Origin of the sequence: Lacrimispora sinapis, from assembly GCF_043633585.1 — a bacterium.
Classification (GTDB): Bacteria; Bacillota; Clostridia; order Lachnospirales; family Lachnospiraceae; genus Lacrimispora; species Lacrimispora sinapis.
On sequence record NZ_CP141832.1, the window covers coordinates 1,209,672 to 1,267,342 of the forward strand.

General features: G+C 41.3%; 42 protein-coding genes, 3 tRNA genes, 2 pseudogenes and 1 riboswitch (2 of these 48 cut by a window edge). Of the genes and pseudogenes, 31 read left to right on the forward strand and 16 right to left on the reverse strand.

All coding sequences use genetic code 11. The annotated features are described in order from the left end of the window. Positions 1-21: transfer RNA gene (locus VIG27_RS05575), tRNA-Trp, on the reverse strand; it reaches 50 nt to the left of the window's first position. A 373-nt stretch (positions 22-394) separates the two neighbouring features. Here VIG27_RS05575 and VIG27_RS05580 point away from each other — a divergent pair. From VIG27_RS05580 to VIG27_RS05590, 3 genes are all read left to right on the forward strand, one after another. Continuing rightward, entirely contained in the window at positions 395-637 is a 243-nt protein-coding gene (locus VIG27_RS05580) for an HPr family phosphocarrier protein (RefSeq protein ID WP_394525892.1), read from the forward strand. 106 nt (positions 638-743) lie between these two features. Beyond that, entirely contained in the window at positions 744-3,107 is a 2,364-nt protein-coding gene (locus VIG27_RS05585) for an ATP-dependent DNA helicase (RefSeq protein ID WP_394525893.1), read from the forward strand. A 19-nt stretch (positions 3,108-3,126) separates the two neighbouring features. Then, positions 3,127-3,642, forward strand: a complete 516-nt coding sequence (locus VIG27_RS05590) for a GNAT family N-acetyltransferase (protein ID WP_394525894.1) — start codon at positions 3,127-3,129, stop codon at positions 3,640-3,642. Between the two features lie 44 nt (positions 3,643-3,686). Here the strand turns inward: VIG27_RS05590 and VIG27_RS05595 are convergent, their stop codons facing one another. Then, positions 3,687-4,562, reverse strand: coding sequence for a LysR family transcriptional regulator (locus VIG27_RS05595; RefSeq protein ID WP_394525895.1), 876 nt, complete (start codon positions 4,560-4,562; stop codon positions 3,687-3,689). A gap of 140 nt (positions 4,563-4,702) precedes the next feature. Between VIG27_RS05595 and VIG27_RS05600 the strand changes: the two genes are divergently transcribed. Together VIG27_RS05600 and VIG27_RS05605 are read left to right on the forward strand one after the other, a co-directional pair. Beyond that, entirely contained in the window at positions 4,703-5,302 is a 600-nt protein-coding gene (locus VIG27_RS05600; protein WP_394525896.1) for a sigma-70 domain-containing protein, read from the forward strand. Between the two features lie 18 nt (positions 5,303-5,320). Continuing rightward, complete coding sequence (locus VIG27_RS05605; RefSeq protein WP_394525897.1) at positions 5,321-5,932, forward strand: histidine phosphatase family protein; 612 nt, start codon at positions 5,321-5,323, stop codon at positions 5,930-5,932. A gap of 3 nt (positions 5,933-5,935) precedes the next feature. On the opposite strand, the gene VIG27_RS05610 is transcribed toward VIG27_RS05605, so the two are convergent. Beyond that, entirely contained in the window at positions 5,936-6,253 is a 318-nt protein-coding gene (locus VIG27_RS05610; RefSeq protein WP_394525898.1) for a hypothetical protein, read from the reverse strand. Between the two features lie 252 nt (positions 6,254-6,505). Between VIG27_RS05610 and VIG27_RS05615 the strand changes: the two genes are divergently transcribed. After that, on the forward strand, positions 6,506-10,255 hold the full coding sequence (locus VIG27_RS05615; protein ID WP_394525899.1) for a phosphoribosylformylglycinamidine synthase: 3,750 nt from the start codon (positions 6,506-6,508) through the stop codon (positions 10,253-10,255). A 247-nt stretch (positions 10,256-10,502) separates the two neighbouring features. Further along, entirely contained in the window at positions 10,503-12,404 is a 1,902-nt protein-coding gene (locus tag VIG27_RS05620) for an APC family permease (RefSeq protein WP_394525900.1), read from the forward strand. Between the two features lie 191 nt (positions 12,405-12,595). Here VIG27_RS05620 and VIG27_RS05625 read toward each other — a convergent pair whose 3' ends face one another. From VIG27_RS05625 to VIG27_RS05635, 3 genes are all read right to left on the reverse strand, one after another. Next, on the reverse strand, positions 12,596-13,381 hold the full coding sequence (locus VIG27_RS05625) for a MerR family transcriptional regulator (RefSeq protein ID WP_394525901.1): 786 nt from the start codon (positions 13,379-13,381) through the stop codon (positions 12,596-12,598). Between the two features lie 195 nt (positions 13,382-13,576). Continuing rightward, the gene (gene asnB / locus VIG27_RS05630) at positions 13,577-15,424 is read right to left on the reverse strand and encodes an asparagine synthase (glutamine-hydrolyzing) (protein WP_394525902.1); all 1,848 of its coding nucleotides are present in this window, start codon (positions 15,422-15,424) and stop codon (positions 13,577-13,579) included. Positions 15,425-15,450: 26 nt separating this feature from the next. After that, positions 15,451-16,821: a citrate transporter gene (locus VIG27_RS05635; RefSeq protein WP_394525903.1), complete on the reverse strand. Its 1,371-nt coding sequence runs from the start codon at positions 16,819-16,821 to the stop codon at positions 15,451-15,453. 210 nt (positions 16,822-17,031) lie between these two features. On the opposite strand from VIG27_RS05635, the gene xylB reads away from it, so the two are divergent. From xylB to VIG27_RS05665, 6 genes are all read left to right on the forward strand, one after another. Continuing rightward, positions 17,032-18,555 carry a xylulokinase gene (xylB, locus tag VIG27_RS05640; RefSeq protein WP_394525904.1) on the forward strand — a complete coding sequence of 508 codons (1,524 nt, stop codon included), beginning with the start codon at positions 17,032-17,034 and terminating at the stop codon, positions 18,553-18,555. 29 nt (positions 18,556-18,584) lie between these two features. After that, on the forward strand, positions 18,585-19,238 hold the full coding sequence (gene fsa / locus VIG27_RS05645; protein WP_394525905.1) for a fructose-6-phosphate aldolase: 654 nt from the start codon (positions 18,585-18,587) through the stop codon (positions 19,236-19,238). A 19-nt stretch (positions 19,239-19,257) separates the two neighbouring features. Further along, entirely contained in the window at positions 19,258-19,884 is a 627-nt protein-coding gene (locus VIG27_RS05650; RefSeq protein WP_394525906.1) for a DUF4867 family protein, read from the forward strand. A gap of 74 nt (positions 19,885-19,958) precedes the next feature. Then, on the forward strand, positions 19,959-21,437 hold the full coding sequence (locus VIG27_RS05655) for an L-fucose/L-arabinose isomerase family protein (protein ID WP_394525907.1): 1,479 nt from the start codon (positions 19,959-19,961) through the stop codon (positions 21,435-21,437). 378 nt (positions 21,438-21,815) lie between these two features. Next, positions 21,816-23,288, forward strand: coding sequence for a BclA C-terminal domain-containing protein (locus tag VIG27_RS05660; protein WP_394525908.1), 1,473 nt, complete (start codon positions 21,816-21,818; stop codon positions 23,286-23,288). A gap of 1,093 nt (positions 23,289-24,381) precedes the next feature. Next, positions 24,382-25,362 (forward strand): DUF4846 domain-containing protein, encoded by a 981-nt coding sequence (locus VIG27_RS05665; protein ID WP_394525909.1) that lies wholly within the window; start codon positions 24,382-24,384, stop codon positions 25,360-25,362. A gap of 115 nt (positions 25,363-25,477) precedes the next feature. Here the strand turns inward: VIG27_RS05665 and VIG27_RS05670 are convergent, their stop codons facing one another. Beyond that, entirely contained in the window at positions 25,478-26,146 is a 669-nt protein-coding gene (locus tag VIG27_RS05670; RefSeq protein WP_394525910.1) for an ECF transporter S component, read from the reverse strand. A gap of 81 nt (positions 26,147-26,227) precedes the next feature. Beyond that, positions 26,228-26,344: riboswitch (FMN riboswitch) on the reverse strand. A gap of 94 nt (positions 26,345-26,438) precedes the next feature. On the opposite strand from VIG27_RS05670, the gene VIG27_RS05675 reads away from it, so the two are divergent. Beyond that, a tRNA-Ala gene (locus VIG27_RS05675) sits at positions 26,439-26,511 on the forward strand. Between the two features lie 264 nt (positions 26,512-26,775). Here the strand turns inward: VIG27_RS05675 and VIG27_RS05680 are convergent. Together VIG27_RS05680 and VIG27_RS05685 are read right to left on the reverse strand one after the other, a co-directional pair. Beyond that, positions 26,776-27,963, reverse strand: coding sequence for an MFS transporter (locus VIG27_RS05680; protein WP_394525911.1), 1,188 nt, complete (start codon positions 27,961-27,963; stop codon positions 26,776-26,778). Further along, on the reverse strand, positions 27,941-29,317 hold the full coding sequence (locus VIG27_RS05685; protein WP_394525912.1) for a radical SAM protein: 1,377 nt from the start codon (positions 29,315-29,317) through the stop codon (positions 27,941-27,943). The genes VIG27_RS05680 and VIG27_RS05685 overlap by 23 nt, the downstream gene beginning before the upstream one ends. Positions 29,318-29,872: 555 nt before the next feature. Here VIG27_RS05685 and VIG27_RS05690 point away from each other — a divergent pair. The 7 genes from VIG27_RS05690 (at position 29,873) to VIG27_RS05720 (ending at position 35,018) form a co-directional block, all read left to right on the forward strand. After that, positions 29,873-30,910: a MerR family transcriptional regulator gene (locus VIG27_RS05690; RefSeq protein ID WP_394525913.1), complete on the forward strand. Its 1,038-nt coding sequence runs from the start codon at positions 29,873-29,875 to the stop codon at positions 30,908-30,910. Between the two features lie 104 nt (positions 30,911-31,014). Continuing rightward, positions 31,015-31,087, forward strand: a tRNA-Ala gene (locus VIG27_RS05695). Positions 31,088-31,372: 285 nt separating this feature from the next. Beyond that, a complete protein-coding gene (gene tnpA, locus VIG27_RS05700) occupies positions 31,373-31,738 on the forward strand; it encodes an IS66 family insertion sequence element accessory protein TnpA (protein WP_394525914.1) in 366 nt (121 codons plus the stop codon). A 14-nt stretch (positions 31,739-31,752) separates the two neighbouring features. Beyond that, positions 31,753-32,085, forward strand: coding sequence for an IS66 family insertion sequence element accessory protein TnpB (tnpB, locus tag VIG27_RS05705; RefSeq protein ID WP_394525915.1), 333 nt, complete (start codon positions 31,753-31,755; stop codon positions 32,083-32,085). A 94-nt stretch (positions 32,086-32,179) separates the two neighbouring features. After that, positions 32,180-33,757, forward strand: coding sequence for an IS66 family transposase (tnpC, locus tag VIG27_RS05710; protein ID WP_394525916.1), 1,578 nt, complete (start codon positions 32,180-32,182; stop codon positions 33,755-33,757). 114 nt (positions 33,758-33,871) lie between these two features. Next, positions 33,872-34,537, forward strand: a complete 666-nt coding sequence (locus VIG27_RS05715) for a hypothetical protein (protein WP_394525917.1) — start codon at positions 33,872-33,874, stop codon at positions 34,535-34,537. A 4-nt stretch (positions 34,538-34,541) separates the two neighbouring features. After that, the gene (locus VIG27_RS05720; RefSeq protein WP_394525918.1) at positions 34,542-35,018 is read left to right on the forward strand and encodes a hypothetical protein; all 477 of its coding nucleotides are present in this window, start codon (positions 34,542-34,544) and stop codon (positions 35,016-35,018) included. Positions 35,019-35,502: 484 nt separating this feature from the next. Here the strand turns inward: VIG27_RS05720 and VIG27_RS05725 are convergent. Further along, a pseudogene (locus VIG27_RS05725) lies at positions 35,503-35,637 on the reverse strand (IS3 family transposase); the annotation flags it as partial. 987 nt (positions 35,638-36,624) lie between these two features. Between VIG27_RS05725 and VIG27_RS05730 the strand changes: the two are divergent. The 3 genes from VIG27_RS05730 (at position 36,625) to VIG27_RS05740 (ending at position 43,483) form a co-directional block, all read left to right on the forward strand. Then, positions 36,625-37,308, forward strand: a complete 684-nt coding sequence (locus VIG27_RS05730; protein ID WP_394525919.1) for an ABC transporter ATP-binding protein — start codon at positions 36,625-36,627, stop codon at positions 37,306-37,308. Then, positions 37,305-39,623, forward strand: coding sequence for an FtsX-like permease family protein (locus VIG27_RS05735; protein ID WP_394525922.1), 2,319 nt, complete (start codon positions 37,305-37,307; stop codon positions 39,621-39,623). Before VIG27_RS05730 ends, VIG27_RS05735 begins: the two co-directional genes overlap by 4 nt. A gap of 722 nt (positions 39,624-40,345) precedes the next feature. Further along, positions 40,346-43,483: a family 78 glycoside hydrolase catalytic domain gene (locus VIG27_RS05740; protein ID WP_394525925.1), complete on the forward strand. Its 3,138-nt coding sequence runs from the start codon at positions 40,346-40,348 to the stop codon at positions 43,481-43,483. A gap of 82 nt (positions 43,484-43,565) precedes the next feature. On the opposite strand, the gene VIG27_RS05745 is transcribed toward VIG27_RS05740, so the two are convergent. Beyond that, on the reverse strand, positions 43,566-44,387 hold the full coding sequence (locus VIG27_RS05745; RefSeq protein ID WP_394525927.1) for a pyrroline-5-carboxylate reductase family protein: 822 nt from the start codon (positions 44,385-44,387) through the stop codon (positions 43,566-43,568). A gap of 609 nt (positions 44,388-44,996) precedes the next feature. Between VIG27_RS05745 and VIG27_RS05750 the strand changes: the two genes are divergently transcribed. From VIG27_RS05750 to VIG27_RS05770, 5 genes and pseudogenes are all read left to right on the forward strand, one after another. Beyond that, positions 44,997-45,800 (forward strand): EcsC family protein, encoded by an 804-nt coding sequence (locus VIG27_RS05750; RefSeq protein WP_394525929.1) that lies wholly within the window; start codon positions 44,997-44,999, stop codon positions 45,798-45,800. A gap of 17 nt (positions 45,801-45,817) precedes the next feature. After that, a pseudogene (locus tag VIG27_RS05755) lies at positions 45,818-45,916 on the forward strand (LysR family transcriptional regulator); the annotation flags it as partial. A gap of 36 nt (positions 45,917-45,952) precedes the next feature. Continuing rightward, a complete protein-coding gene (locus VIG27_RS05760) occupies positions 45,953-46,678 on the forward strand; it encodes a LysR family transcriptional regulator (protein WP_394527420.1) in 726 nt (241 codons plus the stop codon). Positions 46,679-47,001: 323 nt separating this feature from the next. Next, complete coding sequence (locus VIG27_RS05765) at positions 47,002-48,939, forward strand: FAD-dependent oxidoreductase (RefSeq protein WP_394525932.1); 1,938 nt, start codon at positions 47,002-47,004, stop codon at positions 48,937-48,939. 34 nt (positions 48,940-48,973) lie between these two features. Next, positions 48,974-49,915: an NAD(P)H-binding protein gene (locus VIG27_RS05770; RefSeq protein ID WP_394525934.1), complete on the forward strand. Its 942-nt coding sequence runs from the start codon at positions 48,974-48,976 to the stop codon at positions 49,913-49,915. 124 nt (positions 49,916-50,039) lie between these two features. Here the strand turns inward: VIG27_RS05770 and VIG27_RS05775 are convergent, their stop codons facing one another. From VIG27_RS05775 to VIG27_RS05795, 5 genes are all read right to left on the reverse strand, one after another. Beyond that, positions 50,040-51,827: a DUF6055 domain-containing protein gene (locus VIG27_RS05775; protein WP_394525936.1), complete on the reverse strand. Its 1,788-nt coding sequence runs from the start codon at positions 51,825-51,827 to the stop codon at positions 50,040-50,042. 364 nt (positions 51,828-52,191) lie between these two features. Continuing rightward, entirely contained in the window at positions 52,192-52,458 is a 267-nt protein-coding gene (locus VIG27_RS05780; RefSeq protein WP_394525938.1) for a hypothetical protein, read from the reverse strand. Then, positions 52,448-53,599: a M56 family metallopeptidase gene (locus VIG27_RS05785; RefSeq protein ID WP_394525941.1), complete on the reverse strand. Its 1,152-nt coding sequence runs from the start codon at positions 53,597-53,599 to the stop codon at positions 52,448-52,450. Before VIG27_RS05785 ends, VIG27_RS05780 begins: the two co-directional genes overlap by 11 nt. Before the next feature lie 4 nt (positions 53,600-53,603). Next, entirely contained in the window at positions 53,604-54,017 is a 414-nt protein-coding gene (locus VIG27_RS05790; protein WP_394525946.1) for a BlaI/MecI/CopY family transcriptional regulator, read from the reverse strand. A gap of 220 nt (positions 54,018-54,237) precedes the next feature. Beyond that, positions 54,238-55,143, reverse strand: a complete 906-nt coding sequence (locus VIG27_RS05795) for a LysR substrate-binding domain-containing protein (protein WP_394525948.1) — start codon at positions 55,141-55,143, stop codon at positions 54,238-54,240. Between the two features lie 153 nt (positions 55,144-55,296). Here VIG27_RS05795 and VIG27_RS05800 point away from each other — a divergent pair, with 153 nt between their 5' ends. Next, positions 55,297-56,622, forward strand: coding sequence for an enolase C-terminal domain-like protein (locus tag VIG27_RS05800; RefSeq protein ID WP_394525951.1), 1,326 nt, complete (start codon positions 55,297-55,299; stop codon positions 56,620-56,622). 40 nt (positions 56,623-56,662) lie between these two features. Next, on the forward strand, positions 56,663-57,671 hold the 5' portion of the coding sequence (locus VIG27_RS05805) for an SLC13 family permease (protein ID WP_394525953.1). It continues 290 nt past the right edge of the window; only the first 1,009 of its 1,299 coding nucleotides appear in the window; the start codon lies at positions 56,663-56,665; its stop codon lies off the right edge, out of view.

Genomic DNA, 57,671 nt, shown 5'->3' on the forward strand with positions numbered 1-57,671 from the left:
CTACCATTGAACTATTCCCCTATGGTAGTATTTATGTACCCTTACGCGAGCACCTAGAAAGTATAGCATAGAAGTTTTTAAATTGCAACCATTTTTTGAAAAAAATAAAAAATAGATTCTACTGTTAAAGCGTGTCTGATTGTGGTAAAATTATGAAAAAACAAGATGAAATAATTGCATCGGACCTGATAAAAAGTATCATTGACAATAATTCCCCAATGAAAATAAATCTCAGCAAAATAATGGATAAATATTCCAAAACAGTGGATTTTAAAATGCATGATAGGCACAAAAAAAGAAAATATTCCCGGAGGGTCCGCATAATTTGACAAATCGTGTCAATCATGATATAAGTATTTGATGACTATTTGTTTATAATAAAGGAGTTTTAATTATGAAACAGTTTAAGATCATGCTGCCCACTGTTGCTGAGGCAAAAGAGTTTGTTGCTGCTGCCGGAAAATGTGAATTCGACATAGACGTATATTACAATAGAGTAACCATTGACGCAAAGTCTATATTAGGAGTTTTAAGTCTGGATTTAACAAAGGTATTGACTGTGGAGCTTCATGGGGAAGATGCGGATTTTGAAGCATTTCTTCAAAAGAAAGCCCCGGAGAACACTTCCGCAGCGTAAATAAGCGTAACGAAAGAGAGGGAATTGTAAGCCATATGGCGTACAGTTTCCTTTTTTAGTTTGAAAATTGTCAGAAAAAAGGGAGGCAGAAGGAGGAAAAGCCGGAATGGGAGACTCAGAAAAGAAAATCATAAAAATATCAGTGAGAAATCTGGTTGAGTTTGTACTGCGTACCGGCGATATCGACAACCGGAGAACCTCCGCAGCAGAAAAGACAGCCATGCAGGAGGGCAGCAGGATACACAGGAAGATTCAGCGCCGAATGGGGCCCGATTACCGCCCGGAGGTGTCTTTAAAACATAGGGTGTCAGAAGATCAGTTTCAGATTCTGGTAGAAGGAAGGGCGGATGGAATCATCGACCATCCGGAAGGCGTTACCATTGATGAGATCAAGGGAATGTATATGGATTTATCGTATCTGGAGGAACCAATTCCCGTTCATCTGGCCCAGGCAATGTGTTACGGGTATTTTTACTGCTTTGACCATAAGCTTTCCGGGGCTGTCATGCAGATGACGTACTGCAACTTGGAAACCGAGGAGATCCGCCGCTTTCAGGTGGAAAAAACCTTTGAGGAACTAGAGGAATGGTTTCAGGGGCTGATCCATGAATATATGAAATGGGCCAGGTATTTATACATTCATGGAGTAAGGAGAGACGAATCCATACGGGAGCTTCCATTTCCCTATCCCTACCGGTCCGGTCAGAAGGAACTGGTAGCAGCAGTATACCGCAGTATTTCAAGAAAAAGAAATTTGTATATCCAGGCACCCACCGGTGTCGGAAAAACCCTTTCCACCATTTATCCGGCGGTAAGAGCTATGGGGGAAGGGCTGGGGGATAAGCTGTTTTATTTAACGGCAAAGACCATTACAAGAAGTGTTGCCGAAGAATCTTTTTCGATCCTGAGAGGTCAGGGACTTTATTTAAATACGGTGACTATTACTGCCAAGGAAAAGCTTTGCTTTTTGGATACCCCGGAGTGCAATCCCGATGCCTGTCCCTATGCAAAAGGACATTTTGACCGGGTGGGGGAGGCGGTTTATGACATCATTCATCAGGAAACCGGCATCAATCGGGAAGTGGTGCTTCAATATGCCAAAAAGTATCACGTGTGCCCCTTTGAGTTCTGCCTGGATATCAGCAACTGGGTGGACTCCATCATCTGTGATTATAACTACGTGTTCGATCCCAATATCCGGCTGAAACGGTATTTTTCCGAAGGGGTCAGCGGGGAGTATCTATTTCTTGTAGATGAGGCCCACAATCTGGTGCCAAGGGCAAGGGAAATGTACAGTGCAGCCGTCTATAAAGAGGACTTTCTTCTTATTAAAAAGATTATCAAGCCCATGGACCATAAAATAGCCAGACTGCTTGACCGGTGCAACAAAGAACTTCTGGAAATGAAACGGGAATGCGAAAGCTTCCGGATACTGGAAGATATCCGTTTCTTTGTGAATAACATCATGTCTTTATTTGGAGAGATGGAACCGTTTATGGAGGCGCATCAGGAATTCGGGGACCGGGATCTGGTTCTGGATTTCTATTTCCGTCTCCGTGATTTCCTTAATATCTATGAACGTTTGGATGAAAACTACCGGATCTATACGGAGCTTTGCCATGACGGGCGTTTTATGCTGCGACTGTTCTGTGTCAATCCGTCCAGCAATTTAAAGGAGTGTCTGAATAAGGGAAACAGTACGGTGTTCTTTTCAGCCACCCTTCTTCCGGTTTCCTATTATAAAGAATTGCTGAGCGGTGACCCGGAGGAATATGCAGTTTATGCCCAGTCTCCGTTTGACCAGGGAAAAAGGCTGCTTATGGTAGCTGGGGATGTAAGCAGCCGCTACACCAGAAGAAACCGGAGGGAGTATCAGAAGGTGGTGGATTATTTGCGGGCCATCGTTTCGGCACGTAAGGGGAACTATATGGTATTTCTGCCGTCTTACCAATATTTAAGGGAAGTAGAAGCCTTGCTGGCCCAGTCAATGGGGCAGAATGGGGAGTTTGCTTACCGGTCCCAGGTCTCCCACATGAACGAAGAGGAGAGAGAGCAGTTTCTCCAGGAGTTTTCCGGGGAGCGGGAGGATTCGTTTGTGGCTCTCTGTGTTATGGGGGGTGTATTTTCGGAAGGGATTGATTTAAAGGCAGAGCGGCTCATCGGAGCGGTCATTGTCGGCACAGGGCTTCCCATGGTTTGTACGGAACAGGATATTTTAAAAGATTATTTTGATGAGAAGGAACAGAAAGGGTTTGATTATGCCTATCAGTATCCAGGCATGAATAAGGTCATGCAGGCGGCAGGAAGAGTCATACGGACGGTTCAGGATGAAGGCGTCATCGCCCTTCTTGACGAACGGTTTTTAAAGCCGGAATATCAGGCTTTGTTTCCCAGAGAGTGGGACGGGTATTATGAAGTGCGGTTAAACCGTGTGGGAGAAGTGTTGAAAAACTTCTGGTCCGGGAGATAATAGGAAGGAGAACAGGAAGATGAAAGAAACATTGAGGATAAGGCCCTGTAAAAAGGGAGATGGGAAATTCGTGATACGTTGGCTGACCAATGAACGCATGATGCGCATGTGGTGCAGAGACAGCTTTTCCTTTCCGCTGACTGAAGAGCAGATGAACGGATATTATGAGAAATTTGAGGACAATCAATATTCCTGGGGGTTTACTGCGCTGAATGACTCGGGAGTTCCTGTGGGAAGTTTTCAGATGTCACGGGTGGATTATGAAGCAGAAAGTGTCCACCTTGGATTTATTGTAATAGATCCGGAGCAGAGGGGAAAAGGGCTGGGGCATGAGATGGTGACCATGGCAATCCGTTATGGTGTGGAGATCCTTGGAATGAAGCGGATTACGTTGAATGTGTTTGATTCAAATAAAGGGGCCATACGATGCTATGAGAAGGCAGGCTTTGTGAATGAAAAAAGAGGAGACGATGATTTTTCGTTCGAGAATGAGGTATGGTCTTATTCGGTTATGGCGTACACCGTCACAGATTGAAAGGGAGTACTGCTTATTTTGCAGCCTCTCCCTCATGAGATTTTTTAAAGCATGTCCATAAATTGTCTCGTGGCCTGGGAAACGGGAATACTTTCGTTATAGGCCACGATCATCTGGCGGGTAGGAAGGGTTTCCGTCAGCTTCACCTGGAATAAATCTTTGTCATTTTCCGGAATACAGAAATCCGGGACGAAGGCAATGCCTAATCCGATGCGGGCTAAGTCGATCAAAAGATCGTTGCTGCTCAATTCGATTTCAGGAACCAGATCCAGCTGCTCCTTCTGGAACATATGATGCAGGAACTCGCTGGTAGTGCTTTTCCGGTCCAGCATCAGAATGGGATAGGTCTGAAGCTTTTGAAGGCTTACGGTCTCCCCCTTTAACGGGAAATATTCTTCGTTGGCAACAAAAACATCGGCGAATTCGTTGATGACCCGCACATTCTGCGAGCTGGAAAGACCGGAGTTGGGGTAATTGGTGATGATAAAGTCCACCTGACCGTTTTCCAGTAAGTGGGCACATTCAATGGAGGTCTGGTTGGTGACTTTAATATGAACGTTCGGAAATTCCTTGTGGAACTTATTTAAATAGGGAACCAGATAGTAACGGCAGATGGTGTCGCTGGCACCGATGCGAAGCTGGCCGCCATTTAAGGTATTGGCTTCTAAAAGCTGGTTTTCGCCCTTTTGGATTAAGTTGATGGCCGGTTCAATGTGTTTTAAAAGAATCTCGCCCTCCGGGGTAAGTTGGACTTTTTTTGTGCTTCGGATAAACAGAGTCTGATTCAGCTTTTTTTCCAGAACCTTGATGGACTGGCTGACTGCAGACTGGGAAATAAAAAGCTGCTTGGAGGCTTCTGAGAAGCTTAAAGTAGCCGCTACGTGGTAAAAGACTTTATACAATTCAAAATTGATATCCATTATTAGTCCTCCTTATAAATATAAGGACATTCTATCACGTATTTGATTGGTTTGTAAAGGAATTTGACAAATTTCCTGAGGTGCGGTATAGTTACGGGCGCGGGTATCACGGATAGAATAAAAAAGGAGAGAGAAAGCATATGCATGATGATTTTTATCAGATGTATTTAGAAGAAATGGGAGATATCGTTCCCTGTACGGAAGAAGAAACGGTACAGCTTTTAAAGGCGGTAAAAGAAGGCCGGGAGGAAGCAAAAAAACGTCTTGTTGAAGGCAATCTGAAGACCGCACTTTCCGTTGCAAAGGAATTTGAAGGAAGGGGCGTCTTTCTTACGGATCTGGTGCAGGAAGCCAATATGGCTTTGATCATGGCGGTGGACCAGTATAACGGCGGGGAGGATAAAGCGGAATTTGACCGTTATTCAGGTGACCGGATGAAGGAGGCTCTTCTTGCAGCGGTGGAAGAAGAAGCATCTGTGGAGCAGACCGGAGAAGAGCTGGCTGCAAGAGTGAATGTGCTCCAGCAGATTTCACAGGGAATGGCCGAGGAACTGGGGCGGGAAGCCACCGTGGAGGAACTGGCTCATAAAATGAAAATGACCGTGGGTGAAATACGGGGAATCATGAAAATGGCAATGGACGCGGTGAGTCTGAATGCGGAAAATATGGATCTGGAAGCACTTGCTGATGTAGAAGGAATCGGGCTGATCACAGAGGAAGAACCGGATTACGAAGGATAAGAAATTTGGAGTGATAAGATGAAGATATATCTCATACGTCATGGACAGACGGATTGGAACATAGCGGGTAAGATTCAGGGAAGTCATGACATACCGTTAAATGAGACGGGGATAAGACAGGCAGAACAGTTAGCAGAAGCCATGGATACCCGTCCGGTTGCCAGAATATTTTCCAGTACCCTGGCCAGGGCAAGGGAAACGGCAGAAAAGATCGGGAAAAGACAGCAGGTAGAGGTCTGCGCCATGGAACAGCTGATGGAAGTGGAATTTGGCAAATGGGAAGGGCTGACATGGGAGGAGATCCAGAAAGCTTATAAAAAGGAATATGAATGCTGGTCCATCAATCCGGCAGAAGCGGCACCTCCCGGCGGGGAACGGTATGAAACCATCATGAACCGCTGCGTGCAGGCATGGGACCAGATACTGAAAATCACAAATGGGCGGGAGGATACAGCCATTGTCTCCCATGGAGCCACACTGGCCCATTTATTTTCCTATATGATGCGCAAGGCACCCCAGGAGGACCATGTGATTGTAGGGAATGCCAGCATTACCTCGATAGAATATGATCCGCTGACAGAGGATTTTGTGCTTCTTGACCGGAATGACAGTACCCATTTAAAGGGGTGATTTTTAATCAAACAGCGTTTCTACCAGAAGCTTTAACATGGATGGAGTCGTGCGGATATACAGCTTGTTTTTATCTCCGCATCGAAGCGTGGTCTGCATCAGAAGTTCCCTGGAAACCGAAGTATCGAAGATACTGATCATGTTGGCACAGGATTCCACAATGGAATTAAGCTGTCCGGCTTTCTCAATAAACGTATCAATGTGTTTCTCCTGCAGCTGCAGGCATACCTCTAAGTTCGGGATTTGTTCATCTGTTTTGAAGTGGGTGTTTTCAAATGAATATTTCTGGGATAAGTCTTTTAATTGTTGCTCAAGATCCATATTAATTGCGCTCCTTTGTAAAAAAATCCTTTACTACTATATTGTAAAACTTTTAAACTTTCAAGTGTTTTATGAAAAAAATATCGAATAATGTCGAATTGAGCCGAACAAATAAAGCTGCCTTATAATAGAAAAGTTTTATATTAATTATACTGATTAATACCATAAGATATATTAATTTCACTAATTGATATATCTTATGGTATGATGGTAATACAGATTACCATATGGATTCTTTACAAGGAGGAAATTATGAGTGTAAGAAGAGTGTACGTGGAGAAGAAACCAGCTTATGCCGTGAAAGCCATAGAATTAAAAGAGGAGATCAAAAGCTATCTGGGGATCTCAAACGTAGAAAATGTGCGGGTGCTGATCCGTTATGATATGGAAAATTTATCTGATGAAATCTTTGGTTTGGCTCTTACAACCATTTTTTCCGAGCCTCCGGTGGATGAGTACTTTTTGGAAATCTTTCCGGTGGATAAAGAAGATGTGGTATTTTCCGTGGAATATCTGCCGGGACAGTTTGACCAGAGGGCTGATTCCGCGGAACAGTGCATCAAGCTGTTAAAGGAAGACGAAGAGCCTGTGATTAAGTCCGCTGTGACTTATGTGATTACAGGTGCATTTACGGAAAGCCAGATTTCAGACATTAAAACGTTCTGCATCAATCCGGTGGATTCCAGAGAAGCGGATGAGACAAAGCCGGAGACACTTGTTACGGTATTTGAAACGCCTGACGATGTGAACGTTTTTGACGGATTTAAGGATTTTAATGAGGCGGAATTAAAAAATCTATATGATTCTTTGAATTTAGCCATGACGTTTCAGGACTTTCTTCATATCCAGAAATATTATAAAGAGGAAGAACACAGAGACCCGACCATGACAGAGCTTCGGGTGCTTGATACTTACTGGTCCGATCACTGCCGCCACACCACCTTCCAGACGGAGTTAAAGGATGTGACGTTTACCGACGGAGACTACCGGAAGCCCATAGAGGAGACCTATCACCAGTACCTTGCAGACCGGGAAGAGGTCTTAAAGGGAAAGAGTGGAAAATACGTCTGTCTGATGGACTTAGCGCTTATGGCCATGAAAAAACTGCGTATGGAAGGAAAGCTGGAGGATCTGGAGGTATCGGAGGAAATCAATGCCTGCAGCATCGTGGTTCCTGTTTTAAATGATGGCAAAGAAGAGGAATGGCTGGTCAACTTTAAGAACGAGACCCACAACCATCCCACGGAGATCGAGCCTTTCGGAGGAGCGGCTACCTGTCTCGGCGGGGCCATTCGTGATCCTCTTTCCGGGCGCACCTATGTCTATCAGGCCATGCGTGTGACTGGAGCTGCAGATCCCACAAGACCGTTAAGCGAGACCTTAAAGGGAAAACTTCCGCAGAGAAAGATTGTGACCGGTGCGGCAAAGGGATACAGCTCTTACGGGAACCAGATCGGCCTTGCAACAGGATATGTGAAAGAGATCTATCACCCGGATTACGTGGCAAAAAGAATGGAAATCGGAGCGGTCATGGGAGCGGCCAAAAGAGAAAATGTCATCCGGGAGACTTCTGATCCTGGAGATATCATCATCCTTCTCGGAGGCCGTACGGGCCGTGATGGATGCGGAGGGGCAACGGGTTCCTCCAAGGTCCATACGGAAGCCTCCATTGAGACCTGCGGGGCGGAGGTGCAGAAAGGAAACGCGCCTACCGAACGTAAGATCCAGCGCTTGTTTAGGAGGGAAGAAGTCAGTAAGCTCATTAAAAAGTGCAATGATTTTGGTGCAGGCGGAGTGTCCGTTGCAATCGGTGAGCTGGCGGACGGCTTAAAGATTGATTTAGACAAGGTCCCGAAAAAATATGCCGGCCTTGATGGTACAGAAATCGCCATTTCCGAATCCCAGGAGCGTATGGCTGTGGTGATTGATCCAAAGGACGGGGACAAGTTCCTTGCCTTTGCGGCAGAAGAGAATTTAGAGGCTGTCATCGTAGCTGTGGTGACGGAAGAAAAACGTCTTGTCATGAACTGGAGAGGAAAGACCATTGTTGATATCAGCCGGGCATTTCTTGATACCAACGGTGCCCACCAGGAGGCTTCTGTTATTTTAGAAGTGCCTGACAGAGCCGGAAATGTCTTTGATAAAAAAGAGATTACAGATGTGAAAAAGGCGTGGTCAGAAGTGCTTTCTGATCTGAATGTGTGCTCTCAGAAAGGGCTTGTGGAAATGTTTGACGGTTCCATCGGTGCAGGCAGTGTGTTCATGCCTTATGGGGGGAAGTACCAGCTGACAGAAACTCAGTCTATGGTCGCAAAGCTTCCCATGCTTGAGGGAACTACAGATACCGTTACCATGATGAGTTATGGATTCGACCCGTATCTGTCTAGCTGGAGTCCTTACCATGGAGCCATTTATGCAGTGCTGTCATCGGTTGCCAAGATTGCGGCAGCAGGCGGAGATTACAGAAGGATTCGTTTCACCTTCCAGGAATATTTCCGACGGATGACGGAGGATGGAACTCGCTGGGGCCAGCCTTTTGCGGCACTTCTCGGTGCGTATCACGCTCAGATGGGATTTGGCCTTCCTTCCATCGGAGGAAAGGACAGTATGTCCGGCACATTTCAGGATATTGATGTACCTCCCACTCTTGTTTCCTTTGCGGTGGATATTGCAAGCCAGAACCATATTATCACACCGGAATTTAAAAAAGCCGGAAACAAGATCGTTCTGTTCCGTATAGAAAAGGATGACTATGATCTGCCTGTATACAGCCAGATCATGGAGGGATATGAAGCTGTATTTGCAGATATCTGTGCAGGACGTGTGGTTTCTGCTTATGCGGTGGAGAGCCATGGAATCTGTGAGGCAGTCAGCAAAATGGCCTTTGGCAACAAGATGGGAGTAAAGATTGAAACCCATGTTAAACCGGAAGATTTCTTTGCTGCCGGCTGGGGAAATCTTGTCTGTGAGGTTCCGGAAAAACAGGTTTCAGAACTTGGCTTTTCCCATACGGTTTTAGGAGAGGTGACGGATGACGGAGCGTTTGTCTATGGGGATGTGGTCATTTCTGTGGAAGAAGCACTGAAAGCATGGATGGAACCTTTAAATGACGTTTTCCCGACAGAATCAGGCGTAGAAAATACACCGGTCCGTGAAGCACTTTACGATACAAAAGAGATTTATGTATGCAAAAACAAGGTAGCAAAGCCCAATGTATTTATTCCTGTTTTTCCTGGAACCAATTGCGAATATGACAGCACAAAAGCCTTTGAACGTGCGGGTGCCAATGTGACAGCCAGGGTTTTTAAGAATTTAAGTGCAGACGATATCAGGGAATCTGTGGAGCTTTACCGCAGGGAAATAGAAAAAGCCCAGATCGTCATGTTCCCCGGCGGGTTTTCCGCAGGTGATGAACCCGATGGATCAGCCAAGTTTTTTGCGGCGGTGTTCCGCAATGATTTCATCAAGGAAGAGATCCGCAGGCTTCTGAATGAAAGAGACGGACTGATGTTGGGAATCTGCAATGGTTTCCAGGCAATGATCAAGCTGGGGCTGGTTCCGGAAGGAACCATTGTGGAGCAGAGGGAAGATTCTCCGACTCTGACGATGAATACCATTGGACGCCACATTTCCAAGATGGTCTACACAAAAGTGGTGACCAACAAATCCCCATGGCTTTCCGGTGCAGAATTGGGCGGTGTGTATTGCAATCCTGCTTCCCATGGAGAAGGCCGTTTTGTAGCCACCGGAGAGTGGATTGACAAGCTATTTGAAAACGGCCAGGTAGCGACCCAGTATGTGGATGACAAGGGCTGTCCCACCATGGACGAATTCTGGAATCCCAATGGCTCTTATATGGCAATTGAAGGCATCACAAGTCCTGACGGCCGTATCCTTGGTAAGATGGCTCATTCGGAGCGAAGAGGAGAAGCCGTTGCCATAAATATCTATGGAGAACAGGATATGAAGATTTTTGAATCCGGTGTGAACTATTTCAAATAATCTAAATATAATCATAAAATCCAGATATAATAAAAAGCAATGCCCTGCATGATTTTCCGTGCAGAGCGTTGCTTTTATGTTGTGAGTACATTTTTGGCTTTTTTGTGTTTTTCAGTGGGATTGTTTGAAAACCGGTACTTGACAATCAATAAAATAAAGCCTATTATGGTTCATCGGTGATATTTAATCCAAAGGAAAATGGCTATACTAAATTTAAACAGGATTCATACCAGAGAGGGATTTATTTATGTATTCAAAGAGAAAGCTAAAACATATATTGTTGGGCAATGCGCTAAAGAGCAACGATTTGGAAGGAGAGAAGCTGGGACCGTTTTGGGGCGTGCCGATTATGGCGAGCGATGCGGTATCTTCTGTGGCTTATGCCATTGAAGAGATGCTTTTGGTACTGGTACCCGTTCTGGGCTTGTCGGCAGTCAATTATCTGGGATTTGTTACTTCCCCGATTATTTTACTGTTTCTGGTACTGGCATTTTCTTACTCACAGATCATTTCCTGCTATCCCAATGGAGGCGGCGCTTATGTGGTATCTGCCGAAAACATTGGAAAGACGGCATCGCTGGTTGCCGCATCGGCACTGATGATTGGATATATTATGACGGTAGCGGTAAGTTTATCGGCAGCAACGGCGGCCCTTGTATCCGCATTTCCCGGCTTCAGCCCCTATCGTCTGCTGTTCGCACTTTTATTTCTCTGCATGATCACTCTTTTGAATTTAAGAGGAATGAGAGAGTCATCAAAACTTTTTGGCATACCGACTTACGCATTTATTCTTATTATGCTGGCACTGATTGTGACTGGCTTTGTCAAACTTTTAACAGGAAATCTTCCGCCAGTTTATAATGCGGAATCCATAAAGCCTGTGTCGGGCGGATTCGGCACGGTCTCCCTGTTTTTGCTGCTCCGGGCATTTTCTTCCGGCTGTTCCGCACTTACCGGTGTGGAGGTGGTCAGCAATGCAGTACCAAGCTTTCGGGAACCGTCCCAGCGGAATGCGAAGAACGTGCTTTTCATTCTGGTGGGGATCATCATTGTGATTTTCGGTGGATCTGTAATCTTGGTTACATCTTTGCACATCATACCGTTAGAAGGGAAAACTGTCATTTCACAGTTGGGAGCGGCCATATTCGGACCTGGAATCATGTTTTATATCCTCCAGTTTGCGACCTCTCTGATCCTCTTGCTGGCAGCCAATACCGCCTACAATGGCCTTCCGACTCTGCTTGCCATCCTCGCAGACGACGGATATGTACCGCGCCAGTTTATGCACCGCGGCACCAGGCTTAGTTTTTCCAATGGTATTTTGTTCATTTTTTTCCTTGCGGCTTTGCTGCTCATCGTTTTTAATGCGGAAACCCATTATCTGATTCCGCTTTATGCCATCGGAGTGTTCTTATCCTTTACGCTGTCCCAGACCGGTATGGTGCTCCGGTGGATCCGGGTAAAGGGGAAGGGTTACCGGTATAAAATGCTGATCAATGGGCTGGGGGCGCTGATGACCGGAACAGGAACGGTCATCGTGTTTGTGACCAGATTCCATCAAGGCTCCTGGATGCTGGCAATTGTCATCCCGATCATCGTTTCCATCATGAACCGGATCGAAAAACACTATCAGTTTGTGGGACGTCAGTTAAAGGTCAATGATTTTATGGCCCATTATCATAAGAGCGTCAGCAAGGACACCAATCTCTGTATCGTATTGGTGGGAGGAATCAACCGTTCGGTGCTGAAAGCGCTGAATTATGCTAATTTAATCACCTCCAATGTGGTTGCACTTCATATATCCACCGATGAAAGCCAAAGTGAACTGCTGCAGACTCGTTGGGTGGAAACCGGAATTGATGTTCCTCTGGAGGTTGTCATGTCTCCTTACCGGGAGTTAATTGAGCCGGTGGAGGAATACATCACCAAAAAAGAAGAGAACCTGAAGCCGGGAGATATGATCACTGTCGTTATGTCCCGTTTTATGGAGGAAAGCTGGTTTGCCAATATTTTACACAACCAGACCACGTATTTCATCATGCAGAAGCTGAGAAGACACAGAAATGTGTCGACCGTCCTTGTCCCGTATATTTACAGTTCTGCCTTCCGTCCTGCTTCTGAACATGAAGCCAGGAATAAGACAAAATAACAAAATAAGGGGTGTTGCAAAATCAATGATTCATACAAGATTCCGGTTTTGTTTTTATGACCAGATATTCCATCTTGTTTGTGAATTTCGTTTTGCGGCACCCTTTTAAGCTTTTCTATACTCATGGCTAAATGATCTCAATATAATTTCCCAGCATCATATTGCACCTCTTTTTGCATCTTGTTCTCTGGTCAATCGCATTTGCCGGCTGTCTGTATCGGCAAAAACAGTTCTATATAATAAACCGGGTCCGATTCAGATTGTTGAAAGGTGTAGCCTGGCAGATGTCCGCTGTAAGCGGTGCCCAAAAGGGCATATCCCTGTGATATGGCCCAATTTGCTGCGTGCGTCATTGCCTGCGGGTCTGCGAAAGGCTGATTTGAGGCGATAATGGTATAAACGCAGCTGGTATGCTGTAAAATGGGAAATTTCTCTATTTCTTCATAAAGCCTCACGGCTGCAGCAGTATGTCCGGCCAGCACGAAGTATTGGTTTGTTTTTAAAGGTCCGTCATGTTCCATGCGGTATTCCTCATATAAGTAACAAAGATCAGAGATTCCTTTCTGATGGATAAAGTTGCTGTCAAGTATTTTATATTGTCGGCGCAGGGGCCGGATTTCATATCGGTTCAAACACAGCTCTACATTTTTAGAAAGCTGTTTTAAATGGGTCAGATGGACCAGGGATTGCTGGTGTTTTTCAACCTCCAGCTTTTCTTCCGTAATTTTTTCCTGAATCATGGTGCGGTAGGAAGGAAGGGAACTACGATAAAGAATCTGATAAATGTCATCCAGGCTGAAATTCAGCCGGCGGTAAAAGATGATGCTGGATAGCTTATGGAGGTCATCGTAGGTATAGGTCCTGTATCCGTTTTTTTCTTTTTTTGGCTGAATGATTCCTTTTTTCTCATAAAACCGAAGCGCATCACGGCTTATACCCAAACGGTCTGAAACTTCGCCAATGCTGTAATATTTCATAAAAAACTCCTTAGTTTCAGTCTCATGTTGCCAAACATAGTTTACCATAAAAGGAGAATTTACGGTCTTACGGTTTTCTTTCTATGTTTACGAAATACTGACGATGCCTGCAGAAAATTGTAAATTGCAGGAAGAAAAGGAAAGAAAAAAGGAAATGCGGGGCCTTTGCCGAGGGCCTTCGCACTTCCTTTTTTTTTACTCCACTGAAATACGGTAAACCTCCATCCAATGGTTGATCTGCAGAAGATAGGCAAGCATCTGGGGACCAGCCATCAGCTGGCCATACCATGGTTTTCCGTAATCGGAAGGACTTGTTAAGAATTTTTCCAGTTTTTTCCTGTCAAGGAACTGCAAAACAGGGGCAAAACCGGATGCCATTTCCCTGACCCGGCTTATGAGCAGAGCTTCATAATTGGTATCATAGGTCTTGGGATAGGGCGATTTTCTCCGAAACAGGACCTCATCCGGAAGGAGTCCTTTTCCAGATTGGCGGAGAAGATTTTTTACGACTCCGCCCCTGGTATTCATATCCCATGGAACGTTCCAGACGTATTCGATGATCCGATGGTCTGCAAAGGGAACTCTGGCTTCCAGGCCGGAATACATGCTGGTACGGTCCATGCGGTTTAATAAGGTCTGCATAAACCAGCGGAGATTTAAGTAGGAGATTTCTCTTCTCCTTGCTTCATTGGGACTGTCTTCTGCCAGGGTGGGTGTTTCCGCAATGGATTTTTCATAGGTTTCCTTTACATATTCGTCCATACGTAAATGGTCAATAAAGTCCTCCTTTAACAATGCTTTGCGGGGGGTCAAATCCATGGTCCAGGGGAAGGTATGGGCTTTGAAACATTCCTCCTTATGAAACCAGGGATAACCTCCAAAGATTTCGTCTGCACATTCTCCGGTCAGCGTCACTTTGTTATGTGGTTTTACCAAAGAACAGAAATGAAGCAGAGAAGAATCAATGTCGCCCATGGCCGGAAGATCATGGGCAATGACAGAATCATATAGCCGGTCAGCCTGAGTCACGTTGTCACATTCCAGGTAATGATGTTCTGAATCCAGAAATTTCACCATTTGATCCACAAAGGGCCGGTCCTGGGATGGCTGGAAAGAGCTGGCTTTAAAATATTTGTCATTGTTTACAAAGTCAAAGGAAAATGTAGTAAGGCGTTTTCCCTGTTTTTTAAGTTCCTTCGCACAAACAGCAGAGACCAGACTGGAATCCAGGCCACCGGATAAAAATGTACAGATGGGGACATCGGAAACCATCTGCCGTCTGATGGAGTCCCGGACCAGAAAAGAAGTCTTTTCGATGGTCTCCTCATAGCTGTCTTCATGGGGATGACTCTCAAGCTTCCAGTAACATTTCAGACGGAAGCCGTCTCTGGAGCAGAAAAGCAGATGGCCAGGAAGAAGTTCCTTCATTCCTTTGAGCACACCGCAGCCGGAAGTTCTGGCAGGACCGATGGAGAATACCTGATTTAAGCCGTCCCGGTCAAGTACCGGCCGGATTCCCGGATAAGCAAGAACGGCTTTCAGCTCTGACCCAAAGATGATCTCATCTTCTTGAATGGTGTAGAAAAGCGGCTTTACGCCGGAACGGTCCCGAAAGAGGCATAAGCCCTCCCGGTAAGGGTCCTGTATGGCAAATGCAAAGATGCCGTTTAGCTGTTTGACAAAATCCGGTCCGTATTCCATATATCCGGTCAGAATTACTTCTGTATCACTGGTGGTGGAAAAGGTGTGCCCCTGTTGAATCAGATCTCTCCGAAGTTCTTCTGTGTTATAGATTTCTCCATTGTAACTAATGACAAAGGTTTTGCCTGCTATCGTTTTTTTCATCGGCTGGCTGCCGTTTGCCAAGTCGATAATGGATAAGCGGGCATGGGACAGGCCGCAGTGTTTTGACAGCCAGATGCCCGAATCATCGGGTCCCCGGTGTCTTTGAACGGCTGACATTTTTTCCAGTATGTTCTCATAACGGGCTTTGTCTTTTTGGTAATCTCGGTTTGCATTGTAAAAACCAGCAATTCCACACATAGCAATTCCTCCTCAGAGCTGGACGTTTATATAAGAAAACAGGCAACCACAAAAGTTGCCAGAAAACCAATGATAACGGGAATCAGATTTTTTCTGGCTAATTCCAGAGGATTTACATTACAGATGGCGGCAACCGGCACAAGTCCCCAGGGGATCAGGGTGCCTCCGCCGATAAAGATTGAGGTGATCTGACCGAGGGAAGCCAGAACCGGAACGGAAGCTCCTACGGCAGTACCAAAGGTATTGGCTAAGGAACCGGTAACGGGAAGACCGGAAAAGCCTGATCCGTCCAGGCCCGTCAGGCATCCTGCCGCCATTTGCAGAACGGCTGCCATATATTTGTTCAGAGGAGTATTATGAGCCATCCAGATGGCCCAGTCATTCATGATTCCTCTCTGAAAGGAATCCCCCATGATGGAAGATATTCCATCTCCTCCTAAAAAGAAAAATGCTCCGATGATAATGACGGGAGCAAAAATGCGAATGGCAAAAAGAAATCCTTCCGTGATATAAAAGGTGACTCTTTCCATAGAATGAATTCCAAAGCCCAGAATGGCTCCAATGCACATCAGCAAAATGGCTGTGCCCGATATAATGCTGGTGGCCTCCGTCCCTTTTAAATTTAAGGCAATCATGAGTACAATGTCTGCAAGGAATACGAGAGGAGTCACAATTGCCATAAAAAGTGACGCAATATCCACTGGCTCCCGTTCGGGAAGTTCCTGAATATAGAGTTTTGGACAGCAGGCTGAGATTTCCTTTCTGTTTAAGAAGTATGCGGAGAAAACCGTAACAATACCCATTACCAAAAACAGCGGCCTGCCCTCCGTTAAGAGCGCAGAGGTCTCAATAGAGGCCGCTCCTGCGGAAATGGCAGGTGCTCCCTGAATGACAAAGTCGTAGCTGAGAGCGATTCCATGCCCGAATAGATTCATGGACATAGCAGCAAGCAAAGGATCGAGTCCGGCTTTTACTGCAAAGGGAAAAATGATGGCACCTACTAAAGCGACAGCGGGAGAGGGCCAGAGAAAGAGGGAGAATACCAGCATGATTACACCCAGTATCCACCAGGTAATGGAAGGAGATGTCATAATCTTTGACATAGGAGCCATCATGAGATAATCACTTCCCAGATCCTTTAAACATCTGGACAGAGATATAACTAAGGCAATGGTCACAATAATTTCCATAAACTGCCTGGAAGCATATAAAATGGCGTTAAATACGGTCATGATGCCTCCGGTTAGAGTTCCCAGACCTGCAATCCCCAAAAGAAAAAGAAATCCGATGCAGACCAGAAGAGTATCCTTTCTTAAAACCATTGTTGACAGAATAACGATGACGCCGATAAGATAGAGATAGTGCATAGGTGTCAGCACCAGATAAGGATCAAACATAGAGCCCACTCCTGTAAAAGTGATATAATCTATTCTATGTCGGAATTTTTTGTCGGTACATATTTTAAAGGATTGAATTAATTTTTGAGTTTGTTGCTTATGAAAATAAAAAAGTGCAAGAAAGTGCTATTACTTGGACAAATAAGAGCACGCTTTTTTTCTTTAAGTATATTATAATCAGGTTAAGAGACTTTATGAGGAGGTATCAGGATGAATTATCTGATCGGGATCGATGTAGGGACATCGGCCACCAAGACGGTTCTGTTTGAGGAAGGGGGGAAAGTGGTTGTTTCCGCATCATGGGAATACCCACTTTATCAGCCTCAAAACGGCTGGGCGGAGCAAAGGCCTGAGGACTGGCGTGAGGCAGTGCTTAAGACTCTTTCTAAAGTGGTGAAGGAATCAGGTGTTTTAAAAGAAGACATCAAAGGAATCGGGATCTCAGGCCAGATGCACGGGCTTGTCATGCTTGATGGGGACAATGAAGTAATACGCCCGTCCATCATTTGGTGTGATCAGAGAACCGGTGAGGAAGTAGAAGATATGCAGAAGATCATGCCTAGAAAAAGGTGGATTGAAATCACAGCCAATCCTCCTCTCACAGGCTGGACTGCGGCTAAGATTTTGTGGGTGAGGAAACATGAGCCGGAGCATTATAAAAGCTGCAGGCACATTCTGCTGCCCAAGGATTATATCCGTTACATACTGACCGGAGTATATGCGACCGAGGTTTCCGATGCCAGCGGAATGCAGCTGCTTGATGTGGCAAAAAGGTGCTGGTCCGAAGAAGTTCTGCATAAACTGGATATTGATCCCGACCTTCTTGGAACCGTATATGAATCCTGTGAAGTGACTGGTACACTTCTGCCTGAAATTGCGGCTCAGACAGGACTTTCTGCGGGGACAAAGGTAGTAGGCGGAGCCGGTGACAATGCAGCGGCAGCAGTTGGGACCGGGGTGGTCCGGGATGGGACCGCTTTCACCACCATAGGAACCTCAGGTGTTGTATTTGCCCACAGCAGCCAGATCACCATAGATCCCAGGGGAAGAGTCCATACCTGCTGCTGTGCAGTTCCGGGCGCATGGCATGTGATGGGGGTTACCCAGGGAGCAGGTCTGTCTTTGAAATGGTTTAAGGATAATTTCTGCCAGGATTACATTGAAGAGGCTGAAAAGCAGGGCATTGATGTATATGATCTGATCAACCGGGATGTGGCTCTGGTGAAGGCTGGAAGCGATAAACTGCTGTATCTGCCCTATCTTATGGGAGAACGTACCCCTCATCTGGACCCGGATTGCCGGGGCGTTTTCTTCGGATTGTCCGCCATCCATACAAAGGCCCATATGCTGCGTGCGGTCATGGAAGGGGTTTCCTTTTCCCTCAGTGACTGCAACGATATTTTAAGAGAGATGGGAATTGAAGTAGGAGAGATGATGGCCTGCGGAGGCGGCGGAAAAAGTCCCGTCTGGCGGCAGATGCTTGCAGATATGTATGACTGCGAAGTAAAGACCGTGGAGCAGACGGAGGGTCCTGCTCTTGGAGTGGCGATTTTAGCCGGCGTAGGCTGCGGAATCTATGAAAGCGTGGAAGCGGCCTGTGATGCAATGATCTCCAAAGACAAATCCACGGGACCGGACAGAGGACAGGCAGAACTTTATAAAAAGTATCACTCAATATACAAAAAACTTTATGAAGATCTAAAAGACAGCTATAAGCAGCTGGCATCTTTATAATGGAATAAAATAAACAGGAGGCAAAGGATATGCGTTTTTTTATTGATACGGCAAATGTGGAAGAAATCAGAATGGCGGATGAAATGGGAATTATCTGCGGAGTGACTACCAATCCCTCACTGATTGCAAAAGAGGGCAGAGATTTTGTTCAGGTCATCGGAGAGATCGCTTCCATTGTGGACGGACCCATCAGCGGTGAGGTGAAGGCGACAACCGCCGATGCGAAAGGAATGATAGCAGAAGGCCGGGAGATTGCAGCCATCCACCCAAACATGGTGGTAAAGATTCCAATGACCATAGAAGGCTTAAAGGCAGTAAAGGTTCTGAATGCAGAAGGGATTAAGACCAATGTGACTTTAGTATTTTCCGCAGCCCAGGCCCTTCTTGCAGCAAGAGCAGGAGCTTCTTACGTTTCTCCGTTCCTTGGCCGTCTTGACGACATTTCCATGCCTGGAATCAATTTAATCAGTGATATTATGGATATCTTTGAGCTTCATGGAATCGAGACGGAGATCATTGCAGCCAGCGTAAGAAATCCCATCCATGTGATTGATTGTGCAAAAGCTGGCGCTGATATTGCGACTGTTCCTTATAAAGTATTGGAACAGATGACAAAGCACCCTCTTACAGACCAGGGAATTGAAAAGTTCAAACAGGATTATCTGGCTGTATTCGGAGAATAAAAAAGGAGAGGTAAGGTTTATGGGGTTAGCAGTCAAACCGGTGACAGACCAGGCGTTTCGCACGTATGGAAAAGTCGTTGCAGGTTATGAAACAGGGGAGATTTTAAAGGAAATGGGCAGTACCCCGCTGCCTGATGATGTGATCTATGTTCCATCCGTAAAGGAATTGGAGCGGTTAGACATTGCGAAGGAAATCGAAAAGAGGCTGTATGGGCAGATGCCGATTCAGGTAGGGTACTGCAACGGACATAACAAAAAGTTAAATGCCGTGGAATACCATCGGGATTCAGAAATCAACATTGCGGTAACGGATCTCATCCTGATTCTCGGCAGGCAGCAGGACATTACTTCGGAATTCACCTATGATTCCGGATTGATGGAGGCATTTCTTGTTCCAGCAGGCACCATGATTGAGGTATATGCAACCACCCTGCATTATGCACCATGCCACGTGGAGGAAGGCGGTTTCCGCTGCGTGGTGGTTCTTCCGAGAGGGACCAATACGGACCTGGAACCGCTTGGTAAGACGCGTTCTAAAGAAGACCGGCTCTTATTTGCAAAAAACAAATGGCTGATCGGTCATGAGGAAGGCGGACTTTCAGAAGATGCTTATATAGGGATCACAGGAGAAAATCTCTCTATATAATTCGTTCAAAAAATTATCAGTATCGGGCATGATCCAGGATGGAATGCCTGTATTATAACAGGAGGAGTCATAATATGTATAATATCCCAGAATTAAAAGTAGGAATTGTAGCGGTCAGCAGGGATTGTTTCCCGGAATCCTTATCCGTAAACAGAAGAAAGGCTTTGGTAGAAGCTTACGGAGCCAAATACAATGCGGAAAATATTTACGAATGTCCGGTTTGTATCGTAGAAAGTGAAATTCATATGGTCCAGGCGCTGGAAGACGTTAAAAATGCAGGCTGCAATGCCCTTGTGGTATACCTTGGAAACTTTGGCCCGGAGATATCAGAAACTCTTTTAGCCAAGCATTTTGACGGACCAGTGATGTTTATTGCAGCGGCAGAAGAAAGCGGCAAGGATCTGGTCCAGAGACGTGGAGATGCTTACTGCGGAATGCTCAATGCCAGCTATAATTTAAAGCTGAGAAATATAAAAGCATACATACCGGAATATCCGGTGGGAACGGCAGAAGAATGTGCAGATATGATCGAAGAATTCCTTCCGATCGCCAGAACTTTAGTAGGACTTTCAAGTCTTAAAATCATCAGCTTTGGTCCCCGCCCCTTAAACTTTTTGGCATGCAATGCGCCCATCAAGCAGCTTTATAATCTGGGAGTGGAAATCGAAGAGAACTCAGAACTTGATTTATTTGAAGCATTTAACAAACATGCAGACGATCCAAGAATCCCTGATGTGGTAAAGGATATGGAGCGTGAATTGGGGGCAGGAAACCAGAAACCGGAAATCCTTCCAAAACTGGCGCAGTATGAGCTGACTCTTCTGGACTGGGTGGAGGCCCACAAAGGATACCGGAAATATGTGGCAATCGCCGGAAAGTGCTGGCCTGCATTCCAGACCCAGTTTGGTTTTGTTCCCTGTTATGTGAATAGCCGACTGACTGGTATGGGTATTCCTGTGTCTTGTGAAGTGGATATCTATGGAGCACTCAGCGAATTTATCGGTACCTGTGTAAGTCTTGATGCTGTAACCCTTCTTGATATCAACAATACGGTTCCGGATGATATCTTTGAAGAAGATATCAAGGGGAATTATAATTATACCCATCAGGATACCTTTATGGGATTCCACTGTGGAAATACCTGTTCCAGAAAGCTTTCTGCCTGTTCCATGAAATATCAGATGATCATGGCAAGAACCCTTCCCGAAGAGGTTACCCAGGGAACTTTGGAAGGAGATATTGCACCTGGAGATATTACTTTCTTCCGTTTGCAGAGCACTGCAGACAATCTGCTCCGCGCTTACGTTGCTCAGGGAGAGGTGCTTCCCGTAGCCACCCGCTCCTTTGGAGGAATTGGTATTTTTGCAATCCCGGAAATGGGAAGATTCTACCGCCATGTGCTGATTGAAAAGAATTTCCCGCACCACGGAGCCGTAGCGTTTGGCCACCATGGGAAGGCCATCTTTGAAGTTTTTAAATACCTAGGCGTGGAAGATATCGGGTTTAATCAGCCGAAGAGAATGATGTATAAGACTGAAAACCCATTTTCATAAGTTTGCTCCCATTAGCATATATTTTATTGTTTTTGAATAAAGATTTCAAATAAGGGATTGCATATCATTTGATTGAAATTAGATGGTATGCAGTTTCTTTTTTGTTTTCAATGAATCGTAATCTTAATCTTTCATTGCTTTGTTTTCTGTCTATTTAATATCAACCGCAGCGGATTATTGTTTCACTTATCCATTAAAAATAAAAAGGTCCAGCCATATTATTTGTGGATAGAAAAAAAACAATAAAAGAATCCAGGAAACAGGATTGTCTGATTGCCCTGCAAGTTACCAAAACACGGTACGGATCATAAAATATAAGTAGGCATGATCTGTTATATGGATACATGCCCAAAATATAATTAAATGGGAGGATTAACTATGCCTAATAGTGCGCTTCAGATTGAACTGAATACAGCGACAAGTGTTGCATCAAATGCCAACGTTCCTTTTGATACCATTGTCTATTCCGCTGGTGGTATATCTTACAACCCGGCAACTGGTGTAATTACTTTTCTGGAAGCGGGGAGATTCGTAATTGATTGGTGGCTTGCAACACAGTCTTCTCAATCAACAAATGGTGCATCTTTTGCACTGTCTTCTTCACAGGGAGATTTTCTGGAAGGAAATTCTCCGATTAAAACTGGGGAGGTATATGGAATTGGAATCGTAGATGTAACTACAGCTCCAGTTACCTTGTCCCTTGTTAATATCAGTAATGCACCGATATTTTTCGCAACTCAAGTTCCTTTAAAAGGGACGCTGGTCATTGTTGAGGATGATCAGGATTCTGCCGGTGGAACCGGCCCAACGGGAGCAACAGGCCCAACCGGTCCCACCGGCCCCGCAGGAGCAACAGGTGCGACCGGTCCGGCGGGAGCCACAGGACCTGTGGGTCCAACAGGAGCCACCGGCCCAACCGGTCCGACAGGAGATACGGGAGCCACCGGCCCGACGGGAGATACGGGAGCAACCGGCCCGACGGGAGATACGGGAGTCACCGGCCCGACAGGAGCCGCAGGACTAACCGGCCCGACGGGAGATACGGGCCCAACTGGCCCGACGGGAGCCGCAGGACTAACCGGTCCGACGGGAGATACGGGAGCCACCGGCCCGACAGGAGATACGGGAGCAACCGGTCCAACAGGAGCCGCAGGACTAACCGGTCCGACAGGAGATACGGGTCCAACTGGTCCAACAGGAGCCGCAGGACTAACCGGCCCAACGGGAGATACGGGCCCAATCGGTCCAACGGGAGCCACCGGCCCAACGGGAGCCGCAGGACTAACCGGTCCGACGGGAGATACTGGCCCAACCGGCCCGACGGGAGCCGCAGGACTAACCGGTCCGACGGGAGATACGGGACCAACCGGTCCGACAGGAGATACGGGGCCAACCGGTCCGACAGGAGATACAGGACCAACCGGCCCTGCAGGTCTGGCGGCTTTTGGCGGCCGCTTTAGCGATGATCCACAGACCTTAATACTTGCGCTTGGAATTGAATCACAGGTTGATTTGACAAATACCATGCCGTCGAATGATGTTACGTATCAACCGGCTGAAAGTATTACAATTGTCAACCCAGGAACGTATGAAGTTAGTTTCCTGCTTCGGGGGTCAGTATCAGTTGGTGCTCTTACAACCGTTGCGGTACGTCTGAACGGAGCCGATATTCCAAGTCTTACCAATACGCAGGGGTTGACTCTTGGTATCAGCTCGGAGTTTACTGGAAATGCCATATTAACTCTTGCTGCTAACGATGTATTGGATTTGGCTGTTTCGGCTGCACTTGGATTGACCTTGTCGCTTCCAGCTGGTACAAATGCTACTCTGGTGGTCAAAAAACTAGATTAAATTTTTCCTTTGTGTGCACCCTATTTAATAGGGTGCATACTTTTGTCAAAAGGAATAAGTGTGTATTTGGTATATGGAATTTATTTGATTTTTCAGGTGTACGAAAAGACTCATATATAATTTTGTATTTTCAATTTCTTACGTTGAAGCTAGAACAGAGATATTAATTTATAATGGGATTTTTTGTTCTGATTATGAATAGGATTGCATTTGATTTTTATAGGGATAAATCCATTCAATTGCCACAGGAGGACGATTGATTTTTCTTTGATCTTTACGATTGCGGTAATTGGTCTTTTGTTATGAAATACCCTAAAAGGATACTTCTGTGGCGGTGTTACAAGGGCACATTTAAAATAAGTCATCTGTTCCCGGCAAGTTTGTGGAACAAGAAATGATAAAAAGCTTTAATGATTTAAATGTAATTTTTATCCAGGGGTTTCACTTGATGGTCTTTATAAGTTGTGCTTTACTTGGCAGTCATTACGCTGATATAATAACTGATGCAGGAAGTGGGATTAAAGTGAGGAAGGGGCCTTGAAGTATGGAAACTATCCGCAGTAACCGAAATACTGGGATTGGGTGGAATCCTTGGCGCTTTAGTAGTCGCCAGTGGGAAAAAAAAACCTGATCCTTTAAGAATGGCTTATGCATAGGCAGGATTTTTTTTCATTCGGGAATCTATTGATGGAAATGGGGAGAAGTTTTCCTTGTATATAGCTGGTCTGATTGCCAGCGTACTGATTTTATTTGCAGCAGCAGAATTAAAGTATGATTTTTTAGTGAATGGTTCCGGTAAAGTTTCAGGAAAGTATATTTGTCCTGTGAAATGTACTTTAATTTTCCGCCGTTCCGGTATAAATTCTTTTCGGGAGATATCTGGCAGTTATGTTTTTACGTATTGGAATTAGCAGATCATTTTACTGTCTTATGAGTTATAAAAAAACTTCATATACAGGAGTTATCAGAGCGATTAACCGGACACAGGAGAGGGACAAGCAATCTTTTATAAATGCGGCAAACCATGTCCCGTCATGTTATACTGCTCTATGAAGTCATGATAAAAATAATACCATGAGGGGGGAGGCGAACTATGAATAAATGGATCTACATAATCATTACAGGCGGACTGTTCTGTGTGGCAGCAGTACAGAATAAGGAGCTTTTAAACAAACCAAAAGTTATACTGGAAACAAATCAGGTACCTCATGCGGGATTTCCCAGTGAGGAACCGCGGGGCATTCATCTGACAGAGCGAACAGGAAAAAAAGGTGAAGAAGCTGCTTCTGCTCAACCAAAGCAAAAATCTATTATCAATCCATCAGGAAATACGTTAGAAGAACGATTGATACCTCCTGATGGCTATGAAAGGACAGAAAAACCCTTGGGAAGTCTTCAGGGATTTCTAAGAAATTATGCGTTAAAGCCGGATAAGAGTCCTGTACTTTTATTTGATGGGAGCAGAAAGAAAAAACAGGAAGTCCATGCAGCTGTGTTTTCCATGCCGTTGGTGAAAGGTGATTTACAGCAGTGTGCGGACAGTGCCATAAGGATCTATGGGGAATACCTGTGGTCAGTGGGGGTATATGATGCAATATCCTTTCATCTTACCAATGGATTTTTAATGGATTACCCCTCCTGGAGATCGGGAAAGCGTTTATCTGTAGAAGGAAACCAGGTGCGCTGGGAGGAACGTGCAGTCTTTGATGATTCCAGAGAAAATTTTCTCAAATACTTGAGGCAGGTCATGATCTATGCAGGAACCCTGTCTTTGGAAAATGAAAGCGGTGGCATCGTTTTTGACCAGTTACAGGCTGGGGATTTATTTATCAGGGGTGGAACTCCGGGACATTGTGTGATGGTGGTAGACGTGGCAGAAGATCAGGAAGGGAATAAGTGCTTTCTTCTCGCACAGGGATACATGCCGGCACAGGAATTTCATGTACTGAAGAATCCACTCCACAAGGAAGATCCCTGGTATTATGTTTCAGAAATAAAGGATTCCCTTGTTACGCCGGAGTATGTATTTGAGAAAGACAGCTTGAAACGGTGGAAAGCATTTCTTGAAAAATAAATTGAAATAAGCAGCCACTTTCCCAGTACTGAACTGCCCCTTAAATGTCAGATTTTAGGTCTGGCCTTTAAGGGGCAATTCGGACAGCGAAAGAATGGCTGCTTGTTTAATTTTTCTAAATAATACCTTGGAAAACCAGAATGATCATAATGACCGTTACCAGTATAATTCCAAGAATAAGAACGGTGCCTAAATTTATTTTCCCTGTATTTTGCCCATCCTCTGGCCGTAAAGCCAAAAGATTCGATTTTCTAAGCGTTGTAACAAGCGGTTTGTAAATAAGAAGGGTCAGTGCCGTATTAATTCCGCATTTTATCAGATTAAATGGAACAATCGCTGGCAGAAGAAGCTGCACGACAGCTTCTCTGGGGTATCCCATATAAATGGGAGTGATTAAATAATTCCATAAAACCATAACGATTGTCATAAGAACCGTGCCTAAAATCATTCCCACCAATGCTCCCGACATGGAATGGCGTTTTTTGTAGAGATAGGCTGCCGGGCAAACAAATGCCACTGTAGACAGAACATTCATAATCAATCCAATTATCCCGGTGCTGCTTATGGTAATCATCTCAACAAAAGAAACAATTACTGCAATCAGAACAGAGGGCAAAGGTCCAAAAAGAAACCCTCCCGTCAAAATTATCACGTCTTTTGGTTCGTATTCTAAAAATGGTGCAACAGGTATAATGGGTATCCGAATAACAAGAACTGCCACAAACGCCAGTGCACAAAGCATAGCCATAATGGTGAGTCTGCTGGTTTTTTTGTTCATATTCATAATACATGCCTCCTAAAATAAGTAACATCTGAAAGTGTGCCCTTCAGGTGTTAATAATAGATGGTGTATTATCTTTATTTAACACATCTTCTTTCATCCAGACTATACTGTCGGTATTGGAATCACACCAATTCTGCGCAATACGCGCTCGCGGACTTTACCGCCGGTCGGGAATTACACCCTGCCCTGAAGACAACTATATGCAAATGCTCTGGATGTATTATAACACCCATCGAAAAAATTGCAATATTTTGTTGCAATTTTTTTGATGGTTTGCTATAATAGCTGCCATGGGGGTATAGCTCAGCTGGGAGAGCGCTTGAATGGCATTCAAGAGGTCATGGGTTCGAATCCCACTATCTCCACTTAAATAGTAGGCCGCAGGCATGAAAGCTTGTGGCTTAAATTAAAACTTATAGGGACGGGACACTTGGTAAATGAAGGGCAAAAAAGGTACGTTTTCAGTTTGATATGACCCCATAAAGTCTAATTTTAAGGGGTCAGTTCAGTTTTGAAATGTACCTTTTTATTGTTACTTTACAAATCTAAATTATAATGATCAAATGCATAAAAAGAATTTTAAAAGTGATATCCTCAGCATATCAGAATTTTGAATAGATCATAAATTTCTATAAATAATTCTTTAATTTGTTTTGAAAATTTGCTAATTTCTTTGCATTATATGTTAAAAACAGAAATGCAATAATTGATATAAGGACAATCGCCTTATTGTAACCATAGCAGTCTGAGATTTTGCCAAATACTGGCTGAATTACAAATGCAAGCATTGCCATGAGCAGACTTTGTATTGAGAGAGTTGAAGCCCTATACGTACTTTCTAGCGCACCATGGATAAAACTGGCCAGCATGGGAGCATAGCAACATAATAAAAGCAATGTAATAAAGTAAAAGATACTTTTTGTAATTACACCAGGTATTATTGCAAAAAACACTAACGATACCATAATTAAGGACGGTAGATAAATAACGAGTTTTACAGAAAAGTGTTTTTTTAGGGTATTATATATAAATAGTGCAATCATTGACGACATCAGATATTGTAATCCATAGATTGAACCAGAAAACTTTTCGCTAATGCCAAACGATAAATAGTAATTGAAATAATGGCTTTCGATTGGGATCAGTGCGATAGAAGTAAAAACTCCAATTAGCAGTAAATGTAGTATAAGTTTATTGTCCAATAAATGACGAATAGCTTTTTTAAAACTATATTTTTCCGTATCGTCCTTTTTATATGGTGGTTCGATTATAAATATAGTAAGTACAATTATGGGTAAAAATTGAAGTACTAATGTTATCTGGTAAACAAGATCCATTGATTGTTCCGCTAAAATTCCACCAATAGCAGAACTCAAGAATATTGCAATATATCTACCACAACGTAAAATAGCATGAATTTTATCAACTATCTTTTTGTTTTGGGATGCATAAATGCTATCAATTAACAAAGCATCTGATGCGCCTGATATTAAAGTATATGAAACTCCCTGAAAGATTGCAGCAATGATAAAACCCTGATAGTCTCTCAAAAAGTAAGCAAAGAGGTTTGAAACTATAAGGAATGCATCACCTAAGATTGTACTAATTCTTCTTCCATATTTATCTGCGATAATTCCAGTAGGTAATTCCAGAACAATTTTTGAAAATTGGTATACAGCATATACTATACCTATTTGATATAAGGAAAGTCCGTGCTTACTCATAAAAATAGTTTGTATTACTTGAACCATATAAAAAAATGTTAAAAATTGTGTAATAATAAGCCAGTAAATATTATTTACATATGATTTCTTCATTTCTATTCTCCACGAATAAATGGTTAAAGTAAATTCCCATTATTTTTTTATAATCGGCACATTTTTCTCTTCTTATTCCTGTATCTGGATCAATCGTTGCCCTATTTGCACATCCACCACCGCAAATGTAGCGATACTTGCATTGTATACATTTCTTCAAATTTATAATATTCCGCTTTTTCCAGGCTGTATCAGCAACATCGCAAATTTTTAAATCGGAAATATAATTACCTATTTTAAACTTGTCATTCCCTACTCCAAACCAACATTTGTATATGTTGCCATGACCATCTAATATGTATTGGTTTCTGCATGCAGCACAGTTACTCATTTTAGGTTTGAAGGGCGTATTATTAACAATACTGTTAATTAAATCTATTCCATGGAATGTTTTTCTGAAAATATTTAAATTAGGATATATTTTTTCGAGTGCCAATACTGTTTCAAGGCTTTCCACTTCGTTTATTATTGTCTTGTTTCCAGAGCAGCCCCCATCTTGCAAAATATAAATGTATGGGTGTAGCAGGTTTGGAAAGTCGTTTTTTAGATCCGAGAGGGCATACGCAAATGCTGGTAGATTAAGAATATTATCGGCATCAACATTATTTCTTATCTCCACATTAAGACCAGCTTCTAAAGCTTTTTTAACATTTTTCATAATTACATCAAATGTCCCTACATGCTTATTGTTAAATCTCTTTGTATCATGAATTTCTTTTGTTCCATCCATGGTTATCTGAATAAAATCTATATTTAGTTTTCTTAAAAAAGGAATATAGTTATCTAATTCATAACCATTGGTGATGACAGATACTTTATATTTTTTATCTTTCAATTTTTCAAATATGAATGGCAGTATATCATCATTATGTGAAAAAAGTGGTTCTCCCCCCATTAAGGTAACCTTAATAAAGTCTTTATTTTCTTGATTACCTGTATTTTCTATTATTTTATCCATTGCCGCAAACATGGCGTCTACAATATTTTTGCTATAATCTTTGTTACCATAAAATTTTTCAATTTGATAACTTTTTTGATAACAATAGCTACACTCAAAATTGCAGTTATAAGAAGGAATTAATAGAAAGTTTGGCATTTGAGTTTTTTCCACACTAAGAAGTTTTTTGTCTAATTCGAACAAATACTGTTCATACTCTTGAATAGATGAAAAAAGGTATTTTCTACTAATTAGTTCATCAATTATATTTTTATCTAATAATTTGTAATCGCCTTTTTCCAGTGCGATTTTACAGGAATTATCTATGATATCAGCAGCCCCACTAACATAGTTTATTAACAGATATTGCTCTTTAGAAAGTTCAAATATATCGTGTTCTTTTGCAAAATGCATCATTTTTCTCCTCTTATTAAAATACGGTCCTAGCTATAGCCAGAACCGTATTTTGATACTATTATAATTAGCCGGCATTGTAACCGCATACAGCTGTATTGGAAACAGCAGCATCGGCGGTTTTTACAATATTTGTATTAATAGATTTCATATTATAATCCTCCTTCCTTGTATAGTTTCAAGATAGCGCTTAACTTGATGTAAACAAGATAACAATGTTAATTAAAAAAGTCAATACGAGTATTGTATAATTATAAAAAATACATAATTAATTTTAAAACATAGATTTAATTAATGTAAATTTAAACTGTAAAAAGTATAAAATAATAAATAAGATTATGAATATTGTTGATTAACCTTAGCCTAACGTTAAATGCTAAAATATATGTTCTGTTTTTTGCACTGATAAATATAATCAGAATTTAATGTTCAATCACTTTTTTAAATTGTATTTGGTAGTTATATTAATGATTGACATTTACCTTACATTAACCTTTATAATAAGTATATAGAGTAGAACTAATTCAAATAATTCTTAATCAATAGGAGGAGATTTATATGCAATCAGTCTTTGATAATAATATGTTTAAAATTAACGAAGTTGCAGAAGAATTTAATGTGAACCCAAATGTTTTACGATTCTATGAAAAAAAGAAATTGCTTACCCCAAAACGAAATGATAATGGCTATAGAATGTATTCAATTGAAGATATGCTACAGTTCCAAATGATTTTGCTATATCGAAAAATGGGATTTTCTATTGAAAATATATCAAGGATACTTACGGATGATGGAAAGCCTATTGAAATGTTTTTTAAGCAGTATAACCAGTTAAATCATCATATACACACTATGAAATTGATAAGTGATTCAATAGAGGAATGTATAGATTTAATGTTTGAAGATGATCACTATCTGGACAGTTTAATTACAGCCATGAAAAAAACTGCCGGTTACATAGCTCAGCTGGAGAGCTGGGAGGATAAATGGGGATTTGACGCTTTGGCAATGGATTATGATAACTTTATAAAAAAGCCGCACTCTGGATTAGATTTCTATAGAAATTACGATAAAGTTATACGGATAACAGAGGAAAAAGTAAATGAGAGAATAGGAAATGTTGCTGAGATTGGTGTAGGTACTGGTAATTTGGCTGGTAGATTAATGGAAACCCAGAATATAATAGGTATTGACCAATCCGTAAATATGTTAATGGTTGCAAAAAGTAAATTTCCTAATTTAAAACTTCGTATAGGAACCTTCATGGAATTACCATTACAGGAGGATACTATGGATACTATCGTAAGCTGTTATGCGTTTCATCACTGCAATAGAGATGAAAGGAAGATAGCGCTGAAAGAAATAGATCGGGTTTTAAAGTCAAATGGGAGAGCTATTATAACAGATCTGATGTTTTATGATAACATGGCAAGGAAAGATTTTGAGAAATATTGTACAAAAGCTGAATATAGAGATTTACAAGATGAATATTTTACAACAGTAATAAACATTGAAGCTGATGCAAAATCTTTTGGGTATTCTTGCAGTAGTGAGCAAATTGATGATCTCATTTGGATTTTGGTTCTTGAAAAATAATACAAAAGGCTATTCCATAACATATTGTGGTATTTGGGTGAAAAATTAGCAATAAATGGTGCTCTAAAATGTTGTTTTGGGCTCCGTTTTTTTGCGCTTCCACAGGGGGTATAGCTCAGCTGGGAGAGCGCTTGAATGGCATTCAAGAGGTCATGGGTTCGAATCCCACTATCTCCACTTAAACAATAAGCCGCAGGCATGAAAGCTTGTGGCTTAAAATTTTAATTATAGGGACGGGACATTTGGTAAAATCAAGGATAAATAATGAAAGGTACATTTTCAACGTAAGCGCTACATAAACCATCGTAGTGCATTTTGATCTTCCTTCCCGTAAGATTAGGATAGTTGGAGTAAATTACTCTGAGTTCTAATCTTGAACGGCAAAAGTTGTAGCATTTCACTGCTATTAATTTCAAACTTTTGAATCATTTTACTCCAACTATTTTTTGGAGGATTTAATCAATGACAAAAACTCAAAAAGATCAATACTGGATGAACTGCATCCAGAAGTGCCGCGTTAGCGGCTTATCTGATTATGCATGGTGTCATCAGAACGGCATTTCTACCAGCTCTTTTTATTACAACATCAAAAGACTGCGCAGGAATGCATCTGCTGTACCAGCATCAGTTTCAAAGGTTTTAAAGAAACAGGAAGTTGTACCAGTCCACTACAATGAATTGTCTGAAACAAAAGTACTTAATCCTAATAATCTACCGGATTCTATCCCAATCCGTCTTGAATTTCATGGTATTGTTGTAGCGATTAGCAATGATGCAGATGCCGCCATTATCAGAGCAACGCTTTCTGCGTTGCAGCAGCTGTGTTAGGTGATCTCTCCGGCGTGGCCAGGATTTATCTGGTCTGTGGCTACACGGACATGAGACGCAGCATAGATGGTCTCATGGCGATTGTCCGGGATTCCTTCGAGTTGGATCCTTACAGTAATTCACTTTTTCTCTTCTGCGGAAAAAGATGTGACAGGCTGAAGGCATTGCACTTTGATAAAGATGGTTTTGTGCTTCTTTACAAACGATTAGATGCTGGCCGTTTCCAGTGGCCACGTAATTCTTGTGAGGTCCAGAACCTTACAAGGCAGGAGTTCCGATGGCTTATGGAAGGTCTGTCCATCAGCCAGCCAAAGGCAATCAAATCAACTGCCAAAAAGCCCTTCTAGGTATCTGATGAAATGAATGCAAGCTGGCTTATTTACTGGCGTTATCATTCGTTTTGTAGTATAATTATTCCATCATTTAAGGAGGTGCATGGTCATGGAAACGTCTGGGAAAGCGGAAGATCTTAATACCAATGAACTCATCAATCATCTGCTCAAGCAGCTTGAGTCGAAAGATCGTCAGATGGAACAACTGAATCAGACCATTGCAAACCTCACGGAAACGATCCATGAATTAAAGCGAAAGATTTTCGGTATTTCCAGTGAGAAATCAGCGAATGTTCCAGGTATTGATGGACAGCTTAGTCTGTTTGATCCGCTTGGAATAGACGAACCAGTCCAGGTGCCTGAAACAATCCGCGTAACTTCTCACAAGAAGAAATCCCGTGCCACCCATGAAGAGCTAGCCAGGTATGTTCCAATCACAACGATCGATCTTGAACTGGAAGGTGATGCACTTAACTATCCTTACTGTAATACAAAAATGGAGGATATCGGTTCCAAGGTGGTTCGTGAAGAAATCCGAATTACGCCAGCCAAGGTCGAGCGTGTCCAGTATGTACAACACAGCTATGCCTGTCCGGTATGTCGTGATGATGGGGAAGCAACGATCGAGAAAGCTCCGGTTCCAGCGTCACTAATCAGTCATAGCAGGGCCTCCGCTTCTGCGGTTGCTTTTATCATGTACCAGAAATGCATCAACTGTCAGCCATTCTATCGTCAGGAAAAAGACTGGGAACAGCTTGGTGTCAAGCTGAACCGGGGTACTATGGCCAGCTGGTTCAATACCTGTGCGGCGGAATATCTTGAGCCTGTTTATAACAAGCTTCATGAGTATCTTCTTAAGCAGTCCGTCATTCATGCAGATGAAACTACCTGTCAGGTACTTCATGAAGGTGATAAGACTCCGGAATCAAAGTCTTATATATGGCTGTATACCAGCGGCGCTTTTGAGGAACACCGGATTGTGATCTATGAATATCAGCCATCAAGAGGCGGTTATCATGCAGCAAAGTTCCTCGCGGACTTCCATGGCTTCGTTCATACGGATGGATTCAGCGGATACAATCGGTTGACTGATATCATAAGGTGCGGATGCTGGGCACATCTTCGAAGATATATGTTCGAAGCAATCCCTAAGACAAAGGGAGCAAGTGCAAAAGCCTCACCAGCATATATTGGGTATACTTACTGCGAACAACTCTTTCAGATTGAAAAGACTCTGAAAGAGTTACAACCAGAAGAACGCCAGAAACAGCGTCTTGAGCGGGAACGACCAGTACTGGATGCATTTTGGAAATGGATCAATGGGATGAATGCCCTTGGTGGGTCAAAGCTTGCCAAGGCTATTACCTATGCAAAAAACCAAAGCCCTTACATGGAGAACTATCTTCAGGATGGAAGATGCTCCATAAGTAATAACGCAGCGGAACGAGCTGTAAAATCATATGTCATGGGAAGAAAGAACTTCCTATTTCATGACACGGTAAAAGGTGCTAGAGCAAGTGCGGTAGTCTATACACTTACAGAAACAGCAAAAATCCGTCTCTACCTGGAAACAGTAATGGCCAAGATGCTGGACTACAAAAATGAGCCCGATAGTATCTTAGAAAAACTGATGCCTTGGTCGGAAGCAATGAAGGGATCCTGTAGCTTGGAAAATGGTAATGTCTGATTTTTTCATTGAAATGAAAAATCAGAAAAAGCAATACGCTATTTTATATAGCGCTTACTATCATTCTGATTCATGAGTATAAAAAAATCGCTTAATTATGAAAGGGGAAAACCTATGAAAAAAATATTAACTTTAATTTTATCAGTAATTATGTTGGTGAATTTATCTGTATTTACTAGTTTTGCAAATGAAAATGTGGCAGCTCGAAAAATATCATTTGAACAAATGATAACTAGATATTTTGAACATAAAGACACAACAGTGATTTTAAATAAGGCAGGTAAAGACATTACGTCAGAATTTTTTTCTTATAACACTGTAAATTTTAACAATGGAGATTATCAAGCAATTCGGAATTATATAGAAAATAATGTTTCTAATCTGAGTTATAGGGTGGAAAGTAGTATAGAAAATAGGGTAGCTGTAAATGCTATGGGAACTTCTAAATATGTGAGTGATTATACTTCAATGCTAATATCAGATAAGTATGGACATAAAGGCTATCTTACAATGGAAGTAGGCGGTACTATAATATACAACCCCAATACAGGGGAAATAATGCGTGCTTATAATGCAAAAATTGTTCGAGCAGAATATTCTGATTTACAAGATTGGACATTAATTAATAGAAATGTTAGAACAAGTTCCTCAATTTCTCCTGATAAGTTTAAAGCTTTTTTCACAGCCAGTTTACGTTCAATAGGTACATACTCTCATTATTCACAAGAATATGATTTTGGAATCCATCAATATACGGTGAGTACAGAAGCGGGAAACTGAAAGAATGATGATAAATAAAAAAACAAAGATGTATTTTGGTGGTGTTACAGTATTATCCATATTAGTGTTATCTTTTCATATGCTTGCTCTAAAATTTATATATAATTATATAGGATTAATGCTGGAAGCAAATGGAGTAACAGTCGAAAAGCGAAAAGAAATGGCCGTACAAGCCGAAAATCTTAAAAAATATTCCCAATATTGTACCAATGCATTTCTATTAGCCAGCTTTTTCTTTCTGACTTTTATCGGAATTATATTGCTTACAAGAAAAATTAATTTAAAAATGTATCTAAGTTCATATTTTTTATTTGAAGTAATTCAGATAATTGGGCTGTCGCTATTTATACAAATTTTTAATAAGTATGAATTAACAGAAGGCTTTGGGAGATGGAGAATTCTTCATCGTAATGTATTGTTTTGGATTATTTTAATTATCCCAATTATAATTTATTTGTTGAATAGAAAACAAAAGACATAAGAACTATGTTATCAAGATTAATATGGTATATTAATAAAATCAGTAAACTGAACTTTAATGGTTAAATGCAGCCTCTTTTTCTATGTCATTCAAGAACCGTATTTTTTTAGGTACGAACATACCTAATTCATTGGATGGTGCAAGATATATGGCACTGGGTAACAGTATGGCGATTCCCTGTGTGGAGCATGTGCTCCGGGGAATCGCCTGTTTTTTACGTATCCGCTACATAATCTACCGTAGTGTCGGATAGTGTCAAGATTTTTGTAAACGGTAGTCCATAGGTACCTCGCTTCTAGCTAGTTTTTTTGAGATAATGTCCTTATCTTTAAAAAACTACGACTTTTACGGAGGTACCTGGTCTATGGATAAAATCACACATGAAATGCGACTTTCTAAATGGACAACGATTGTTCGTGAATACAATGGTGTTAGTATATAAGTATGGACACAGAAAGTTGAACATAGGATTGTCAACAGTTTTCTAGACAACTTTTTTAAGGGTAATCATTCTATACTTCACCGGTGTCAAATATCCCAGTGAAGAATGAATCCTGTGGTTGTTGAACCAATTTACATAATCAGCCAATTCAATCTGAAGATGGTATAAGCTGCTAAAGGTCTGGTTCCTACTATTAATTATCTAATATGACGTTTTCTGTGAAGGAGAAATTTATTAATAATATCGCTTAAAAAAATGTCAAATAATGCGATTGAAAATAGTAAAATTAATATTGGATAAACATTAAATAAGTAATATTGTATAGACAGAAAAAGTAATTATAAAACATACTCAATAAATTAGTAAGCTCAAAGTTATATATTAATATGAAATTTAATCAAGGCAGTAATCATGAATAAATATAAGAAGAACATCAAGTTATTTACGCTATATTCGCTGTTTACTGAAACCTCTTTGTTGGAACAACACAGGTCTTGTTTTTAACATTGAAAGGATTTTCTTTTACGTAGATTAGATTAATCACTACTATCACAGATTTTGTCTCATTGATACTTGAGATACCAATTGAAAAACTTGCAAATAAAATTGGTTATAAAAAGTGCATTTACAGTGGTTTAGCATTTACAGTTTTAGGTTATGAGACAATAATGGTGGCAAAAAATTTTACATTTATAATTTTATATATATTTTGATTGCTTTAGGAATTTCCGTAATATCTGGTGCTGATAGTTCTTACTATATGAATCATTGAACAAATTAGGAAAGGCTGACCAAATTAAATAACATATACTATGAAGTAGGTCAATCTTTATGGAGCCATTGGTTCCGGATATCTTTTTGAGATCACATTTATGTAAAAAATATCCAGACGGGGAGTCTGAGGTGCCAGTAACCAGTGGAGATAACACAATAGCGCAACAGAGCTATTTCTTGTTTCTTGCAAAAGCGATTATAGAGGCACACAATGGAACCATCTCCGTAAATAGGGTTCTGGGCGAGAGAAGTATTTTTACAATGTTTTTTCCAAATATTACTAAAATGTAATCAGAGATTCATGTGCGGGTAATGAAACAATGCTATTCTAACGTGGAATTAAGGCAATGAATTGTGTGAAATCAATTGTTTAGAAAGGCGTGGCAGATTATGAGTTTATTAGAAATCAGTGCTCTTTGTAAAACCTATGGTTCAGGAGAAACGGCAGTTGATGCATTAAAAAATGTGAATTTTACTGTTCCAAAAGGTGAGTTTATTGCAGTAGTGGGTGAATCGGGTTCTGGAAAAAGTACATTACTGAACATGATAGGCGCACTTGACATGCCATCGTCAGGTAAAGTGATGATAGCCGGAAAAAATATTTTTCAAATGAAGGATGAGGAACTGACCATATTTCGCCGCAGAAATATCGGATTTATCTTTCAGGCATTTAACTTAATACCGGAACTCAATGTAGAGCAGAACATTGTTTTTCCTCTATTGCTTGACTACCAGAAACCGGATCCGGAATACGTAGAAGAGATACTCTCTGTACTATCTTTAAAAGACAGACGCAGCCATTTACCGCGTCAGTTGTCCGGAGGCCAGCAGCAGCGAGTGGCAATCGGAAGAGCTCTGATTGCGCGTCCTATGTTAATTCTTGCAGATGAACCCACAGGAAATTTAGATACTCAAAATAGTGCAGAAGTAATAGCACTTTTAAAAACAGCATCGAAACGTTACCAGCAGACGATTATCATGATTACACATAACAGGGGTCTGGCCTCTGCAGCTGACCGGGTTTTAGAAGTGACGGACGGCATACTTACCGATCTGGGGAGGTATGTTCAATGAAAAGCTATCTTTCCCTGGTTTTTCAATATGCCAGAGTACACAAAAGCAAAAGTCGGCTGACAGTGATATGCATTACTGTATCAGTTATGCTGGTAACAACTATTTTTGGAATGGCAGATATGAGCTTAAGATCCCAAACAGATGAGGCAATCCGCCGCTATGGCAACTGGCATGCCATCATATCTGATCTTCCGAATAATCTTGCTGTAAAAATAGGAAAACGGCAGGATATAAATGTGGCTGGGTATCTTGGTATGGCTGCAGATACAACCTATAAGGGGAAGGAATTAATTGTGCAGAGTAGCAGCAGGGAGCTTGCTGAACAAATGAATTTAGTTGTGACAAGCGGACACTATCCGGCTTCTGCCCGGGAAGCCTTACTGGACAGACCGGCGATGGAACAATTTAACCTTTCCATTGGGGACTGGATTGAGGTTGCTTTTAGCGATGGTCAGGTACGGCAGTATCAGATAAGCGGAATGTATGGGGATTATTCCACTTTAAAAGGATCGGATGCTCACGGTCTGCAGTTATCTCCAGAGGGAATGCGTGAACTTCCGGCCAGTCAGTATAAAGAGTTTTTTTATATACAATTTAAAAATAAATTAAATATTACTGAAGCGATCTCCCAACTGAAAGCGGAATATCAATTGTCTGATAAGCAGGTTTCAACAAATGTGATGCTTCTGGGATTAATGGGACAGAGTGATAATTCTACGATGCTGTCAGTTTATTTTACCGCAGGTATTTTATTCGTCCTCGTTTTACTGGCAGGCGTTTTTATGATTGCCAGCAGCTTTAATATGAGTATATTGGAACGGACTCAGTTTTTTGGTCTGCTGCGCTGCCTGGGTGCGACAAAAAAACAAATTAAACGTTATGTCAGGCTGGAAGGTCTGCAGTATTGTTTCAGAGCGATTCCGGCCGGGGTATTAGCCGGCAGTATCATATTATGGGTAGCGATTGCCGTTCTAAATGAATTAAATTCCCAGTACCTTCCAATCATGCCGATGTTTAAAATCAGTTTACCGGGAATTCTTGCCGGTGCAAGTACCGGAATAATCGTAGTGATGATCGCTTCTAATGCACCGGCAAAACATGCGGCTAAGGTTTCGCCCCAAGAAGCAGTTACAGGCAATATCAATCAATTTAATAATTATAGTATTACAAAAGCATCAAATACAAAACTATTTCCTGTTGATATAGCGATGGGATTAAACCATGCTTTTTCAAACACTAAAAGCATGATATTGATTTCTGGGTCTTTTGCAATCAGCATTATACTCTTTTTGTGTTTTACGATCCTTGTTACCTTCATGAATCATGCATTAAGTCCTTTAAAGCCATATGCTCCTGATATGACACTGGAAGGAGACCAAAATACAGCACTGATTAATCACTCTCTGAAAGAAAGCCTTAAATCACTTCCATATGTAAAAAATGTGTATGGGAGAATGTTTTATACCAATATCCAGGCCAGCGATAAAAATGGTGCAAATACAGCTACCCTTGTTTCCTATGATGAACCGCAGTTTCAATGGGCGAAGGAGGCTCTGATTTCGGGCGATATTGATCAGGTGCAGAATGGAAACGGTGTACTGGTTGATTATGGGTATTTAGAACGATTTGGCTGGAAGATTGGAGATGTAGTTACGCTGAATATTGGAGCAATACCATATAAAGTAAAAGTTGCTGGAATTGTATCAGGAGTCCCATTTGATTCTGCGAACGGTGAATGGATTATCGTCTGTTCCGAATCTACGTTTACTTCACTAACCGGTATTTCTGATTATAAGATTATTGATATGCAGGTAACACAGGATATATCTGATCAGGTCAGACAAAGGCTTCCTGCCCATATAAAGCTTCTTGATTTGCAGCAGCACAACAATGAAGTCCGTACCGGTTATTTTGCAATGGCTGTATTTGTATATGGATTTTTACTGGTAATAGCCTTTGTCGCACTGATTAATATTGTTAATACGGTTAATGCCAGTGTGTCTGGCAGAATGAATCATTATGGAGTCATGCGCGCAGTTGGTATGTCAGGCGGGCAGTTAAAGAGGGTAGTTATGGCAGAGGCAGCTGCATATGCCATAACCGGCAGTATTACGGGAGGCATTTTAGGACTTTTTTTACATCGGTTCTTCTTTAAAATGTTAATTACAGCAAACTGGGGTCAAAATTGGCAGCCACCTTTACTCGTCTTAACTATTATAATTACTTTAGCCATATTAACAACCTTTGCGGCGGCAATTTCACCAACAAAAAAGATCGAAGAAATGGTGATTGTGAATGTAGTGAATGCATGGTAATTGCATAATAACTGTATATAAAGCGGTTAGAGTATAATTAATTACTTTACCGCTTTATTTTTTTTGTAAAATGGATTTTTAACCGTTTTCCAGACAACTTTTTAAGGGGAATCATGCGAACCTTCACCAGTGTCAATTATCTGGACCGCCTACAATTAACCAGACAGTAATATTAATGTCTTGCGCAGTCCATTTGATACCCAGCAAAATGAATTCATAAGGATATTTTTCAGCCACATGCCAACACTAAAAATGTTATATCTATAAAAGTATAAATCACATCTAATAGTGGAAATCTATTTCATTATGGTAAAACACAAAATGTGTAGATATCTTTGAAAATTCGTACCAACGAGTTTGCAAAAATGTGCCGTTCCCCTTCCCTCTTAAATATTACGGAAACGTGGTGAATTCTTAATCTGAAAGCGCATTCATATGAATGCAGAAAATGCAACCTCTGAAAATCTTCTTTCCAGACGAAATAGATTAAAGTCCAAATTTCTCAAATCAATTTACCATGGAAAGATAGCAATATTCTAAAAAATTAAGTCCTAGTAAGAATAATATTTACTAAAATCATCTCAATCACATAATAAGCATTATTTTCCAGAATAAAAAATTTATCATATAAGAGATACTTGTTAAAGAAAAGTTTAAATTATAACCATATAATATAAAAATTCAAGGTACTTTTAAAATATGAGACAGGAGAAACAATTTATATGATAATAGGAATAATTGATATACTGGTCGGACTGTTGGCTTTGCTGCTGCTGGGCTCTCCGTTTCCGTTTAATTATGACAATCCCATTGCAGCATTACTATTGGTTTGTATAGCAATCACTCTGGGAATCCATTTATTTCAACAATTTAGAAAAACCAGAAATTTAAACTTGGCAAAATACAAAATAGTTATTCTTGGAGCAGGAGTGGCAGCATTGCTTCTTGGCATTATATTTCTTGTGGCAAGAACAAGACTTGCCGGTAATTTTTTCGGTCTATCAATGATGGTACTTGGGTGTTTAATTTCAGGAGAACACCTATATAAAGATCTGAAGAATATAAAAGAGAAAAAGATGTCCAAAAAGGTACTGATTTCAGTTCAAAGCATTGTTGTTTTTGCCTGTAGTGTCGCTGGGGTGATTCTTTTAGCCAATAACTATGCGATTAACAAAGCCTTCAGCCAGAAGGCAGAAAATGTAGAGAGTACGGAACAGGTACAGACATATGATTTCGTCAATACAGAGGACCCCTTTGGGTTTAAGAATGTTTCCTACGAATATAATGGTATTTATGGCGATCATAGGAAGACAAACATGCTTGTTTCTCCTAAAAGTCTGACACCAGGGAATGTTACCTTCTCCTGGGTGCCGAAAAATGCCAAAAACCAGAGCGGTTTTGAAATATCAATTACCGAGAATGAGAAAGAGGTATATAGCAGCGGAAAAATTGATTCCTCGGAGGTACGCTTTGAACCGGATTTTCAATCGGAAAGTGGAAAATCCTATGTATGGTATTTAACTTTGTATGATGAAGCTGGAAACCCAGGGAAGACGCTGTCGGATACTTTCGGGACTTCTCTGGCAAAGGATGATTGGCAGGCTGTGTGGATTAATCCTGAATCAGACACAACTGCACCCACAAAAAAGAACCGTCATTCTGCATCATACCTAAGAAAAACATTTGAAATTACACAGGAGCAGATTGCCGGTAAGAAAATTATGCTGTATGCAACTGCTCATGGTGTGTATGATATGTGGGTGAATGGGACTCACGTGGATGACTGGTTTATGGCACCTGGATTTACACAATATACGGACATTTTACAGACGCAGTCCTATGACATTACACCATATTTAAAGGCTGGTGATAATGAAATTTTTGTACAGATTGGTGACGGATGGTATAGAGGCAGTCTTGACAAAGAACAGGTAATTAATTCGTTTGGTACGGATGCGGCATTTCTTTGTGAAGCCAGGTCTGGGAACAACGTGATTCTACAAACGGACGGGACATGGGAAGCTGCAAATGATGGATGGCTTTCTCAAAATGATTTGCATGATGGAGAGGTCTATGATGCAAATAAGAATATATCCGATTTTACGTGGCATGCGGTCACAACGCCAGATTACGGTTATGATAATCTGACAGGGAGTGATTGTCAGCCAATTACACAGCACGAAGAATTTACACCAGAAATTATCACCACACCGGCTGGAGAAACCGTGCTCGATTTCGGACAAAATTTTTCCGGATATGTGCAGCTTGATATCAATGCACAAGGGGGAGAGAAGATCACGCTTACCCATGGTGAAACCCTGGATGAAAACGGGAACTTTACAATTTCCAATTTTCAGGCTTCTCAATCACTTCCTACCTTGCAGAACGTTTTATATACTTGCAAAAAAGGAGAAAACACTTACCATCCTACAACAACCTATTTTGGATTTCGATATGTCAAAGTTGAGACCGATATACCGATTACTGCAGAAAACTTTAAAGGCGTTGCTGTTTATTCCGATATGGAGCAAACTGGATTTTTTGAAAGCGGCAATCCAAAAGTAAATCAGTTATTTCACAATACGTTATGGAGCATGAAGTCTAATTTTGTAGGTGTTATGACAGACTGCCCAACACGTGAAAAAAGCGGATATGCAGGCGATGGGCAGATTTTTGCTCCAACTGGCTTGTATCTCATGGACAGCTATCCGGTATATGATTCCTGGCTCAAAAGCTATTCCCACGTGTTTCATGAAAATGGTTCCCTGATGCAGTTTGCACCCACTAAGCTGACAAAAAGTTTATTTGATTCAAGCCATGGCTGGAGTGATGCGATTGTGATAATTCCGTATGATATGTGGAAGAATACAGGAGATTTACAGGTAGTAAAGGATAACTATGAAGCATCTAAAAGATGGGTGGACTATGCTTTAACCCGTGCTTCCTCCAAAACCCATCTGTATTACAGGAATCAATTGGATAAAAGTCTGTACCCTTATTTTGCGGATCAGGGATTCGGCTGGGGAGAATGGCTGGAGGCTGATTATAATCATACGGTCACTATGGTTACAATCTTGGCGAACAATACTCTTATGGGAGAGCCGGAGGTCGGAACAGCGTTTTTGTATCAATCCTGTAAGGAACTTTCAGAAATGGCCCAGGCACTGGGGCATACCGAAGATGCAGAGTATTATGCGAACGCAGCAGACAAAGCAAAGCAGGCATATCGGCAGGTATTTACAGAGAATGGAAAAATTACAGAAAAAAACAGGCAGAGCCGCTTCATCCGTCCAATCAGCATGGGACTTTTAGATGAAGAAGAGAGTGGGGCCGCTTCGGACCAATTGGCGGAACTTATTACAAATAATAACAACCACTTAAACACTGGTTTTCTGTCAACAGGCAGCCTGCTTCAAACCCTGTCCGATTATGGCAATACAACAAAGGCTTATGATGTACTCCTTCAAAAGACGCTTCCTTCATGGCTGTATGCAGTGGACAATGGAGCGACAACCATTTGGGAAACATGGGATGCAGTGAAAGAAGATGGAAGCGTGAGCAGTTCCATGAATCATTATTCCTTTGGTGCCGTATGCAGTTGGCTTATGGATTCATCAGCTGGCATAAGAGTTGAGGATGGAAGGATAACTATTTCCCCTAAGACCGATTCAAGACTTGGATATGTCAATGCCAGCTACGATTCAGCATACGGCACGATTAAGTCCGCATGGGCATACAAAGATGGCGCTATTTATTTTGAGTTTGAAATACCTTGTAATACCAGGGCAAGCATAGAGCTTCCCGATGGAACAAAACAAGAAGTCGGAAGCGGAGTATATTCCTATATGATAAAAGAATAGACAATCATCGGATTTAAGAGTCAGGGAGCGTTCCTGAACCCACAACAATTACGGCAGCAGAGGAATGCTGCCGTAATTGTTGTTAATCAGAGATACCCTGCATACGATCGGTGATGGTATGTTGAATGGATTTTGAAATGTCCTGGGTTCTTTTTATTCCCTTTCGCAAGGCAATATCAAGGGAGTCTCCCGCCATCAGGCTATTTATAATTGCCTCTGTAATTCCTCCGTTCGTAATCATCCTTGCAACATATTCCTCTTTATCAATCTGATTTTGAAAACAGGGCAGAACCGTTACAGCCCATGAATAAAGTTCGGAAAGGAGAGGATATTCTGATCCGATTTTTTCAATAGCCACCTGTTGCTGAATTGGGTTTTCTGTCTTTAGTATAGCCGCAGGCATACAAACACCGGCAGTAAAGATATCTAAATTGCTTTCTGTATTCGTCTTAATGTAGGTCAGATTCATGCAGCGCAGCAACGTCTTCAATTGTTCCTGTTCTGGATACATGGCTGCTACTCCTGTTTCCGATACGATAGTATCAGGACCGCTGAACATCATGCGGTATGTATGGATACCCGTTATTTGATATAGCAGTTCTGTGGATACGCCTGCCATACAAGAAACAACCAGTGCTTTCTCTGATACAGCAAGATTCCTCAATTGGGTAATATCCTGAGGCCTTAATGTGATTAAAATAATATCCGCTTTTTGAAATATTTCCTGGTTGGTTAAAAGACATGAGGTTAAGCCCTGTGCATTAAGTTTTTCATACGTGCGAGGGTTATCTCTGTATGAAATTAATAGATTCTGTTTGTTAAGTCCGCTTACGATCAATGATTGGGCAATGGCTTGTCCCAAATGACCGCATCCCACGATTCCGATTTTTAAATGATTCAGCATAGGTTAAAACTCCTTTCATCGAGTTTGCATTAAATAGGATACTATTACGTTGCTTTGGCACATTGCATCAAAATGTTCTTTCCCCATATATTCCTGCAACGACTCTTACTCCCTTGTGTTCCGCAGATATAAGATGCTCTTTTACTGTTTCTGCGTCTTGCTTGAAATTTTGTTCACCTCATAAGTGGAAGATCCAAACGGTGTCAGCTTTCATATGGTATCGTTTATAAAACTTTTTTTAATGGTTTATAATCTTTGTATACTACTGTAAAGCAAGAAAAAAGTCAATGACTACAAAACTATCATGTTTAATTCATTAACTACTATTTTTGCAGATCAAGCCGCTTTATCTCTAAAACTGGCCGTCCTTATACTTTCAATTTCTACGAAGCAAAAATTAAACCGTTGAATCACTTCCCTCTTTTTTTATGGATTTAGGTGTTAAAGTATGGTATGTTAGTTTTAGACGCTATAATTTGTCTGTAGGAAAGAAACGTTTAAAGAATACAGTTTTCCGCATGGGTGACAAAACAGAGCTATAGCCAATGGAATGGAGCTATCAGCCCGAACACCTGCAATGCCTTGCTATTTCCCGGAAAGGAGAATTTGATGAATAAGAACCGGCAATTTGATAAGCAGATGAAACGGATAAAAAAAGAAGAGGAGAATTTACTCAAAAAGAAAGAAAATTCTTTTTACAAAGCGGCCATAGGGCCTGTTGCGGATAAAATGGAACGTTTTATTCCGGGCAAGCTGAAAGCGGCTTTGGAGACAGCTTTTTATAAGGGCTTCCGGTTAGTTTTTGAAAAAGGAAATTTTTATATAGAAAAAACGTATGATAAAGATAAAATACAGCTGGAATACGATTTAAACAACTATGCTTTAGGCAAAAGAACCGAAAGAAAATATATGAAACGTCTGGACCGGTATTCCATGCAGTCTCAGAGGATCAATTCGTCCATCTCCGTAATAGAGGGCGGTGTCCTTGGTGCCTTGGGGATCGGTCTGCCTGACATCCCGTTGTTTCTGTCCTTAGTGCTGAAATCTGTCTATGAAATTGCATTAAGCTATGGATACAATTACGAAACACAGGAAGAAAAGGCATATATTCTGTTATTGATCCGTACGGCCATGACGAAACAGGAGAAGCAAAAGGAATTTAACCAAAAATTGGAAGAATTGGGAGCGTGCATAGATTCCGGCATTGTTTCGGAAATTGATCTGGAGGAATCCATAAAAACAACTTCCTCTATTTTCTCGGAGGCCTTGCTGACCGCAAAATTCATTCAGGGAATTCCAGTGGTAGGAGCGGTGGGCGGCATCGTAAATTATAATATAATCCGGAAAATAAGCAGATTTGCAGGTGTGAAGTACAAAAAAAGGTATTACATGAAGGAGCAATCATGGAATTAAAAAGAATTCGCTGCTTTATGGAGGTAGCAAGGCTTAAAAGCTTTTCCAAGGCAGCTAAAGTTTTGTATTTATCGCAGACTGCGGTAAGCCAGCAGATCGCCGCATTAGAAGATATGATGAGTGTCAGGCTATTTGACCGGGATAAAAAGGAAGTGAAATTGACGATTGCGGGTGAAATCTTTCTTTCCGAAGCGAAACGGCTGGTAAGGTTATATGATAATGCAATTTTAAAAACCCAAGCCTACGCACAAGGGATTGACGGCGTAATCAAACTTGGTTTTTTTAGTATGTTGGACCGGGATGTAATGAGCAAGGTAATTGCTGATTTTCATAGAAAATACCCAATGACACAGATCAGTATTGTTCAATGCAACTATACAGATATGAAAAACAATATCCTGAATAATACCATTGATTTGGGATTTTGCTTTCATTTGGATTCTGTTGAATTAAGCCAATTAAAAGTTTATGAACAAATGCCTAAATTGTGTGTGAATATAAACCATCCACTTGCTTCAAAGTCATTTATAACCTCAGACGATATAAACGGCGAAACCATTATTTCTTATTATAAGAATGCGGAACAGCAGGAGGTGTATGAAAGTCACCATGATGAAAGGAATCCGGGAATGGAATTTAACAGCTCTTTTCTGTTGGAAAATATGGACGATGCGGTAATGCTGGTAAGCGCTAACTTAGGGATTTCCTTCCTGCCGGAAATAGAAAATTTTGTTAATCCCAATAAAATAGTTTTTATTGATCAAACAATAGAAAAAGTTCCCTTTGAAGTAAAGGCATATTGGAAAAAGAATACCAACAATCCCTCCTTATTAAAGCTGATTGATATTATAAAAGAGGAACTCAAAAGTTGGATATAGATTCCTGACACCCAAAGTAAAATAAATGCTATGGGTGTTATTGCATTTTGTTGTTACATAATTGGTTTTAATTATTGGACAAGGTGCCGATGATATTGTTAAAATATAAACGAAGTGTGGAGAGGTTATCTATAACAAAAGCAAAAGACTGTGTGCAATTGGTTGATTTTTAATCCAGCCTGCCTTCCATTTTGTTTTTTTAACAGGAATAATGGAGAAATGGATCTATGGCAGATGCTTTCGTTTCTGCGTTAGCCTTGGTTACTCAGGGCCATTGTAAAAAAGCTTAAAAATGAATGGTTTAGGAACGAGAAGGAGATATTATGAAAACTGATTATAAACATGTATTAAAACCCATTCAGATAGGACCGATGAAATTAAAAAACAGAGTTTCATTTTCACCTGTATGGCCCAGCTTTGCGACTGCAGACGGGCATGTAAATCAGGCACTCATTGAATGGGTCAGAGGGATTGTGTCTGGTGGTTGTGCCTGCATCAATATTGGCTGTGGTACGGTAAACAGAGACTTACCAGCATATATTACCCATTTGCTGAGGCTTGGGGAAGAATCTGTGGTGAATGAGTTATCTATGTTATGTGATATGACACATATGTATAACTGTAAAATAGGAATGGAATTATTTGCAATCAGCTTAGAAGCAGGCGGTTTTGAAAATCGTGACAAACATGCAGCAAAGCCAGTTGTTGAAATCGACCCTACGGATCTCACGAAACAGCAAATCAAAGATTATATTGAAGATTTTGCCAATGCCGCGGAAAGAGCCATGCGCTGCGGATTTGACAGCTTAGTGATTCATGGTGCACATGGACAATTACCAGGTTGTTTTCTATCAAAGCTGATCAATGAAAGAACCGATGAATACGGAACACAGTCTATGGAAAACAGGACCCGTTTTACCAATGAATTATTGGAGGCGATTCGGGCAAAAATTGGAAATAGGATGGCGATTGAGTACCGAATCAATGCAAATGATATGATAGAAGGTTCTCCAACGTTAGAAGAGGTTATTGAATTTGCACAATCTATTTCTGATAAAATTGATCTGCTTCATGTTTCAAGAGGTATGCACTCCATTCAAAGTCTTGCACCATATATCAATCAGCCGATTTATTTTGATCATGGAATCAATCTTGAAGATGCAGCAAAAATCAAAGCAGCAGTTAATATTCCGGTAACAGTAGTCGGCTCCGTTACGTTAGAACAAGCGGAAGAAGCGATCCGGGCGGGGAAAATTGATATGGTCTCCATGGCCAGGGGGCTTATGGCTGATCCCAATCTGGTGAAAAATGCAGCACATGGAGAGCCTGAGAAGACACGGCCATGTATTCGTTGTAACCAATGCATTCATAAAACCCATTATCAGCTGGCTCCGGTGCGGTGTACGGTAAATGCGAAAATGGGGATGGAAACCTTGTATCAGCCGGTGAAAGAACCTGAAAAACAAAAAAAGGTGGCAATTATCGGCGGTGGTGCAGCAGGTCTGGAAGCGGCAAGAACAGCAGCATCCCGTGGACATCAGGTAGTCCTATACGAAAAAAGTGATTGCCTGGGAGGTGTCTTAAATATGGCAGGCGCAGCGGAATTTAAAAAAGATATAAAAAACTACTGTGAATGGTCGATCCGTGCCGTAAAGTCCATGGACGGGATTGAAATCAAATTGGGAGTTGAGGCAACACCTGAAATGATAGAAGCAGAAAACTATGACACCGTTTTGGTATCCATAGGAGCAGCACCGGTTATTCCTCCATTTGTTCATGAGGACGAACGCTGTTTTTGGGTGGGCGATGTAGAAAACGGTATAGCCAAAACGGGCCAGGAAGTTTTGATAATTGGTGCAGGGCTGACCGGATGTGAAGCAGCTCTTGCGCAAAGCAGACAAGGAAAATCCGTTACCCTGGTCGACATGATTCCAACAGACCGGTTCGGTTCGGGAGGAGCAACCTTTAATCAGATTGCCATCATTAACATGTTAAAAGAGTCAGGCGTAACAATGCTTGGTGGGCTGAAAATGTTAAAGACCGATGAGAACGGCGCCGTATTTGAGAATGAAACAGGTGAAATCGTGAACATCGCTTGTGATAGTATGGTGGTTTCATTTGGCGTCCGGTCAAATGACGAATTGGTTGAAGCATATCAGGAGACTGCGGTTGATGTGGTTGCGATCGGCGATTGCAATACCAGACAGGGAACATTATATCATGCCGTTCATTCAGGGCATGAAGCAGGGTATCTGATATAGTTAAGGAAATAAAAAAATGGAAAGGTGAAAGAAAATGGGAAAATTATTATTAACAGGTGTTGATGGGAACTTAGGAGGTCAGGCAGCAAAATTCTTGCTGGAGATCGCAGACAAGGATCAGTTGATTTTATGCGGTTATAACCAGGCCGCATTGAAAGAGTATGAAGATATGGGGGTAGAAACAAGAGTAACTAATTTTAATGTGGCAGAAGGTCTTGCCAAGGCATTTGAAGGTGCGGATAAGTTAGCATTAATTTCTATGCCCTTTGTAGGTAAAAAGAGACAGGCTGCTCATAAAAATGTAGTGGATGCCGCAAAACAAGCAGGAGTAAAACAGATTATTTATACTTCCCTTGTAAATGCAGCGGATGAAACCAACCCAAGCATTGAAAAGATTGATCACGCTTATACGGAAAAATATATTGAAGAACAGGGGCTTGATTACATTTTCCTGCGTAATTCGCAATATGCAGAAGCAATGATAACAAATTATTTTACTTTTGTAAAAATGGATGGAGTGATGAAGAACAGCCAGGGAGATGGTAAAATGGCTTATATCTCCCGGAAGGACTGTGCAATGGCAGTTGCGTATGCACTTGCATCAACAAACTACCATCATGCTGTTTTAAATATCAATGGACCGGAACTTATGACCATATCAGAATTTATTTCCATCGGAAATGAAGTGACCGGAAATAATGTCCGTTATGAAGAAGTGACCGATGAAGAAAATTATGCTATTTTTGATGCAATGGGTGTTCCAAGAACAACAGACGGGGAGTTTAAAAAAGGCTCAGAAGCTCCATTTTCATCAGAAGGTATGGTTACGTTTGCGCAGGCAATCAGACTCAATAAAATGGCAGAATTTACGGATGACTTTTATAAACTAACCGGAAAGAAGCCAAGAACGGTAAGATATATGTTTGAGCATTTGGATGACTACCAAATTGGGGAACGTCATTCTCTGGATGATTAATTGGAAAATCCTTAATTGGAAATTCAGCAACCCCGGTTCCAAGCTGTAATGCCTGGAATCGGAGCTGCTGTTTTTTTGATTCGGAATATAGGAGAAGCTGCATGTGAAATTTATTTTCGCCCCTTTAATTACTGGCAACTCCCAGTACCTTCCATTCCAAAATTCCTGTGGATGCTCCATTTGAAACCATCTGAATCCGAAGAGACTTGGTCGTTACCGGTTTAAAGGTTGTAGTATTATACTGATTAATATTGGTTTTCAGACCGGAAGCATTTTTCACATTCTCCCATTTACTGCCATTCCAATATTGAATTTTATAGGAGGAAGGGACATCAATACCCTGATCATCCTTAAACCAGTATATGTCACACTGGGATATGGTATAATTTTGGGTAAAATCATATTGTACCCATTGGGTGCCGGTTTCCGGCCAGTTACCATATACACGATGCGTTCTGTCATTGGAACTTATCGGATCAAAGCCATCATTTAAGGCATCAATGCTTTCCCAGCTGGAGCAGTAGGAGGTGCTTGCGGTTGCTTCCAAAGCGATATTTTTTGTTTCAGGGGGATTATCTCCACTTGTGGAAACCTGGATTTTATAAGGATATCTGGAACCCGTTGCATCCAAATCAAAGGAGGTTAAATCAAGCATTGTATCCGGAGTAGCACAGACCACCAGATAAGCCTTCTCGTCCTCTTTTTGAAGTTTCATGCTGTTTCGGCCATTATTCCATGTGGATGAATATCTGGTATCCCCGTTCTTTGTTTTGGTTACAATGCTTACACGATAATCGGCGCCTGAAACAGAGCTTGTCCCCTGAAAATCTACCGTAATCTGCTCACTGTTCCGATTGATATCGAGGGGAATAATATTGTAACCTCCCTGCATGGGAGCTTTTGCCTCCGGAACTTTAAGCCATCCATCCCCAGTGCTCGTCAGAGTGGTATAAATCTTATCATAATTAGAGGAATCCTGTAAAAGTTCATTTAAATAGTTCAAATAGCTGGATTGTCTTTTAAAATCCATTGTTACCATTCTTCTGGCGTAACCACCCAGCATATCCTTTGTTGAAGTACCGGATAACCTGGAAAGTTTGTCAAACATAGTATCATTGCCGGTATCACGGAACATCTTTCTCATTAAATCCAGACCTAATCCTTTCATATGATCAGGGTTTTCCGTTATGTAGAGTAAAAATGGCCATGCGTCATAATAGTTTTTCATATGCGGAAAATAATACTCGGAGTTTAGTACGATTGGCTGAAAGAAATCTGAAGTCGGTCCATAAACCGTAGTTCCATATTTGTAATAGGTACTTCCTAAATACTGATCCCGAAACCAGTTTGCAGTAGTTTCATACCATGGATTTGATACGATACCACGTTGATGCATGGTAATCGCATGTGCGTATTCATGAGGAATTACCCAGCTTGGCGGATCAACACGCATTGCACCAGGCTCTACAGCCATATATGCAAATCCGTCACGGTCACTGGACATGTATGCCCAGTCACTCGCTATTTTTGATAAACCTGTTTTATTTATGTACAGATTGGTTTTGTAATGCGTTTTGGAATCAATGGGGCTGTTTACAGAAACACTAGTATCATAGAATCCTAATTCATTGACATAAAAATCTCTGATTGTCTCTAAATTTTCCAGATTCCCCTTTACGAACTCACGAGTAACGGTTCCTGTTTCATCCTGTTTTCCCCAGATAATTTGGAAATGCTCGGATGAAAGTCTGTTTACAGAAGTATCATTCATGTCATAAAAGGCATCTCTTGCTATGTAGGTATCAGATGAACTGGCATTTTGGGTCTCTGCCTTTACACTGCTTGTACTGCCTAGCATAGCGACTGTTAAAATGACTCCTGCAAATAATCGAAACGGGTTTTTTGGTCTCATTCATTTTCCTCCTCATTTTTGATTGGTGATTAGTTAAGCAGATTTATTTGAAATGATGGGATTAATACGTGGTATTAAAAATATAAAGTGATTAACTAATCTGGTTACATTATATTATAATTAAACACAGGAAAGGGGGATGATGTAATAATTAGCGGTTTGTATGTAATTTTTTGCCTAATAAGCATATAAGCAACTGAAATCATGAACGAAGGGGAATATAAAGGAAAATGATTTAAAATGAGTTAATTTGGAACAGCGGATAGAATTAGGATAGAATGAAAGCCTCTCCGTCTTGTTTCTGGCGGAGAGGACAATATGTGATTTATTTTCTTATATAACTATGTAGTGATTCCCTTTTCTTTTACGGGCATAACTCCCATTCGCCTATCCATTTTTCTCTGGAATAGTTATATTGACGTCTATAAACCTTTCCATTTACAGATTTATAGCGCCAACCAATGATAGGAGCGTAAAGATGTGCGTCGCTTGAATCGGTGATAGATGAAGTGAGTTCAACGGAAACGCTTTTTTCCTGTACTGTCTGAGCGGATGTATTTACAGGAAATGGTAATACACATAGTGTTAAGATTGCCATTGATAAATAAATTTTTCTGTTTTTAAGTTTCATGAATCGGTACCTCCTTGGAATTGTTATATATTGGTAATTTAGAAAATAAATCACTGATTTCAGTAACACTACCAAAATATTGGTTATTAACGTAAAGGTCATAACCTTTTTTGGGATTGCGTATTAAATAAGAGTTTTCGGGTGTTATTTGCACCGTCTGCTGCTGGACATCGGTTTTCACTGAATATGGTTCAATAACAATAAATGAAGCTGAAATTAAAAACAAAGAAATAATTGTAAGCAGAATAGAACAAGTAATGTTTGATTTTCTGGTGCTGTTATTTAATACTACGTGAAACCTTTGAAAAAGAACAGAAGCGGCTCTGCTGTCAAAGGATAACGAAAAGTTATTTATATTGGCAGGAGTCATTCCCTTGGCAATTTTCAAAAGACACTCAAGGTATTCTAATTTTTGTGCCTCATGGAACGACTTCGTGACAACTTCATCCGCTCTTAGTTCCATGATTTTATCAATTTCCGGTCTCAGAATGTAAATCAATGGATTCCACCAGTACAGAATACTTACAAATTCTATAAGCAGTTTAATCCATAAATCGTAATGATAATAATGTGTGGTTTCATGCAGCAATATGTAGTAAAGTTCTCGGTCTGATAAATCAAGATCAGGCAATAAGATTGTTGGCTTAAAAAGTCCAAATAGCAAGGGGACAGGAACAAGGTTCGTTTTTATGATGGTAATTTGTTTTGGCTTTTTGTGTGTACAATTTATTTTTTCCAGGATCTTTTTTTCAAAATCGTCAGGAACAAAGGATTCTTGTTCAATTCTATTTTTGAATCTGGTATAACAATACATGATTCTGCCGCTTAAGAAAATAATCCCCAACAACCAAATGAACAAACAAACGTGATAAATACAAAGCCGAAAGGAAAAAACATTGGCAATAGGAGTGTATAGGAAAGAAAAAAGCGTGGGCAGAAAATACTTGTCTCCGATTGTTCTTTGAAATTGGAATTCAAAGGGAATCACCAGTCGGACTAATACCAATATAATTCCGGTCAAAAGAATACTGATTCTTATTTGAACAATCATTTTATGGCTTTTCAAAAATAGCCATAAAAATAAAATTGCTATATTGAATATCATTAATATAGTAATGAAAGAAGCAGGTGAAATGACCATATGATTATTCCTTTGATTTTAGTGATTTTTTTCTTTCTTCAAGCAATGCTTCTAATTCTTCAATGATTTTCTCTTCATTTTTTTCATGCTTTAACAGGGTTGCCACTAAATTGGGAATCGGTAACGTCTCTTCATTTTCATGTACCTGGTCAACAAATTGTTGGACCATTAAATCCTTTTCTGATAAGACAGGTGTATAACTACGAGTCAAAACAGTACCGCTATATACAATATCAGCCACCTTGATAATGTTCTTTGACAACAGCTTTCTGATAACAGCCTGAACGGTGTTGTTATTTAGGGATTCATCCATTTGGGTAATCTCGGATGCGATTAAGGGCTTTGGACTTTTCCATAATATTTTCATTACTTGCATCTCTTTATCAGTCAGTGAAAATGTTTTTCTGGTTTTAGGCATTTGGAAATCTCTCCTTACGGTAACGTTATTTATAGATTAATATTATAATATTTTTTACACTATGTCAATTCATTAATTCGTTGAAACTGATACTTAAATAATAGTTACTTGATAACAGTATGGTACAAAATATGATATATTATTATAAATATCATGTATATAAAAAAATAAAGTATGCGGTTAAAAGGAAAGCCGTTATTTTCTTTTTACCTTCATTCAATCATTGATTCCAATAATTTTGAATCAGGTTTATCATATATTCCGTAGGTCTGGAGAGGTAGTGGCCTTTGTGGTAAGTGATTGCCATTTCCCACTTCGGAGCCTCAGGCAAGAGGAAATAGGCCACTTCCTCCTGTTCCAGTGCATAAGTTTCCGGAATCAGGGTGCAGCCCATATTTGTTTTTGCCATGGTGTAAAGTGTGCGGTTGCTGGAAGTTTCAAACAGGACTCTGGGGGTAAACCCAGCCTTTTGAAACAGTGGGTCTATGACATTGCGCAACGTAGAATCCTTAAACATCAAAACAAAGGTATCATTTTGAAATAGGGAAAGATCAATGGTTGCATACGGTTTATAGGGCGGATTTGCATGCGCGGCCAGGGGGTGTGATCTGGGGATACCCAGTAGGATATTTTCATATTTCACGTGGTGAAATGTAATGCTGGGAGTCTTATCAATGTCTGTTAAAGTGGAAAAACCCAGATCCAGATTGTCTTTTGCTAACATGGTTAGTTGCTTTTTTACATGAATCTCTGACGGTTCGATGGTGACTCCGGGGAATGCTTTGTGAAATTCGGGGTAGATGTTAAGAAGCATGGTGGTACCTCGTTCCGGTGTCAGACCGATCCTCAGGGTCCCTGCATTGTTGTTTGCGATGTCATAAATCTTATTATAAGTTTCTTTTTTCAATTGAATGATTTTTCTTCCGCTTTCTACATAAATCTTACCGGCTTCTGTTAATTGTATATCGTGTTTGCTGCGGTGAAACAGCGGCAGTCCCAATTCCTTTTCCAGTTTTAATAGTTGCTGATTCAGACCTGATTGTGATATGTATAGCTGCTCCGCAGCTCTGGTAATGCTGTGCTCATCGGCGATTTTGATGATATATTCAATTTGACGAAGATCCAAGACAGTTCCCTTCTTCCAAGAATAAGTTTTACTTAGTGATATTAGAAATATAAGTAATTCGACATATTTATATATATTTTGTACAATAAAATCACAATAAAAGCAATAGAAATATTTAAATTGCTTAAAATATAAAAATTGGAGGTAGGAGAGATGCCAGTAATTACTAAAATGGAAGTTTATCCAGTGGCAGGAAGAGATTGTATGGAATTAAATTTGAGTGGGGCCCATGCACCATATTTTACGAGAAACGTGGTTGTTTTATATGCGGACAATGGTGAGATGGGCGTTGGTGAAGTTCCGGGAGGAGAAAAGATCACAAAGGCTTTACAGGAATGTATCCCACTTGTGGAAGGAACCCGGGTTGCTGAATACAAAAATACTCTTTTAAAGGTGAAAAAGTTTTTGGATTCCAAAGGAGAGGATGACGTCAGAGGAAATCAGACCTTTGACCTGCGTACCGGGGTCCATGCTCTTACTGCTATTGAAGCACCTTGCCTGGATCTGTTGGGAAAATACTTAAATGTTCCGGTTTGTGAACTGCTGGGGGATGGAAAGCAAAGGGCTCAGGTACGGATGCTTGGCTATCTGTTTTTTGTGGGGAATCCGGATAAGACCGGCCTTCCCTATGAGCGGGAAAAGGATTCCGAGTGCGAGTGGTACCGGTTACGCCATGAGGAGGCTTTGACTGCAGATAAGATTGTATCAATGGCCAAGGCAGTCCGTCAAAAATACGGATTCCGTGATTTTAAATTAAAGGGCGGGGTTTTAGAAGGAAAGAAAGAAATGGATGTGATCCGTGCCTTGAAAAAGGAATTTCCGGATGCACGGATTGATCTGGACCCCAATGGGTGCTGGAAGCTTAAGGAGGCAGTGGAGTATGTTAAGGGAATGGAGGGAATCCTCACTTATTGCGAAGATCCCTGCGGAGCGGAAGGAGTGTATTCCGGCCGTGAGATCATGAGTGAGTTCCGCAGGAGAACCGGTTTTCCCGTTGCGACCAATATGATCGCAACAGACTGGAGAGAGGTGGGGCATGCCCTGGAGCTTCAGGCGGTTGATATTATTCTGGCAGACCCTCACTTCTGGACGATGAACGGGTCCGTCAGGGTGGCACAGATGTGCCATGATTTTGGCTACACCTGGGGCTCTCATTCCAACAATCATTTTGATATTTCTCTTGCGATGTGTGTGCAGGTGGGGGCTGCAGTACCGGGGGAGTACAATGCGCTGGATACACACTGGATCTGGCAGGAGGGAATGGAACGCCTGACCAAAGAGCCGTTGCAGATCAAAGACGGATGCGTAGAAGTACCTTCAAAGCCAGGACTTGGAATTGAACCCGATCTGGACCAGATCCGGCAGGCCCATGAACTCTATAAGCGCTGCTGTTTGGGCGGACGTGATGATTCTGTGGGGATGCAGCACCTCATACATGGCTGGAAGTTTGATGCAAAAAAACCCTGTTTGATACGATAACGGGGCTGTGAAGATGACTGGTTCATGAGGAGGAGGGGCTATGAGCTATACTGCAGTTGTTGGGTTTGTAGTTATGGTGTTAATTACAACGTTGTTATTAAAAAAGAAGGTCAGTCCGTTGTTTGCGTTTACGGTAATTCCGATTGCGGCTGCATTTCTGATTGGAGCCAGCGTAGCGGAGGTCAGCAGTTACGTGGAAAAGGGACTTGAGAAAACCAGAGATATTTTATTTGTCGTTTTCTTTTCTCTGCCATACTTTTCAGTTATGTCAGATGCGGGGCTTTTTAACCGGATTGTGGAAATTCTGCTGAAGAAAATGAAAGTCAGTGTGGGAGTCATTTGTGTCATCACGGTGCTGGTGGCCCTGATTGCGGAAATCGACGGCAGTGTTACTGCTACCTATTTAGTTACCATACCTATGATGCTTCCGTTGTATAAAAAGCTGAAAATTGATCCCAAGGTTCTTATGTTTTTGTGCTCTGCTTCTATGTGTGCCCTGTTTGTGACACCTTGGAATTCCAGGAACTTACGTGCTTCCACCCTGCTTGGAGGAATTGATAGTCCCAATAATTATATTTTTATAAGTCTTTTGCCGCTGCTTTTTATTTATGTTGCAATGTGCGTGGGTTCGGCAGTGATTATGGCTGGAGTTCAGAAGAAAAAGGGCGCGGGATTGACCGTGGAAGGACCCCAGCAGGAAATTAAGATGGAATATTCTGAGCTGGCACGTCCAAAGTTATTTTGGTTTAATTTGCTGCTGACCATTGGGATTATTTTGGCTCTCGCCTTTGTCCCCTGTGACGATTACATCACATTTGCGATTGGTTTGGTAATCGCACTGACCGTAAACTATCCGGATTTAAAGCTGCAGGATGAGCTGCTTAAAAAATATGGCAGGCAGATGTATTCGGTAGGCTGTGCGGTGTTCTTATCTGGTGTTGTAGTAGGTGTTTTGTCAGAAAGCGGAATGATGGATGCAATGGTAAATTTCCTGGTAAATATCATTCCGTCCAGTCTTGGCCCGTGGCTGTATCTGATCGTTGCTGTCC

Coding starts and splice junctions, on each gene's coding strand:
- VIG27_RS05580 (WP_394525892.1), top strand. CDS start 395: ATGAAACAGTTTAAGATCATGCTGCCCACTGTTGCTGAGGCAAAAGAG.
- VIG27_RS05585 (WP_394525893.1), top strand. CDS start 744: ATGGGAGACTCAGAAAAGAAAATCATAAAAATATCAGTGAGAAATCTG.
- VIG27_RS05590 (WP_394525894.1), top strand. CDS start 3,127: ATGAAAGAAACATTGAGGATAAGGCCCTGTAAAAAGGGAGATGGGAAA.
- VIG27_RS05595 (WP_394525895.1), bottom strand. CDS start 4,562: ATGGATATCAATTTTGAATTGTATAAAGTCTTTTACCACGTAGCGGCT.
- VIG27_RS05600 (WP_394525896.1), top strand. CDS start 4,703: ATGCATGATGATTTTTATCAGATGTATTTAGAAGAAATGGGAGATATC.
- VIG27_RS05605 (WP_394525897.1), top strand. CDS start 5,321: ATGAAGATATATCTCATACGTCATGGACAGACGGATTGGAACATAGCG.
- VIG27_RS05610 (WP_394525898.1), bottom strand. CDS start 6,253: ATGGATCTTGAGCAACAATTAAAAGACTTATCCCAGAAATATTCATTT.
- VIG27_RS05615 (WP_394525899.1), top strand. CDS start 6,506: ATGAGTGTAAGAAGAGTGTACGTGGAGAAGAAACCAGCTTATGCCGTG.
- VIG27_RS05620 (WP_394525900.1), top strand. CDS start 10,503: ATGTATTCAAAGAGAAAGCTAAAACATATATTGTTGGGCAATGCGCTA.
- VIG27_RS05625 (WP_394525901.1), bottom strand. CDS start 13,381: ATGAAATATTACAGCATTGGCGAAGTTTCAGACCGTTTGGGTATAAGC.
- asnB (WP_394525902.1), bottom strand. CDS start 15,424: ATGTGTGGAATTGCTGGTTTTTACAATGCAAACCGAGATTACCAAAAA.
- VIG27_RS05635 (WP_394525903.1), bottom strand. CDS start 16,821: ATGTTTGATCCTTATCTGGTGCTGACACCTATGCACTATCTCTATCTT.
- xylB (WP_394525904.1), top strand. CDS start 17,032: ATGAATTATCTGATCGGGATCGATGTAGGGACATCGGCCACCAAGACG.
- fsa (WP_394525905.1), top strand. CDS start 18,585: ATGCGTTTTTTTATTGATACGGCAAATGTGGAAGAAATCAGAATGGCG.
- VIG27_RS05650 (WP_394525906.1), top strand. CDS start 19,258: ATGGGGTTAGCAGTCAAACCGGTGACAGACCAGGCGTTTCGCACGTAT.
- VIG27_RS05655 (WP_394525907.1), top strand. CDS start 19,959: ATGTATAATATCCCAGAATTAAAAGTAGGAATTGTAGCGGTCAGCAGG.
- VIG27_RS05660 (WP_394525908.1), top strand. CDS start 21,816: ATGCCTAATAGTGCGCTTCAGATTGAACTGAATACAGCGACAAGTGTT.
- VIG27_RS05665 (WP_394525909.1), top strand. CDS start 24,382: ATGAATAAATGGATCTACATAATCATTACAGGCGGACTGTTCTGTGTG.
- VIG27_RS05670 (WP_394525910.1), bottom strand. CDS start 26,146: ATGAATATGAACAAAAAAACCAGCAGACTCACCATTATGGCTATGCTT.
- VIG27_RS05680 (WP_394525911.1), bottom strand. CDS start 27,963: ATGAAGAAATCATATGTAAATAATATTTACTGGCTTATTATTACACAA.
- VIG27_RS05685 (WP_394525912.1), bottom strand. CDS start 29,317: ATGATGCATTTTGCAAAAGAACACGATATATTTGAACTTTCTAAAGAG.
- VIG27_RS05690 (WP_394525913.1), top strand. CDS start 29,873: ATGCAATCAGTCTTTGATAATAATATGTTTAAAATTAACGAAGTTGCA.
- tnpA (WP_394525914.1), top strand. CDS start 31,373: ATGACAAAAACTCAAAAAGATCAATACTGGATGAACTGCATCCAGAAG.
- tnpC (WP_394525916.1), top strand. CDS start 32,180: ATGGAAACGTCTGGGAAAGCGGAAGATCTTAATACCAATGAACTCATC.
- VIG27_RS05715 (WP_394525917.1), top strand. CDS start 33,872: ATGAAAAAAATATTAACTTTAATTTTATCAGTAATTATGTTGGTGAAT.
- VIG27_RS05720 (WP_394525918.1), top strand. CDS start 34,542: ATGATGATAAATAAAAAAACAAAGATGTATTTTGGTGGTGTTACAGTA.
- VIG27_RS05730 (WP_394525919.1), top strand. CDS start 36,625: ATGAGTTTATTAGAAATCAGTGCTCTTTGTAAAACCTATGGTTCAGGA.
- VIG27_RS05735 (WP_394525922.1), top strand. CDS start 37,305: ATGAAAAGCTATCTTTCCCTGGTTTTTCAATATGCCAGAGTACACAAA.
- VIG27_RS05740 (WP_394525925.1), top strand. CDS start 40,346: ATGATAATAGGAATAATTGATATACTGGTCGGACTGTTGGCTTTGCTG.
- VIG27_RS05745 (WP_394525927.1), bottom strand. CDS start 44,387: ATGCTGAATCATTTAAAAATCGGAATCGTGGGATGCGGTCATTTGGGA.
- VIG27_RS05750 (WP_394525929.1), top strand. CDS start 44,997: ATGAATAAGAACCGGCAATTTGATAAGCAGATGAAACGGATAAAAAAA.
- VIG27_RS05765 (WP_394525932.1), top strand. CDS start 47,002: ATGAAAACTGATTATAAACATGTATTAAAACCCATTCAGATAGGACCG.
- VIG27_RS05770 (WP_394525934.1), top strand. CDS start 48,974: ATGGGAAAATTATTATTAACAGGTGTTGATGGGAACTTAGGAGGTCAG.
- VIG27_RS05775 (WP_394525936.1), bottom strand. CDS start 51,827: ATGAGACCAAAAAACCCGTTTCGATTATTTGCAGGAGTCATTTTAACA.
- VIG27_RS05780 (WP_394525938.1), bottom strand. CDS start 52,458: ATGAAACTTAAAAACAGAAAAATTTATTTATCAATGGCAATCTTAACA.
- VIG27_RS05785 (WP_394525941.1), bottom strand. CDS start 53,599: ATGGTCATTTCACCTGCTTCTTTCATTACTATATTAATGATATTCAAT.
- VIG27_RS05790 (WP_394525946.1), bottom strand. CDS start 54,017: ATGCCTAAAACCAGAAAAACATTTTCACTGACTGATAAAGAGATGCAA.
- VIG27_RS05800 (WP_394525951.1), top strand. CDS start 55,297: ATGCCAGTAATTACTAAAATGGAAGTTTATCCAGTGGCAGGAAGAGAT.